Origin of the sequence: Clostridium brassicae (assembly GCF_026738875.1) — a bacterium.
In the GTDB taxonomy this organism is placed as follows: Bacteria; Bacillota; Clostridia; order Clostridiales; family Clostridiaceae; genus Clostridium_H; species Clostridium_H brassicae.
In genome coordinates this window covers 1-47,387 of the sequence record NZ_JAPQFJ010000023.1, presented here as the reverse complement: position 1 = coordinate 47,387, position 47,387 = coordinate 1, and the positions used below count along the sequence as shown (strand labels likewise).

Here is a 47,387-nt window from a genome sequence, read left to right as displayed (position 1 = left end):
GATTTTTATGGCTAGTATTTATAACACACAACCTCATAAGTTGGTTTAAATCTACAGTTTTGTATGGAACAGAACTTGAAAATATAGGGATAAGAGTTTTAGTTAAAAGCATTGGTAATATAAAAGGCATTGTTAAAAGAACTTCCGAAGGAATTATAGTTAACATTCCACCCATAACAAAACTTGCAAAACTAATTGCTGACGCACTCTATACCCCTAAATATATACAATTAAAACTTAACATATGAAGTTAAATACAATAAATTAATGTAATATTATCCAAAACAGTAAATCTAATTTTACTTTTCTTTAGTATTGTCAAATTTAATTGTGTGAAATTATTCCAATAGGCTCCGCCTAAAAATCTGGGCGACTATGGAATATATTGAATAATATTAACAGGTAATTATATGAAAATATAATTTTTATATTTGTACGAAATCTAGGTAATTAAAAATTTGAAATACGTAATGCAAATTTTATTATTCACCAGTTTAAAAATTTTCTAAATTGAAATCAATACAAAAGAACAAGGTATTAAAATTACATACCTTGTTCTTTTTAACTTAATTGTATTTCTATTTCTATTTAGTTTTATAAAAACAGATTAAATTTCTTCTCTTTTAGAAAACTTATTAACTTCAAAGTAGCTTTATCCTTTTCTTTAGCTTCTACCATTAAATCAACATCAATATCTTTAATCAAAGAAGTAAATAATATAATATCCTGTTCTAATATGTAATCACTATGGCTTTTGTCATAAGTGTTCGTTTTTCCACTACTAATATGCATCTTAGGAATACTTCCTGTATCCTCCCAAGTATTTTTTATTGTTTGTATATCACTATCAGTTATTTCTCTTTTATTATTACAACGGTGATGATGAATATCTAAAACAACAGGGATAGATGCCTTTTCGCTAATAAATAAAACATCATCTATATTAAATGAAATATCATCATTTTCTAATCTTAGCATATTTTTAATTTCTCTTGGTAAATAAGTATATATCTCTATAAATCTACTAATTGCACTAGCCTTATCTCCATAAACTCCTCCTGTGTGAATAATAATGTCGCTTCCTCCAAGGAGATTTAATATTTTATAATGATAATTTAAATAGTTTATACTATTTTCTACAACATTTCTTTTTGTACTATTTAAAACTGTAAATTGATCTGGATGCATTGAAAGTCTAATATTATTGTCTTGTACAACATTCTTTATTTCATTGATTATATTTAATAATGCCTGATCATCTTGCCATCTCCATTTAAAATCTCTCAATATGTCTGGATGTTCTACCAAAGGTAATATATTACTAGGAATCCTATACATAAATATATCGTTATGAATATTCCACTTTATTATATCTCTAGTTAAATTTAAATTGTTAACTATCTTATTTCTCAAATAATCTATCCCATATTTATATACAGAATTAAGCCTACATTGCTGAAAACTTCTTGGTTTTAAACTATTGTTTATACAAGCATAACCAACTTTTCTAATCATATTTATCCCCTTCAATGAAACTTTATTTCTACTATCCATGTAAAATTTATAACATGTTCATATTCAATTTTACATCCTAATGAAGTAATATATTTTTCAAATTTTTCTAAATTAATATAATATTTACAATTAATTACCTCCCACAAATCTCCTCTATCTTTTCCATATAAATTATTTTTACAATTTTCTCTTTCTATATCATTTAAAAACATAAAATCTGCAATAATAATTTTTCCGTCATCCTTCAAATATTCTAACATGTACTTAATTGCCTTTTTCTTTTCATTCTCATTTAGGCTATGAAAAGCATAAGTTGTTACAACAATATCAACATCATTTAATCTAAAAGGCTCATCTAAAAAATTTCCTAACTTGAATTTTATATTCTTATACTTCTTTTTTGCTTGTAAAATCATTTCTAAGCTTTGATCTACCCCTACTACATCCATTTCACAACATAATTCACCACATAAATTGCCTGTTCCACATCCTATATCAATAACACTTTTAGCATTATTATGCTCAATTATTTTATTTCTTACTTTAGATAAAACCTCATCATATTTTTCAAATAAGCCCAATTCATCATTTGATTTATCTCTAACCATTTTGTCAAATTTTATTGCTTTATTATCAAATCCCCACATATCCACCCATTGTTCTCTATTAGTTTTATTTTCTTTTAAGCTCATATCAATATTGTTTAGAAAATCTCCGTAATTTAATTCTACATTAGATTCCAATATTTTATTTATACTTGTCATCAAAGTATTTTTTATATTGTCTAACTCAAAAATATTTCTTTCTATTGCTTTTAACTGAAGATAAAGACTTCGTGTAAATTGATTATTTCCATAATTATTTTTATCCATTAAATTTTTTATGTCTTTAAGTGAAAACCCTAACTGCTTTAATAAAATAACAGTTCTTAGTTTAAATAAATCATCTTCATTATAATTTCTATAGTTATTTTTCTCTCTTTTAGGAACAATAATTCCTTGATTTTCGTAAACTATTAAAGCCTTTGAAGTTATATTAAACATCTTGCATACTTCATTAGTATTCACTAAATCACCTCCAAAAAAAGTATAAACTCTACCCTTTGGGCAGAGTCAATATTTAAACTTTTTTATTATTTTCAATTACCCTTCATTAATTTTGTCTATAATAAATAAAAAATTTCCTTTTTTTATATAACCTATATTCTATTTTGAAAGAGGAGTATAGCTAACCCAATCATATTCAGCTGTTAAAGGAGTTTTCCCATCAAATGGTTTTAACCATCCAGGTGCATTACCAGGCCATGCATTCATACTAATACGACCAGGAATAGAAGGCACTTTGCCAGAAGTTTTAATAGCCTCTTTACCATCTACATACCAAGTTATTGAATCTGGTAACCATAAGAATCCATACTCATGAAAATCTAAAGAAGCATCAAATCCTAAATCATAAATAAATCCTCCTGCACTTATACCATCTGTAAAATAGTTAAATTCAACTTTTGTTGTATCTTTTCCTGTAAATTCAATATCAATTTCGTGAGCTCCACCACTACTATTTTCATTATAAGTAAAGAATGAAGAAACTACTCCATCATTTTTTATAGGTTTCATTCTAACAGAATAATATCCATATCCATAAGTAGCATCATTAGAAAAATATTCTCCACCTGAATAAGAATAAGAACTTCCCTCAGGCTCTTTATCAATTTTTAAAGTCATAATACCATTTTTAAAAGAAACATTGTTTTTTCTCCAGATACAATTGAAACCACCACCATTAGACCAACCATCAGAAATGTAAAAATTTTTATAGTCATGTTCATTAAAATCAAATCTTCTCTCTTCACATTGTGTATTTTCACATATAAGATTAGATTTTTTTAATTCTGTTGCATTAGCTTTATAATTTGGAACGCAATTCATAAAACTTAAGCTCATTAGTAATGATAATGCAATGATTGATTTTTTCATAATATTTTTCTCCTTTAATAACATATTATATATCCTAATTATGCTAAATTTTAAAAAATATCAAAATGAAATTGTAATTATGAACTTTCCTCAACTAGTGGTTATGCTATATAAATATAGCGTTGCGTACTCACAAGATAATTATATCACTTTTTCACAAATAATCCCAATAATTTCTAACTTGTGTTTCATGTTTCAAATATGCCTCTTTTACAATAAAGCACTAAATTCACTTAACATTTTTTTGATCTATATTGTTATATCTATTTATATGTATGAACTTAAAAAGTAGTGGCTGTCTCACAATAGAAATATTTCTATTGTGAGACAACCACTTAGCTTAAAAGATATATTGCGTTTATAATAGGGTTCACCTTAACTGTTGTAATAAGACCGTTTTATATTTCCCCTCCTAGTGAAGCCCAGCTGCTCCATCCATTATTTGGTGATGTTTGCCATATATGCCATAATGCATTATCTCTTCCTCTTCCGAATACTTCTAAACGTCCATCTGCATTTTTTCCTACTGCTATTTGGTCAATCCATCCACCTAATGAAGCCCATTTACTCCAGCCATCATTTGGCGATGTTTGCCATATGTGCCATAATGCATTGTCACTTCCTATCACAAACACTTCTAAACGTCCATCTGCATTTCTTCCTACTTGTATTCCATTAATCCAGCCACCCATCGAAGCCCATTTACTCCAGCCATTGTTTGGTGATGTTTGCCATATGTGCCATAACACATTATTTCTTCCTCTTCCGAATACTTCTAAACGTCCATCTGCATTTTTTCCTACTGCTATTTGGTCAATCCACCCACCTAATGAAGCCCATTTACTCCACCCATTATTTGGTGATGTTTGCCATATGTGCCATAATGCATTGTCACTTCCTATTACAAACACTTCTAAACGTCCATCTGCATTGCTTTCTACTACCATTCCATTAATCCAGCCACCCATCGAAGCCCAACTGCTCCATCCATTATTTGGTGATGTCTGCCATATATGCCATAATGCATTATCTCTTCCTCTTGCAAATACTTCTAAACGTCCATCTGCATTATTCATTACAGACAATGTTTTACTATTATCATATGGAGACTCTTTGAGCCTATACTCATGATAATCTCTTGCGTAAGAATCAAAATACTCTAACGGTACTACAAAACTCCTTTCACAATATGGACAATAAAATATTTTGTTTGTTCTATAGGGTCTCAAATGAATTCCTCCTTAGAATATTCCACAAAATATATTATATTCCACAAGAATAAAGTAGTTACTTTTGTTTATTATTCCAACTGAAATATTTTTCTTGTTTTTTAGTGGCTTTACTTTCTATCATAATAATCTCTTTTTTCGTTCTCTCCACTTCGGTAATATTTCATCCATAAATTCATAAAATTTTTTACTGTGATTTGGATGTTTTATATGACAGAGTTCATGAATTATTACATATTCAATTAAATCTTTTTCTTCTTTTATTAGTTCTAAATTCAAAGTTACATGATTTTTATAAGGCCTATAACTTCCCCATCTTCTCTTCATTTTTCTAATAGACCAAGTTGGCTTTGTAAAATTATATTTTGTAAATTTTTTAAAACATTCTTCAAATAATCTTCCAAATTCTATTTCAGCATTTTCCCTATACCATTTATATAATAGCTTCTTATTATAATCTCCATCAGTACTATTCTGTGAATATATGTAAATATTACTTTTTTCTAAAATTACACTGTTTTTTTTCGCAGAAACTATATTAATCTTATATTCATTTCCTAAATACCTATGACTCTCTCCACTTACATAATTCATTAAAATTGTTCTTGAGTAATTTTTTTCAAAGTACTCTCTCTTCTTTAATATCCATTGAGCTCTTTTTAGCACAATTTCTTTAATATATTTATCTCTGATTCCTAAAGGAGCCACCACGTCTACTGTGCAATCAGGTTTAACTGAAATTTTTAAAGTCTTTCTTTTTCTATGGATTACTTTAAATTCTATCTCTATACCTTCATAATTGATTTTCATATATCTTTGTCCCTTTTTTAATGATCGATCTAGTTTTCCTATTAAATTATATAATACTAATCTTTATATTAACATAACTTCTACTTCTGTAGCTTTTCCTAGTGACTTATTTTTATATCTCCTCTATGTGCCTTTACTATCTCCTTCGCTATATATATTCCAAGCCCTGAACCTTTATTGCATTTCACCCATATTTATGGAAAATATACTATCATTTTAATTACAGTATATATTATTTTTCTGTTTTAAAATAGTATAGGAAAAAACCTGATATTGTTCATTCAGGTTTTTTCCGTATAATCCAGTATAAAAAAATTATATATTACTTTGAACTCTTTAAACTTTCATCTATTGCTTTCCTATAATCCTCTTTGCTACAACTACCCACTATAGGTTTACCAACAATATTTCCTTTACTGTCAACAAATATAGTTGTTGGAACCCCAGATACAGTACTTAATATGCCTTTCTTTAATTTTTCATCAGGAATTATATTCTCATACCTTACACCTTTTTGCTTAACAATATTTTTTGCAAGTACTTCATTTTCATCATTAGGTGTATCTGCAACAATACCAATTACATTTATATTTTCTTTTTTTAATTCCTCACAAAGGCTTTGAATATCTGGCATTTCTTTAATACAAGGTCCACAGAATGTTGCCCATATATTTACCATTGTAAGTTTAGAGCGCTTAAATATGCTGTTGTCTATTTCTTTTCCATCGATTGTTCTTGTTTTGAATTCTATATTTTTGTAAGCAGCCATTTTTTCTTCTTCACTAACTGGGATAGATAGCTTTATACTTTTCTTTAATTCATCAATACCCTTAAGAACTTCTTTAAAATTTTTCTTTTCCTCTTCAGATAATCCACTTTCATTATATTCATCATTATATAATACATAACATTCTAAATTATCTTTTTCTGCAACCTTTTCATGATGTTTATACTTTTTAAAAGCTTCTTCTTTTGCTTCAATATCCCCTTTTGGACCGCTTTTTTCCTTACTTTTATCAAGTACCATAATCACAAGAAACTCTTTTGCTTTACTTTGATATTTTTCTGCTAGTTTTTTCTGTTCTTCCTCAGTTTTTGCATCTTTACCCTCTTTCTCTAGCTGCTTCATAAATTCAACTTCTACATACTCGTATGGAATTTGTGCTATTGTATAGGCTATTCCATATTTTCCACCTGCTGCAAAAACTATGGATGCATTTCCTTTTTCCGACCAAGCCTTTGGTTCATAATATTCTAGTCCCGATGGGTCAAAACTCCTTTTTGTACCTTTTAAAGTTTCAGCCTTACTTTGTGTTTGCTGCGTTTCATTTTTATTTTGGCTATTCGTTGCTTTATCAAAACCAACCATTGATATACAAACTGTTGCTGCTAGAAATATTTCTAAAAATTTCTTAATCATATTTATTCCTCCTTAAAATTTAATTTTATTGTTCCCTTGTAAAATTCTTTAATGTAAATTTAATCAACAATAATAATCGGGACCTAGATTTAAATATCTTTTTTCAACTCCCAATACACCATTAGTTTTATACCTCCTTGTCCTTTGTTACAAACTTATCATATAAACTCAAACTTACATCTTAATAAACTAAACCTTAATTAATTCTTACAAAAAGAAAAAAGCTGTTTCAGAATGATTTTATAAAATCATCCTGAAACAGCAATACTTAACTTTCCATTATATAAATATCTCTAAAAAAATATCCTTAATTCTAGATACTTACTTATATTATTTCTTTCTAATTGGTACCCAAACTTCAAACTTTGAATTAGTTGGGTCTTCATTCAAGTATACTTCAATATCTGGTGCATCTGCATATTCGTATCCAGACGTTGGTAACCATTCTGTAATTATTCTTTTTTCAAGTTCTTGAATTGCTTTTGGCATAGCACCCTCTTCAGGGAAAACAGCCCAAGTGCCTGCTGGTATTACATATTCATACATACCCTTTGGTACTTTTTTATCCGTTGCTGTAGCTATATAATATTCCCATTTATCTAGTTTATCCATGCAAGCACTGACTCCTAATATCCCATTAGAATCCTCATTCATAAGAGATACTATCTGGTTAATCACCCCACTTTGTGCTGATTCTTCCCATAATTTCGGTACAGATTTAAAATTATCCTCAACATTCTTTTCTAACGGGGCTTTTATTCCGACTATTCTAATTTGTTCCTTTTTAATTATACTATACTCCATTTCTTCTACTCCTTTTATTGTTATTTTAAAACTAATAGGAGGATATGCTTTTAGGAATGTTCCCTTTTTTTGAGCTATTGAAGGCGATACATAGTGTATTTTTTGAAAAGCCCTATTAAAAGCAGTTGGAGATTCATATCCATAACGTAATGCTACATCAATAACCTTATCTCCATTTTGTAAATCAAGGGCTGCTTTTGTTAATCTTCTATTTCTTATATACTCTGATAAAGGTACTCCTGCTAAATATGAAAACATTCTTTGAAAATGATATACAGTACAACAGGAAATTTTTGCTGCCATTTCATATTCAATAGTTCCATCTAAATTTGATTCAATATACTGAATTGATTCATTTAACCTTTCTAACCATTCCATTAATCCATCTCCCCTACAAATGATAGTATAGTAAACAATTAATAGGAAAACCTCTCACTTACTGCACAAATATGAGAGATTTGTTTTATCCATAAAAATTATAACATATACTAATTATACTTTAGCTACTCTTATATTTTAATTCTTTTATTTCCTTTAATAATATTTGTTCATTTTTCTTACACTGCTCCTGATTATTCATTAACAAATCAAGTTAATAATTTTAAAAAACTTAGTAAAGTAAACGCCATTTGTATAAAAAAAACCTTAGACTAATACAATTAATCTAAGGATTCTTGGTGAGGTTTTATTTGTATTCTTCTAATGTCTTTAATAAAATTTCAGTATCGAAAGGTTTCCTAATATAGCTCTTAGCTCCTAGTGCTATACACTCATCTTTTACGTTTTCGTGTCCTACTGCTGATATAATAATTACAACTGTTTCAGGATTAATTTTCATTATATCAGTTAACACACGAACACCATCCATCCTAAACTCAGACATGTTCAAGTCTAAAATTACAATGTCTGGCTTTTCAACTTTAAAAATCTCTATTGCATCCTCTTCACTTGATGCCTCAAATATATTATGGAAATCACCTTTTTCAATAATCTTTTTTACAAACATTCTCATATACGATGAATTATCAACTATTAATACTTTTTTCATATTAAAAACTCCTTTATATACTTGATTTTTAAAGACACCTTAGTGAAGCAAATCTTTTATTTTAGCAAAAAGTCTAGCACATTCATCTGTTTCCTGTTTCAAAGCTGCTACTTCTAACTTTATTGCTAATTCATAAATAGAAATTATTCTTAGGGATCCAGAGGAACCTTTTAATTCGTGAGTCACCCCCGCTAATTTATTAAAATCATTGTTATCTATAGCTTGCTTAATATCTTCCAATAAATTAGGTAGACATTTTATATATTCTTCAAGTATTTCTTTTGCGTCATCTCTTTCAAATCCTGTGCTTTCAATCAAGTAATCAATATTATTATCTATAATATTATTATAGTCGGTCACAAGTCCTCTCTCTTTAGTATTCTCTTCTATCATTTTAAACATAGTATCAAAATTAATTGGCTTACTAATATAGTCGTCCATTCCAGCTGCAATACACTTTTGGGAATCCCCCTTCATGGCATTAGCAGTCATAGCAATAATTGTAGTATGCTTTTTATCCCCTTCAAGCAACCTTATTTTAGATGTACATTCATACCCATCCATCACCGGCATCTGGCAATCCATAAAAACAACATCATAATCTTTTTCTGATACTGCTTTTAATGCTTCCCTACCATTTTCCGCCACATCACAAGTCATATCATGACATTTAAGTATACTTATAACGATTTTACGATTCATCTCGTTGTCTTCAACCAATAAAATTTTCGGTTTTAATTGATTCTTAACTTTCTTGACCATATGTTTTGTTATAAGTCTATGTTCTTCTTCATCTTCTTTTTTCAATCCCAATACTATAGCAATACAACCAAGTAAATCTTGTCTTCTTACAGGTTTACCCAAATAGGATGAAAATCCATATTCTTTCGCAACCTTACCATCTCCTTTTTGATTCATTGAGGTTAGAAGTATTAATTTAGTATCCTTTGCAAAAGGTATTGTTTTTAATGTAGCTGCAAGTTCATAGCCACTCATGTCCTGCATTTGATAGTCTATTATAGCAACATTTATTTTGTTTTTTGTATTTGCATTTGAAATAATTGTTGTAATGGCACTGGCAGCATCCTTGGCCTCAAATACCTCCAATCCAACTCCTTGAAGATATGAACTAACAATTTTTCTATTATTATCATTATCATCAACAATCAAAATATTGACATCTTGAAACTTCTCAAACGCAAATTTCTGTTGTGAAACTCCTTTAGCAATCTTTAATCTCACATCAAATTTGAATGTAGACCCTTCCCCTAGTATACTTTCAACACAAATTTTACCGCCCATCATTTTCACTAATTCATTAGATATAGCAAGTCCAAGCCCTGTTCCTCCATACTTTCTAGTTGTAGAAGCATCTGCCTGACTAAAATATTGAAAGATTGTATTAATATGTTCGCTGCGAATTCCAATTCCAGTGTCTTTTACTTCAAAACTAAGTACAGCTATCTCATTCTCTTCCTTCAAACAATCCACTGTAACAAAAATCTCGCCACTTTCAGTAAATTTTACTGCGTTACTTATAAGATTGTTTAATATCTGCTTAAGTCTTGATGGATCACCAACAACCTCTTCGGGAACACCTTCTTTAATCATAGTATAAAGTTCAAGACCTTTTTCTGCAGCCTTAGGGGCAAGGAGTGAAACTGCATCCTCAATAGTATTTCTTAAACTAAATGCAATATTTTCCATGGTTAGTTTTCTAGCCTCTATCTTTGAAAAATCTAATATATCATTAATAATATGTAAGAGTACCTCTGAAGCCGATTTTGCTTCACGTATAAACTCTTTTTGCTCTAAAGACAGATTAGTTGATTGCAACAATTCAAGAAATCCAAATATTCCATTCATTGGTGTTCTTATTTCGTGAGACATATTTGCAAGGAACTGACTCTTTGCGATATTTGCTGCTTCTGCCTGTTCTTTTGCCTTGCTAAGCAGCCTTTCTGCGAGCCTCTGCTCTGTAATGTCATCAGCAGTACAGATAAGATACTTAATATTACCTCTTTCATCTCTTTGGGGCTTACTTTTAATTTTAAGCAGCCTATTTTCACCCTTCCAATTTTTAACCTGAAGCTCTCTTTCTGATAGCTCATTCTTTTGAAACAATTCCCAGTTATTCGTAGAAAACTTATTTGCAGTGTCTATATCAAATATGTCATATAAGTCCTGATATTCTAAATCGCTTTTCTTCTTACCAAAAAACTTTGCATGAGCTTCATTAACAGTTGCATAAGAAGTTACATTACTTAAAGCCCAAATCTGTGATTCAGAATTATTAAGTAAAATTGCTTGCCCACTAAGTGTTGATTCATATGCTTCTTCCCTTGCAATCCTTACTCTTGTATATGAAAAAGCCTTTGAAATATCTCTTAATATGCTGATTTGATCTTCTTCCCACGTGATAGGCTTTGATAAACTTTCATAGCCAACGAATCCAATTAACTTGTTTTCGCTTTTCAATGGAACTATAAGAGAAGATTCTATTCCTTCTTTTAAAAAAGCTTCTGCTTCAAATACCGCTTCATCTGGAAATTTCTTTGTATTATTTATTGCAACAAAATCATTATTCTTAATCTCTCGAATCAACCAAGGAAGAGCATAAACTACCTCTTCCTCATAAATTTCTCTTTTGGGACTTATATCTTTCTTATTCCATTGACATTCTATTTTCATAAAAGTAGGATCTTTAGAAAAATAATAGATATAAATTCTATCCACATCAAAAAATAAACCGATTTTCTCCAATGATTTTTTTAACTCAATCTGATAATTAAAACTATCTACATCTAAAAATTTCTGAAAAGTATCATTAATTAGCTTAAGACAATCATTTGAATACCTAATATTTGAGTAATTAACTTCACCACTCATAAAATCCTCCCATAATTTAAAGTTCACAGGTACTTGTAATAAAAAGAGTTAACTCTTTTAATAAATCTATTTCATAAGGTTCTAAAAGTAATTTTCCATCTTTATCATATATAACTTTTACAACAGGTCTCATTGGCATTGAGTTGTTTTGTTTTACTACTAAACCCTTTTCATTTGAACTTAGAATAATTCCACTCCCTGTTGGGAAAGCAGCTATGTTAGTAGTAATTTTTCTCACTATTTCTGCATCAAAATAAATATTGCTCATACCTACAAGATATTCAATAACCTCTTGCACAGTTTTACCTTCCTCGGAATTTCTACCTGATATCAAATTATCAAATACATCACATATAGACACTATTTTTGCAATTTGGTTTATTTCATCACCTTTTAATTTTAAAGGATACCCACTGCCATCGCTTCTTTCATGATGCATTAATGCAACTACCTTGACAGATGCATTCCAAACATACTGCTCCCCTAAAAAATCATAACCAACTCTTGGATGCATTAATCTAATATATTTATCTAATTCTTCCTTACTCTTAAAATCTGCTAAAAGTTTCTTATCATTCATAATTTTTATTTTACCTATATCATGCAATAATGCGCCTGCAGCTATATCTTTAAGCTTTAACATACTGTATCCCATATGAGTTCCTATTATTGTAGCCAATACACAGACATTTACCGAATGGGAATATATATTGTTATCACCAGCACTTATTTCTGCAACATTTATCAAAACATCTTTATTTGATAGTACATCTTCAATCACTGTGTTCACTGAATTCATAACACTATTATTATCAGTTTTCCCTTCACGACAATATCTTCCAATCATTTCCTTAACAGCACGTTTGCTCATTTGCCTTGTTCTTTCAGAAATACTTTCTTCAATAATCACATTTTTTGATATATCATCATCAATATATACTGAATTAATTCCCATTTCTTTAATTCTTTGAATATAATAAGGTTTTAGTTTTACTCCCACATTAAGTAAAACCTTACCTACTTCATCGTAAATCTGCCTTCCAAGAATTTCATCTCCCTTCAGGCTGAAGACACTAACAAGTCTCATATATCCCTCCAACTGAAATAATTAATTTTTTACTGGATAGTAAAAAGTTCTTATGAAATTAACAATTATTATTAAAATATTATTAAAATGTTATCATACTCTTACACTTTTGACTATATATATTTTTTCTCTCTATTTATTTTATTTAGTTTTTCCGCACCTTAAGTAAAAAAGCATAAACTGCTCCAAATATAATAAGGTTAATAACAAAATACATTCTTTGTATTATGGTTCAAACTCCTTGATTACTCAACATTAGTGTAACAGATATATGCAAATCATTCTTCTCTATTTAGACTGTTTCTAACCATTTAGACATTTTTATCTAAAACCCATTATATAAAAAGATAAAGTGGTATAGTAATTTATAAAAATCACTATACCACTTTACCTTTAAGGAAATTGCATAATTCCAAAACTGCATAGCTACATGCAAGTTTCAGCATTTGCATAGGCTTTGCACTTCTTTTATTAATAAAAATAAATTCTAAATTTGAATTTCTTCAATTAACTCACCCTCAGCTTCGTGAAAACTCACTACTCCTCTATGAATGTAGAACATTTCGAAAACAGGATTATCAGCCGTTTTATAGATGTCACGAATTAATGATTCATTATTGAGTACTGCCTCTTTTAACTTCAAATTATTGACAAATTCAATCTCTCCATTTAAACGAACCCATCTCATATCTTTACCAGTAACTATAAATCCAGCTACACTAGATGTTTTTAATTGTTTATAAACCTCTTTAGTGTTTCCTGTCACAAAATAAAACTTACCCTCCTTTTCAAATTGAAATTGAAAAGGTCTCATAACTGGTTTACCATCTTTTATAGTAGCTAAATGCCCCATTCTATTTTCATTTAAATAATCAATCAATTTATTCATTTTTTTATCTCCTCTATAAAATTATTTGACGTATTCCATGGATTACAGTAATATTATATTGTCCTAGTACTTTTATAACAAGTACTATAATTAATCAGATATACTCTAGAAAAACAGAGTAATGTGATTTTGAGGGGAGTTTACATGCTTTATGAATAAAAATCTTTTGAAAATGGAATGTAATGTAGGTCTAGTCCATGAAATAATCCAGGGAAAATGGAAATTGATGATTCTTCAGGTTTTATCAACTGAAACCTTAAGATTTGGACAACTTCATAGAATATTACCAAATATCAGGCAAGGCTACTTAACTCAACAACTTAAGGAATTAGAAAGAGATGGTCTCGTTCATAGAGAAGTTTATAAACAAGTACCTCCTAAAGTAGAGTATTCTCTAACTGATATAGGAAAAACATTCATACCTGTTTTAAAGGCTATGGAGATTTGGGGTGCTACTTACAGAGAACAGCTTAAAGAGATGTATCCAGACTAAAAACATTATAAGAGATTATATCATATTTCTAACTTCATTATATACACGTTATTTTTGTAAAATTAAAAATAAACCAGCTCAGTTCGATATAATAGAGAATTTTTAAAGATAATCTTCTCTATTATATCTATTTTTACTGATTTATATAGTTACTTAACAATTAACACTGTTCTATCTTTTATACATTCATGAAGAATTATACTAATTTCAAATTACCAGACTCTTGTTGCAAATTCCATAAACGTGCATATAGTCCCTTTAATTTAAGCAGTTCTTCATGCTTCCCTTGCTCTACAACCTCACCATTATCTAAAACCACAATCTGATCAGCACCACGAATAGTCTTTAATCGATGCGCTATCACAATTACGGTTCTCCCTTTAATCAATTATCTCAGCTAGTGGCATTTTAATTTCAATTAAATGAATATCTCTCTTTGCAGGATAAATGTTCTTTTTTCTCGTTTCAGAACTTGTACCAATATAACTTTCTCCTGAGAGTAACTGAAATTCTTTTTCTACCTGCGGCAACTCCCAATTCAGATTATCTCCAAGACAAAAAAGCATATCCATATGAGGAGTTCTAGAAACTCCACATACTTCAACAGGTTCCCTAAAATTTAAATTGTAATCAATAATCTGTATACCTCTTGAGCCACATACCCTGTTCATTTCACCACTACCAGCTTCCTGTGGAATAGAATAATAAAAATTATCACTATTTGAATTATAAGCTTCATTAAATGCATGGCAAATAGAACACCCATAGGATGCTTTATTATTTACTTTATACTCATACTGCTTCATCATATATAAATCACCTCATTCTTTGGGGTTCTTTACTAATTACATGTTTTTATCTTGTAATACTCCCTTATTAAAGATCTGTAAAGTTATCCTATGCTAATTATAGCACAATTGATACCAATTATCATTTGCAAATTTAATTTTATCCGATGACTACCCCCTCTAATATTCCCATCTTCTTTAAAGTGGAAGTAAAGAGCGGCTACGTCCCTGGATAACGATTTCTAAGCTTTAGTGGGAGTAAAACTCCCTCTGAAGCCAAGAACTCTGTTTATCTAAAAACTAATTCTATAAATTTTTCTACTTAAACCTAAGGGTTTATTTTAACCCAACTTTATTACACAAATTAATGGTTTTATTACAATATTGCACATTTGATATGATTTGTTGATTTATTATTGCAAATAAATATTTTAATCTAATATTAGAAATATTTTTAATTAAAACATCTAGAAAGGTGGAGAATCATGGGGAATTTTCGAAATATAAACACTTTAAAACCAGAAGGTATTGAAAACAAAAAAGCTTACTTAGTTGGTGCTGGTATTGCTTCTCTTTCAGCTGCTGCATATTTAATTATGGATGGTCATATGGATGGGAAAAACATTACTATTTTAGAAGAAACAAATGTTAGCGGCGGTGCTATGGATGGTTGCGGAAATGCAAAAGACGGTTATATTATTAGAGGCGGAAGAGAAATGGAAGAACACTATGAATGTTGTTGGGATTTATACAGCAAAATTCCGTCTCTAGATAATCCTAACAGAACTGTTTTAGATGAATTTAGAGAACTAAATACGCTTGACCCTAATGAATCTACTTGCAGATTAATTCATAATTGTGGTGAAAAAGCTGATTCTTCATCTCTTGGTTTAAGTGATATACACATTAAGCAATTAACTATGCTTTTTCTTGCAACAGAAGAAAATTTAGGTGCTACAACTGTTGAAGAGTATTTCGATCCTTCTTTTTTTGAAACTAATATGTGGTATTTCTGGCGCTCTATGTTTGCATTTGAAACTTGGCATAGCGTTGCAGAGATGAAACGTTACATGGAACGTTTTATACACTTACTTCCAGGTATGAATAGATTTAAAGGAATTATGTTTGCAAAATACAATCAATATGATTCTATGATTCTTCCTTTAAAAAGTTGGTTACTATCTAAAAATGTAGTCTTTGCCTTAAATACACAAGTTAAAGATTTAGAAATTGATATAGATGGTGATAAAAAAACTGTTACTGCAATTCATTTAACCTATAATGGTAAAGATAAGCTAATTCATACAAGTGAAAATGATCTAGTATTTGTTACTAATGGTTCCATGACAGAAAATTCAACTCTCGGTAATATGCACAAAGCTCCTGTACTTAATCGTGATCTGGGTGGATGCTGGAGATTATGGAATAACATCGCTAAAAAGCATCCTTCTTTTGGAAGACCTAAAGTGTTCTGTAGTGATATTGATAAGAGTAACTGGGAATCCTTTACGATAACGTGTACAGACTCTAAAATAGCAGATATTCTTAAAAATCTAACTGGAAGAGACCCTTACTCTGGGAAAACTGCTACTGGTGGAATTATAACAATTAAAGATTCAAGCTGGCTTTTAAGTATAACTTGCAATAGGCAACCTCACTTTGTTGACCAACCTAGGAATGTATTAGTACTATGGGCTTATGGCCTTTTTACTGACAAGATTGGTGACTTTGTGAAGAAGAGAATGTGTGATTGTACTGGTGAAGAGCTAGTAACAGAACTTCTATATCACCTAGGTATGAAAGACGAAATACCTGAAATTCTTAAAACAGTTAACGTTATACCTTGTATGATGCCTTATATAACAAGCCAATTTATGCCACGCACAAAAGGTGATAGGCCTGATGTTGTTCCTAATGGCAGTACTAATCTTGCATTTTTAGGACAATTCGCCGAAGTTCCTGGAGATTGCGTATTCACAGTTGAATATTCAATTCGTTCAGCTATGATGGCTGTTTATACTCTACTTAATCTTGATAAAAACGTTCCTGAAATATATCCATCTAAATATGATATTCGTGTAATTGCATCAGCAGCAAAAACACTATACAGTGGACGTCCTCTACCTGCTGAATCCATTATACACAAATTATTGAAGGACACAAGTCTTGATGGCTTAATTTAAAACTTCCTTTAGTAGCCCTAATGCTATATTTTAAATTGTTGAGTTCATTATAATGATTTCAAATTATAGGTGGTCAACAGTTCTTAGAATATAACCTAATTTAAACGTAAAAGCTATGAAATCTATGTTTTAAAACTGAATTTCATAGCTTTTATTTAGTCTATAGCTATCGTAACTAATACGCCAATCCTCAATAGGTTATAAGTAACTTTACGCCATTATTGGATAAAAGCTCATCGTAATGAACCAAAGATACAATACTATTAGCATACTTTGCATTTTAATAAAGCTTTATAGGTATCTCCACTTATTAATTTATTAAGATTATCAACAATTTGCTCTGGATTTTCAGTCATACTTGTTCTTATCCATTCAAGCAATAAACCAACAAGAGCAACCTTATAAAAATTCACTACAAATTCCTTTTCTTTTTCAGACACTTCCATGCCTTCAGTAATTTCATCTACAACGTCTAAAACAAGGTTGTACACTGCACTATATAAATGAGTTTCTAATTGATCACGACCAATAGAATTATAAGTATTTAATACCATTTTGCGATTTTCACTCAAATAAAAAAATATCCTTAAAAATCCCTGTTGCCATGTCTCATATGTTTTGTTTTCTGCCATTACAGCGGCAACTTCATTTTTGAAAATCCACTCTAAAAGTGCGTAAATATCTTGAAAGTGATAATAGAATGTACGACGATTTACTCCACAATCATTAACAATATTATTAACTGTAATTTTTGCTAAAGAAGTAGTGTTCATTAGCTTTTTTAATGATTGTGCCAAAGCTTTTTTTGTCGTTTGTGACATACTCTATATCTCCCTTCTTATAAACTATATAAGTAGTATATTTATATAATCATATACAATATTACTTATTATGTAGTAAATTTGTTTTAAATTGAATGCCACTCCACATTAATAAACTAGGAATAAAAACTAATATCATTGCAATAATTGGATTAAAAATTCCTATATGAGAGCGTAATGGAATCAAATACATATTATAAACAAAATAGAAAAACCAAGACATTATACCCTCACTTATTTTAGGTGATATGTTGTAACTAACAATCCATGAAATTATTCCTATAACTGCAACCATAGCAACAGAAAACGCATTTTTTAAATCACTGTTTTCTTTTAAAAAGCGTTTCCCTAAAATAAAATATAAGGCTAAAGAAATAACGAATATTATAATAGACATTACGGACATTATTATCCCACTATTTTTATTTTTTGTAATAGCCACAAAAGTTAAAATACTCCCATAAATAAATCTTGTAACAAAACCAACGAATATATGGATTATAAGGGAAATCATATTATTCTTTAACATTTAACTCACCTTCCCAATACCCATTTATAGTACCTTGCATGAAAATTTTCAGAATATATTTTATTTTTCTAATAATACATATTATACCATAAAGATATATTCTTTACCTCATCTTCACCAAACTTCTCTGCCTAATAAATACTCTTCATTATTTAGTATAATATTTCATTTTATTAACAGCTGCCACCCTGTTATTTACTCCAAGTTTCCCATAAATATTAATAATATGCGATTTTACAGTTGCTAGGGAAATATAAAGATTTTTTGCATATTATTATCAAAAAAAGTTTGAAAATCCCCTTTTGTATCTCCCAAATACTCCTTTACAACTTCAATCACATAATTCCAAAAAACAAAGGTCTGGTTTGCATTTTCATCTAGCATCATCCATTTTACATTTTCCATCTTTGTTTCTTCTACAAAGCTAGATAGTAAAGTAGTCTTGCCACATCCTGCTCCTGCTTTTACAATCCTTCCCTTATAATCACTCTCCCCTGCATCATATCCTAAAATCCCACAAAGAATATTAATGATTGTGCTTTTACCTGTGCACCATTTGGCCCTAAAAAGCATAATATTTCTCCTTAGTTGTTCATAATATTTCTCTGCCTCCCATTTATACTGAAATCCTACTATAAAATCATCAGCATGAACTACAAGAAAACTATCTCCCTTAATTTCTTTAGAGAAAATAATCCTATACCATAACATCAATTGTGATGTTGCTTTCCTCACCAATTAAGACGTCAGCCCTCTGATATACAAAATTTCCAGGCTCAATAGCATTTCAACCCTACTTTCTCGCTATCTACGCTTATCTCCTACCATTACTGGTGACAACTCAAGACTCGCTACCGCTGGTTGGCTAGACCTTACTCGCACAGGATTTACACCTGCTGGGTTAATTACCCTTTGCTGGGCGCACAATTGGAATTTATTTCGCACATGCTTGAACAAATTTAATGGGAACATCCATTTTTTTTGCTGTTTCTTCTACGGTAAGCCCACTATCAAGAAATCGTTTACATACAACTTTTATGTTTTCACCAACTTCAATGATGTGCTTATCTAAATCATAGAAACGAACCACTCTTTGTCCCCATCTATGTTCGTAAACAGGGTGTACATATTCAATATATTTAAGAGCATTTAGCTTTTCAATAAAGCTGTCAAATTTGTCTTCTTCAAAATATAATTCAGCATCGTTGCCACCAAAAATTATTTCATTATCATTTTTCTTTATAAACTCTTTCCAGCTTTCTTTTGTTTGCAAAGCAACACCACCAGTTAAAGTAACATTAGCTCCAAAGTCCATAATAACCCTTAATCCTAAAACATCTTTATAGAATATTTTTGCTTTTTCTATATCGGTTACAACTAACATAGGATTTTTAAATTTCATAAATATCCTCCATTCAAATTATTATTTGTCTAAAGATTATGTGAATAATCTTTACTTCTTCATTATTTACATTGACGACACTTTTTAAATAAAATCTTTATATAATTTAACTTCTTATTATTATCCTAATAGTTATAAACTTAACTTGTTTAATTATATGGATAATAGGAAGTTAATCACTATAGATATTGTCTACACTTCCAATACAGATAATGTTACAAATTCAGGGAAATGCATATTAGTCAAACCACATATAGGTTGATAAGGAACTTTTTAATTATTATATCACAAATTCAAACATTAAAATTAATATAGCCATAGATCTTTACTCCCATGTTTTAACTGATATGAACAAAGATGCTACAGGTATATAAATAATCATTATCATTTTTTTCTAACTTCAAAAATTAAAAATAAAGCACTATCAACATTATTGATTTTCAATAACTTTTGATAGTGCTTTTATTATATCTAGTTCAAATTATGAATATAACTTTACCGCTATACTTTAATAGTAAAGCTTGTTTTTATTTAATACATAATATTTTGCTGTTGTATAGTAACTATTTCCTTTAATATTAGCTTTTTATACCGTCATTTAAGAAAGTTGTGTCTGATATTAATCTAATTCTCTTTTTTTTAAGAAAGTAACATCAATTTTTATATAAGACTACTATACATTTAAAAAGACACTCTATTAGTGCCTTTTAATTGGTAATTTATTTGGTCATTCATAAAAAATGAAGTAATTAAATCAACTTATTTATTCTCAATCTTATTACAATTATGTGAATTAATAGTAATAATCATTTTAATAGCTTTTTATTTAATGATATAATTAAGCTGTAGTTATAATAAATATTTATGTAAATACAAACATTACCACAATTACATTAAACAAGGAGGTAATTTCATGATAGTTTCACATAAATCTATGGTGGAAGAAATTGATAATGTTGGTGTTAAAAATGCATTTATGAAAGTACTTATTTCTCCTAAAGAAGGATGGGAAGGTTATGTAATGAGATTATTCAAACTAAAAGCAGGCGGTTTCACTCCAAAACATGCTCATCCCTGGTCTCACATAAATTATATTATTAGTGGCAATGGAACTCTTCATCTTGATGGAAAAGATAATTCTATAGAATCTGGCTCATTTGCATTGTACCAGAAGAAGGACATAAATAGTAGCACAAACCTCCAGTTTCTGTAATATATTAAACATCTTTCAAAAACTGAACAGGTTTTATTGCTCTTTTATATATCTTAAACTCCTGTAGATCCAAATCCACCATTTCCACGTTCTGTTCCTGTTAATCTCTCTACTTCAACTACATTTACTCTTAAAACAGGTTTAATAACCATTTGTGCTATTCTCATTCCTTTTTCAACTTTAAAATCTTCTTTAGAATGATTTATAAGTATAATTCCTATTTCCCCTCTATAGCCTTCATCTATTGTCCCTGGAGTATTCAAAACTGTTATTGAATGTTTTAATGCTAGTCCACTTCTTGGTCTAATTTGTGCTTCAGTATCTTTAGGAAGTTCTATTTTTATACCTGTGTGTATTAATGTTGTTTTGCCTGGTTGTATAATTTTATCCTCTACTGAATATAAATCCATTCCAGCATCACCAATATGCGCATACTCAGGTAACTTAGCCAATTTATTTGTTTTTTGTACTTTCAAATTCATAACTTATATATCTCCCTTATTTATCTTTAGTGACAGGGTGAATTATAATTACACCCTTCACCGATTTATTTTATTTAAAATTTTCCATTCATTTGTTGCACAATATCTTTAAACTGTGTATTAAATTACATTTTGTTTCTATATCATACCATAAATTCCAGTATTGAATTTTATTTATTTTAAGCTGAGTATTCTTATTCAGTTGGCTTTTTATATCCTACTAATGCTTTTCAAATAATTCTTCATTGCAATTTGTACTATCATATCAATTAACTGAACAATCAAATCTTTGCTTCCTGAAACTTTCTCAAGTCTAACATATAAAATTTCATTATACCGGCACGCTTTAAACATTTCATTCAGAATTGGATTTGAATTCACCTCATTAGCCGTACTACTATAGAATTATCTCTCTTTATTTAACCATATACCGCAGTATTGTCTTTACTTTATTACATTCTACTTTTCTTGCATCTGACAAATATATTTATCTATGAGTTTTCCCTCTCTTTTGTAAATTGTTTTCCTTCATAAAGTTTATTATCTTTTCGAAGCTTTCTGGCTCATCATCATAATCACCTATATGAAGAACTTGTATCGCTCATGCTTCATCCTTTATTCCCTCCAAAATCTTGTGATATGCTTCTTCTTCAATGTCTGCTATTTCATTAATCATATAAGGTAATCTGTTAAGTTCTTTACTTTCCTTCAATAAATACTTCACGATTAAATCTGTCATCTCTTGAATAATAATACCGCTCTTTTTAAAAAGGTCACCTGCTACTTTCCACTCTTGAAAACCGTACTTGTTCCCTAATTCTATTAGCAATGAAGCATACTCTCTTCGAGCTGCTTGATGTTCTATTTCATCTTTTTCTTCTATCATAAGTAATCTATTAGAAAGAATTGGAACAGTACCTGTACACATAACAACGTTTCTAAGAGCTATTTCATATTCTTGAAGGGTTAATTCATCTTTCCAATTAAGAATTTCTTTGCTTAACTTTCGCATACCAGATATTCCACAAAACCCCACCTTAGGATTAAGCATTTGATTTGCTTTTTCATAAAACCCTTTTATGGCAATTTCCCTAATACTCTTAATTTCATCATTAAATTCTATTAGACATATTGAATTTTTATCAGATAAAGATGTCTTTTTAATATTAAGAGCTTTTTCAAGAGTTTCATATTTAATTTTTTGAACTTCTTTAATTCCACAATCATATACATATGCACACTGCTCTTCATCATCATATCCTACCATTAATATATAGTGAATTGGTATATGCTCTTTATAATAAAATTTTGGATAATAACTTAAATAATACATATCCAAACATCCAAGAACAATTGGTCTTTCATTATCAATCTGTTCCTTTGCTTTTTTCATTACATATTCGAATCTTCTGCCTTCTATGTGCTTATACTTAAATCCTACAATATCACAGATTGATGAATACATTTTTTTAGTTCTTCCATCATTAAATCCAGTCATTCTTCGTACATTCCCACTACTAAACTTTAAATATACAAAATTTTCTATTCCGCTTAAACAAAAGAAAAAATAATCTGGTATATCTTCACCAAATTTTGTTTGATATAAATCTTCAATACCATTCCACATACAGGTATAATCACAAACTTTATGTCTTAGTTCAATTACCTTTTTAGTCATATTTTCATCACTCCTTCTATAAAGTTTTGTTTTCTATAGAAAAAGCATATACCCTCGTATTATGCTAGAGTCAATACCCTATCTTTTCTTTTTTATAGGGAAACATACTTCTGTAACAAATTTTTCTTCATTTACCTTATGCTCTGGAGAAATATAATAAATATTAAATGCTGGTCCACAAATTTCAAACCCGTTTTGTTCTATCCATTTAGCTATGTAAATATTTATATCTTTAAGTTTGCTGTACCCACCTTGATATGCCAATGAAGCTACCTCACAAGATGGAATACTATAAAACTTCACCTTGTTTGTACTTTCATAAATATTATTAACTACCCTTTGAACCTCAACATCAATATAGTTTTCATCAAAATTTATTTCATGTTGAATAGCAATAGAATAATTTGTATCTAAAAATTTGACGTTTAATTTTTTACATTCATCACCAAGTGTTTTCCACAAAACCCCTTCGTCTGGAAACTCTTTAATTTTCATTCTAAAGCTAGCAACTTTTCTATCTGGTATACACTTAGTTACTATAGATAATGCACATTCCTTCTCACTTGCCAAATCCTTTAGTGCATTATCCATTTGTTCTAGCTGTCCTTTAATTATTTTTACTTCTTGTTCTTTATCTTTAATTTTATTTTTTAATATATTTTTCAACTTGTCCGTTTCCATATCTTCTAGTTGCAGAGCTACTATTTCTTTTAATCCAAATCCCATCATCTTTAAAGCAACAATTTGATTAGCAATTGGCAATTGATCACTTTCATAATACCGATATCCCGTTGATTCATCTATATATTTAGGTATTAACAATCCAATTTTATCATAGTTCCTAAGCATATGAATGCTTATAGATGTAAGTACCGAAAATTCGCCTATTTTAAACATTTTTTGTCCTTTCTAAACTTATTTTATTACTTAAATTATACTATATATTAAATAGAATTTGGACCTAATGATGTTAAGCAATTTATATACTTATTTCCCCAAGTATTCCTCCAATGCTATTCCATTATCATGGATATACTTAGCAGCTTTTTTCCCAACGTATCTAATATGCCAAGGTTCATGTTCTATGCCTGTTACACTTTTCTTTTCCTTTGGGTATCTTATAATAAAACCAAATCTATAACAATTTTTTGCGAGCCAATCTGCTTCTTTTGTTCCATCTACAAAATATCTAGATTTGTTAGTAACATCTATACATAGTCCTGATTGATGTTCACTAAATCCTGGTTTAGCTACATATGCATCTGCAAGTTTCTTTCCTTGAGATTTTACCCTGCTTTTATATACATCTTGTTGTGATTTATAAGATCTATAGCCTGAGTTACCAAGTAATATTATTCCTTCAGCTTTAGCTGTATTTATTAATTCTTCTAATGGTTTTACAACAATTCCTGCTACATGTCTCTCGTCATTCTCTGACTTACTTAAAAATTGTATATTGGGTATACTTAATCCCTTTGGTATATAATCTTTACTCAAACCATGTTTTCTATTTACTAACAGTAGTTCTTCCTTTATATTAATATTAGCTGCTTGCTCTGATTTTTCCTCATCTTTAACCTTAGTTTCTTGTTGGTACTCGTCCTTCTTCTTATCTTTAACCTCAACTCCTTGTTTAAACTTATCTTTATCTTCAACTTCAATTTCTTGTTCAGACTTATCTTTATCATTAACTTCGGCTTCTTGTACTAAATTATTTTTATTATTTATATTTCCTAAATTTAAGTTTTGACCTCCTAATATATACCACAATCCACAAATTATTAGTACGCCAAATAGTAAAACTTTTTTTAATATTTTCTTCATATATTCTACATCCTTCCTAATTATTGTAATTTCATTATAAAAGATAAAGATTAAAATAATCGTAAATATTTCTTAAGAAATTCTAACTTATCTTTATTATTTATGTTTTCAAAACTTAAACTTTCTAAATTTAAGTTGTTATCTCCCAACACATACTACAATCCACAAATTATTAGTAGTATACCGTAGTCTCTTTATTTGAACCATTTGTTTATCTTACATCAAACTAACAATTTTGTAAGAAATAAACTAGAGCAAAAATATTAAAATAGTGTAATCGAAGTTTACTCTCTTAAATTAAGTTTCAAGACAAATAAAAAAAGCACTCCATCTAGCCAAAAATATGTAGACAGTGCTTTTTCTTAATTTTATATTTATCTAATGATATTTAAAAGGGAAATCTGCTATCAATACATTAAATTTTTCCTCCCATTTAATGAAACAATCTAAATGTAACTTACCTATAAACTGTAATCCTGATGGTTCAAATGAAACTAACAAATAAAATTTGTCTCCTTTCCCTTCATCCCCATACCAACAATACACACTTGTAGGATTTTCAATGTAACCAGGAAGGCTCTTATAAATATTCTCAAGCTTTTTATATGTATCCTCATTAAACTTATACTCATCTACCATATATACTCTATCAATAAATAAGATGCCATTATCAATATCATATGTATTGTTATAGTAATGTTCATCCTCAATTATTATATTCATTGTATCCCTCCAGTTTATTTTGACACCATTTCACCTTGTTTCAATAATTTATATAAATCTTCCGTTCTTCTTATATCTTCATAATTTATAAATATAAGGTTATTGTCTTTAGTGTATATAGCAACAAATGGCTTAGTTCTATCCATTATGTAAAAATATACTTCCTTATAATTTGCAACTTTAAATTTTCCCATTTTCATCTTGTTAATAGTAGTTCCATTAATTCTTCTTAAAACCATAGGAAGATTTTTTTCTAAAGCTATCTTATTTATTTCTTTTTTATTAATAGAAGTACCCCATTTACCTTCAATAGTTATTAAGTTCTCACTTATCTCTACTTTTCTATCCTGAAAAATTTCTGGGAAACTTAAAGTTCTTGCAAAAGCAAAAATAAAAGCTACCACTATAATAACTAAAAATCCTTTAGCTACTGGCTTTGCATAGTTAAGAGTAATTCTTCCATCTTCTCTTTTATTTACCCAAAGAGCTGGATCATTTTTATTGTAGTATAGGTTTCCCATAATATAATTTTCGTCATCCATAATTTCTTTTTCATTTTCAACTTTCCAGTTCTCATTTTTCTTTAGTAACTTGACTTTTTTATGCATTATATAGTAATTTACACTCAAAATTATTACTCCTATAAATATAAATAAATTACCTAACACCACAGACCATATTTCAGAAACTTTTAGGTTTAAAAGAATATATATTAAAATTGATAAAAGATAACTTAAACTAAAATTCTTTCTATATTGTTTTTTTAGCTTTGTAAAATTCTCTTTTTTGTTATGCTTACTAGGTAATCTAACTCCAAAAAAAATTGATTTATTCTCCATTCTATAAACAAATAATCCTATGACATAAAGCACAAACATTATAAAATAATTTGTTACTGTATTTATATTATTCATATTGTCTATTCTCCTCATATTCTCTTATTTGCTTCACACTATTTGTATAATCAAAAGTTAAACTTACAAATAAGCTTGTACTACATTATATCATATACATTAATTTGTAATAAAAACTTTATACTATCTTTATTTTTAGATGAATTATAAATCCCCAATAAAGCCTATATGTAATATATACCATTTTAGACTTATTAAATTTTATCATTTAACAATTAGCTTAAAATAAATTGAAATATGTAGTAAAGAAATAATACAACCAGTATTAATAATTAGATTTGAAAATATGTTATTGAATCCATTATTTATTTTATTTTTAAAGACATAATGAATTATAGTATGAAAGACAATAAAAATATCTAACCCAATACTTAAAGTCATCTGATATTTGCCATCTCCACTTAACAATAACACTATTACAGCAAAATAAAGCGGCAAATGTATTACTGTAAAAATCCAATAAGCTACATCCTCTTTCATATCTTTTAGAAAAATAAACATTTTCCATTCCTTTTGACGAATTGCATCCATTTCATGTAATAGAATTAGAGAAAAATTCAAAGCAAAAAGAAGTTCAAGTAGTAATTTCAAGTCAACTCCTCCTTTTTATATTACTAGACCACACTTTATTTCATTAAAATAACGTATACCTTTAATTAATGTTATTTTACTTTTTATAAATAGTTTTAAAACTAAAATACTTTTTCTAAAAGTATTATTCATAATAGAAATCTATTCTTTTATTCCAAATAAAAATCTTGTAGCAGATATTCTTTTAAATATTTCATATGTAAGAATTGTTAATATAAAACTTCCACTTATAATAACAATAACTTGTATCACTATAGAAGATGTTATTTTTAATATGTAATAAGCAATTAATACAATCCATGATTGGTGAAAAATATAAATTGGGAAAGATGCTTTAGTAAAATATTTTGTAACTTTGTTATGAAAATCTAAATAATGCTTTCCTACACCTATAATTGCAAGAATCCCAATCCATGAAATGAAATGACTAAAGATATCATAAAATATTCCAGAAGAATAGTTCCATACATTTTGAAATAACAGATTTAAAGTAGTAAGTGTTACAAAACCTCCAAATAAATACCATCTGTTTTTTTCCAATTTCATTTGTATTGTATCCTCTGACAATACCATATACCCAATCATGAATAGAGCAAAATATTCCCCAAAACTTTTACCACCTATATTTAAAATTAAACTCATAATCCAAACAATTAAGAACATAGGTAATATTTTTAATATAGTTAATTTGTTAGCTAATATTTTTTTACTGCTATTTTTATATTTTATAGCAATAGGTAAAGCTACTAATGAAATAATAAAAAGATATAAAATAAACCATAGCTGTCCTGGAGTAAAACCTCCCGTATATCCTGTTAAATCAGTTTTTTTAGTAAAAAACAAAATATACTGATAAAAGTATCCACCATTGTATCCATTGTGAAATTTTTCAGCGTAAAAGGTTTGTATCGGAATTATTAATAAAATTCCAGAAATCAGTGGAAGAAATAATTTGCATATTCTATCTTTTATATATTGTTTTGGCGTTCTTCTCTCAAGTGCATAACAAGTGCTTATACCTGCTATGACAAATAATAATGGCATAAACCAAGTATAATTTATTTGAATAAAACCACTTAGTAAAGGTATGTTCTCACCTTTTATATAAAAGTTTTCACCAAAATTATTATATATCATACATGTGTGGTATGGAAACAGTAATAGAATACTTAACCAACGTAGATTGTCAATAAAATATCTTCTCATTTATTAATTCCTTTCATAATTTATTATCTAAATTTTATGGCATCTTAGTGACCCTATGCTATACATTTTGCTCATATTGTTCAATATTTCAATGTTCCATAGTTATTTTGTTTTTCGACATATTTTTTAATTACTTTACTTTCTATGAAAAATATTCTTTAACTATAGTATTTGATGTTAATTATTGTAAATTCAACACATAAATAGTATAATTACTATAATGTATAAAATCATATATTCTAAACTACAAAATGGAGGTTGTTTAATGAAAAGAAAAGTGATAATTGCAACATTGATTAGTTCTTATTTGTTTTTAGCACCAAACATAAAAGCAGCTACATTTCAAGATAATAAGGTTGTAGATTTAAATAAAAATTGGATAGTACAATTTAATAAAGAAATTAAGTTTGATGAGCTAGTAAAAAATTGTATTAGTGTAACTGATAGTAAAGGTAAGAATGTTAAGATAACTATAGAAAGTGGACAAGATAATAAAACTATTATAGTAAAAGCTCCCAAACAAGGATATACTGCTGATGAAAAATATACTTTAAAAATAAATAAAAAGCTTCACTCTACTAACGAAAAAAACTTAAGACAAGATTTAACAATGAATTTTAAAGTTAAAAATTCTATAGCTACATTTAAAGATAAAAACTTAGAAAATGCAGTAAGACGAACAATAAAAAAACCTAAAGGCGATTTATTCAAAAGTGACTTACTTAAAGTAACTAGTTTATATTGTTCTCATGAACATATAAATGATATTAGTGGAATAGAAAATCTAACTAATCTAAATTCCTTGTCTGCAGAAGGTAATAATATAAAGGACATTACTCCTCTAAAGTCTCTAACTAAATTAGAAACAATTTATTTTAAAAAAAATAAAATAAGTGATATTACTCCATTAAAGGGATTAAGTAATTTGAGATTCTTTTCTGCAGGAGGCAATAATATAAAAGATATTACACCTCTAAAATCATTATCTAAATTAGAAGAACTTGATTTAGCACAAAACGAAATAAGTGACATCAGCCCATTAAAAGGATTAAGTAATTTAAAAGGTATTTCTATGAATGGCAATGAAATAACCGATATTAGTTCATTAAATGAGGTTCCTAATTTACAAGATTTTAACCTAGAAAACAATTTAATAAAAAGTGTAAATTTAAAAAACTTGACCAAATTGACAAGATTTAATGTAGACAATAATTTAATAAAAGATATAAATTTAAAAGGTTTAACCAAATTAATAGCACTTAACGCCAATAATAATAAAATTATCAATATAAATCTAGAAGCTTCCGAAAATTTCCGATATGCTTTTTTAAGTTCCAATCAAATAAGTGATATTAGCCAATTTAAAAAATTTAGTAATCTAGAAAGCCTTTTTGTAAACAATAATAACATAAGTGATGTAAGTGCATTAAGTAGTTTAAATGAGTTAATGGTATTATCATTAGACAATAATACAATTACTGATATAAGCCCGTTAAAGAACTTAACTAAGTTACAAACATTAGGATTAGAGGAAAATAGAATTACTGATATTAGCCCATTAAAAAATTCAAAAAATTTACAATTTGTTTTTTTAAGTCACAACAACATACGTGATATAAGCGCATTAACTGATTTAACTAAATTAGAAAGACTATCATTAAGTTTTAATAGAATTAGTGATATAACGCCATTGAAAAATTTAACTAATTTATTGGAACTTCATTTATGTGATAATCTAATGAGTGATACAAGTGTTTTGAAAAATTTAACTAATTTGCAATGGCTATATACAATTTTGAACTAATTAATTAGTTCAAAATTGTATAAAAACAGATTTTAAAAGCACAGTTATTTTCTTTTAATAACTATTTACAAAAATTATTTATTCAAAAATCTATTAAAAAACAAAAAAGAGGCTGTTTATTTTTAACCTCTCTTCACTCATATTTATTCACTGTTATAACACTTTAAATATTATAATTAGTTTAATAACTTAAATCTCTTAATGATGTATATCAACATAAATCATATAGATTACCTTTCCTTCTTTCCACCTACAATCTAAAATATATCCTCCAGTACCATAATCTGATATATTAATAACATTATCTTTTATAATCTTTCCATCACTTTTATTCCCACCACGTAAAGTAATAGTTTCAGGCTGATAATCAAAACTTAATTTTAATTGTCCATTAAGTGGCACTTTCATTCCAGGTAAAAGCTTAGCTAGTACTATTGTATAACTATCAAGTGTATACTCTTTTAGTTTACCTCTAGACTTCCATTTGTAAGGTCCTTGTCCCACTTCTACATTTTTGCCATTATATGTTACAGTTAATTTTGGAATATCTTTTCTCCCTTTTACATAGATAGCACCACATAAACCTACCAACACAATTATTAAGATCAATGTAGATAACATTTTTTTATTTTTAAACATATGTCACCCCTAATCTGGTTTGTTTATATTATAATAAATAACTTATCTTATCATTTTTATATCTCTAATTTTATTTTTAAACAATGATTAAAATTACATTTATACTCCAAATGCTTCAACTTAAGTACAGATAAAATATTATATTACTAAATTTATAAAGGTTGTCCAGTAAATTGAACAGCCTTTATAAATTTCATATACAATTATATCATCCATACAAGTCTTCAACATGACTTATGGTTACAGTTTTTCTAGCATAGCGATCCCCTGAAATGCTAAATCCAAAGTTAACTAGTTGTTCGATACTTATCCCCATATCTGCTGCAGCACTTTTCTTTACTTCTACTACTCCACTTGTATTTAAATGAACCTTATCCTTTATTAATTTGGCCCTTGCTGAAATTGACTTATAAGTGTAATCTCCATTACCTACTGCATATGCCTTACAATCATCTTCATTAACTTCAATAAATTCTCTACCATATGAGTTATAAACATATATAATGACTGGAACACTAGCTTCAACAAGCATTCCACCACCTGCATCTACACGTTTAAATACCCATGCAAAATTATAATATCCACCTGCTTCATCTCGATAATCAGTTCCCCACTTGATTGACCTGGATATATCATCATCATTTTCTGATGATTCCCCAACTTGTTTTATTCGCCTTTGATGATTAGCAATAATTTTATTTGTAATTTTTTCAGCTTCTTTTACAGATATATCTCTTGATTTTGCAATCACTTGAAAATATTCTTCTTTAGTCATTAATCTTATGTTTTCACTCTCTTGTAACATATTAATGACATCTGTATCAATTTCTATTTCAGCAGCAAACACAGTAGTGCTAAACGCCAAAATAAATAAAAACACAGATAGAATTGCTTTTGATACTTTCTTCAATTTAATCACCTCTTAATATTATTTAGCAAAATATCCTTTTCATAATATAAGATAACTTTCTTTCAAAAAAGTTTCACTTTTTTAGTATTTTTATATAATTTGTATACGGATTATATAAAAAGTAAATTATAACTAAAAAATGAGTACTTAATTTCAATTTATAGAATTCTAAAAACCATGGAGATTTACATAAATTAACAAAGAGGAGAGGTTTATCAAAAAAATATTAAAGCTTTTAGCTTTCATTTGTAGCTTCTATTGATACTATTTTTTCAAATTGATCGGCGCTATCATTGGATTTAATTAAATCATTGTTTAAATTACTATTTCAGCTATCGTTTATCATAACTCTTATTTAAATTGCTATGAAATTTATTCATTATAATATTAAAACTAGAAGCTTCTATATTATAACGTATGTTTGTTTCATCATTAAATTCGATGTAAATATTTTTTATAATTCTATCTAAATTATTATCTTTCATATTATTTTATCCCTGTTTTATGTAAATTATTGTTATAATTTATAAAATTTACTTATACCGTATCAATATGTTTATATAACTTTTTCTTTGATCTCATATGATGTGTTTTAACAGTATTTTCATTCATACCTATTATTAATGCTATTTCATTTAAAGCTAAATTATAATAATATCTCAAATATATTATTTTTTGATCGATAGGTTTTAACAGCTTAATAGACTCTCTTAATCGCTTTTTTGTTTCGCTTTTTATTAATAATTCTTCTGGAATATCTCCTAAAGAATCCTCTAACAACTCTAAATAGAAATCTTCACTTGGAATCTCTCTATTATATTTTTTAATCCACGATAAATTTTCATTTTTCGCTATACAAAAAATCCAAGACTTAAACTTTTGTATATCTTTAATTGTGTTAAATTTTTCATATGCCTTCATTAAAGTTTCTTGAAATATATCCTCGGTTAAGTATTGATCATTTGTAATAGAATATATAAATCTATATAGCTGTTTATATATTAAACAAATCTGTTCTTCAAAATATCTCTTACTTTTATTATGTTTAAATATATTACTCCCCCCATTATATTATTATTTTTATAAATCAGCCTACACCTCTTCATTTACTCTTAAGGCATTTACCTATCAACATTTTCTAATAGCAGTTTCAACAATACAAGAAAATCTCTTTTACTATTTGTGTTATAACACTTTAAATATTATAATTAGTTTAATAACTTAAATCTCTTAATGATGTATATCAACATAAATCATATAGATTACCTTTCCTTCAGCATTCTTACCCCCATCTAAAGTAATAGATTCAGGCTGATAATCAAAACTTAATTTTAATTGTTCATTAGGTGGCACTTTCATTCCAGGTAAAAGCTTAGCTAATACTGTTGTATAACTATCAAGTGTATACTCTTTTAGTTTACCTCTAGATTTCCATTTGTAAGGTCCCTGTCCTACTTCTACATTTTTGCCATTATATGTTACAGTTAATTTTGGAATATCTTTTCTCCCTTTTACATAGATAGCAGCACATAAACCTACCAACACAATTATTAAGATCAATGTAGATAATATTTTTTTATTCATAAACTCCCTCCATGTGACTCATTATACCATATATTTCAAAATATTGTAGTATAATCCATAATAGCATTAGTTCTATCTATAATTAAAAACCACTAATTTATAAATGTATACCTTCATAAATTAGTGGTTTTTTAATTAACTTTCACTTAAATCGATTTGATTGTTTTTTATTCTATCTGCTAAATCCTTTACCTTTTTTTCAATAGTTTTTGCTACTTTAATAAACTCCTCATGGTTTTTACCTGTTGGATCTTCTAATCCCCAATCTTCTGTATATTTTGATGGTAAAAATGGACAAACTACATTACATCCCATCTTTATAACAATATCTACTTCTGGTATGTCAGTTAACAATTTAGAAGTATGTGCTTCGTTCATGTTAATTTTATATATTTCTTTTATAACTCTTACTGCATCTTGATTTATTTGTGGCTTAGTTTCTGTTCCAGCAGAATAAGAATCAAATACATCAGATGCAAATAATCTTCCTAATGCTTCTGCCATTTGAGATCTACATGAATTGTGAACACATATAAATGCTACTTTTGGTTTCATAAATAACTCCAACCTCCAAATAATATATGTCTTATTAATACTAAAATTATATACTTTAATATTATAGATCACAAATGTAAAATGAATCCAGCAATTATTTATCCACTACTATACAATATATAAAATGGTATTCTATTTTAAAATAAGTATATTTAGATATTTTTGAATAATTTCTTTTTTTCTGTCAATAATTTTAATATCCGTATAATAATATACCCCCAAAAGACACTAAAACCACCTAAAGATGCCATCTCAAATTTCACTTTGAGATGGCATCTTTTAATTTATGTAATAACAAATTTTCAAGAAAGTAAATAAATTTCATAACTTTTGCATCCATTACATTTAAGTATATTTTAGAGTGCCATAACTTGTTTTCTAGCATAAATTAGTAGTGTAATCGCATTTTTCAGGAGGATAAAATGTATTTTTCTATACCTTATTATAATCCTTATAATTTTTACAGATCAAATCCAATGCATAAACCCTATAGGACCTTAGAAGAAGCTCTAATTCTAGTAAAAGAGTCTATTCAACATGAAAAAGATAATGAGCTTTTTTATAATTTTCTTATTTCTCTTGCACCTACTAAAGAAGAAAAAGGCATTTTCACTGCCATACAATATGATAAAAGAAAACATAACAAATATTTTAAAGAAATATATAAGTTTTACACAGATCAAAATGTATCTTCTCTACAAAATTCAAATTTCGAAAAACCCAAATCCTATATTAACGGAATTAAAAAAGCTAGACTTGCTGAATTAGATGCCTTTGAGATATATAGAGATATCAGATCAGGTTTACCAGATGAGTATTACAGAAATATGGTATTTGAAATACTAACTGACGAATTAACGCATGCTGATAAATATGATTATATTCTTCATCTTAATTTAGGAAAAAAAGATTATTATAGACAAACAAAGGAATTTACTTTAAGTGAACTTGCTCAATATGACGGTACCATGGGAAATCCTGCTTATGTAGCAGTTAATGGAATTGTATATGATGTTAGCAATATTTCAAAATGGAAGGGAGGAACGCATTATGGCTTAACTGCTGGTAAAGATCTAAGTTCCGAGTTTGAAATCTGCCATGGAGTATCAAAGAAATTAGAAAAATTACCAAAAGTTGGTATACTTAAAGGATAAATATAAAAATAAGCTAAAATAAAATGCGATATCTCAGATAATAAGGTATCGCATTTTGCTTTTTAAAATTCCTTACTATTAATCTAATAATAGCTTCTTCCCATCTTACTCTTTGCAAGTAACTGGGATTCACCTGTTGTTTCCCATTGTTCAACCTGTTCAATAGCTTCTTGAGGAGTCTTCCCAAGTCCTACAAGTACTCCTGATAAAATAAATTCTTGATATAAATGTTCTGGATTAATTCCTGCCTTAGCTTCTAATAAAGCACGGTTTACTAGTGGAGTGATGTATCTTACCCAATCGTCTGGTGTAAATTTAGAAGTGTCTTGTACCGGACTTCTGTTCATAGCTACAAGATTCTTGCTACTGTTTAAATTAAATAGATAATTGTACTTTACGGAATGCTTTATTTTATCTGTAATTATATCAAATAGCATATCTTTATACGGTCCCATAGGTAAATCTCTTCTAATACCCATATATTTTTCTACAGCTCTTAGCTCTCCAAATAAGGCTTTTTTAATACCATCTATATAAGATTTTGGTCTTTCAAAAATTTCTTCCCCAGCAGTCGAAACTTCCATACCTCTAAATTCCTTATATATGCTTCTAAACAATCTATTATGCCTGCATTCATCATCTCTTATAGATTCTATAATTTCCTTATCCTCTCTAGTAGGTGCAACACTTATAAGATAATCATAAAACAATTCATCTTCTCTTTCGCCTTGAACTGCTTCTCTAACTCCTTCAAGTGCTTCTTGTACTTGTGGATTGATCATCATTGAATTTCTGTATCTTGGCATCATGTACACCAAAATTCCTCCTAAATAATAATTCACTAGTATATTATGCTTTATATATAGATATGTGTTCTATTTGCATTTAGCTCTTATTAATAAATACTTATTGATTAAAACAATATATTACTTGTACACCATTTCAAATTCCTCAAATACTACTAACATATCTTCATAAAATTCTATTCCTTGCTCTTTTAATTCTTTTGTAAAAAAATCAATATGTGTTTCTCTCCAATATTTTAAAGACTTATCCCCTTCACCCTCTATTTGTGCAAATTCTTCATTTACATCTTTAAAAGGTAGTACAGACACTTTTTTAGTTCTTATAATACATTGAGCTATGCCATTCCAATCAGTAATAATACTGTATTCATCTTCTATTGGTAGTTCTTCGTTTTCCAGCTCATACCAATAATAAAGAGATGTTGTTCCTCTTTTGATTCCTTCTCTTACTAATTTCGCTAAGTCATTCGCACTTTTTTCATTGTCACAAAAATACCATGAAGTATAATTTTTATTAATATTACCATTATCCTCACCTATAGACATTAAATAATTTTTCCACATTTCTTGTACTGATTTATGTTCTTTCTTCATATCTTAAACTCCCCGTATATATGATTTGCTAAAACTCTTTTCTCTTAATTTAATTTTAAATATGATTTATAATATAATTTATAATATAAACCTTTTCTTCGTCTTATTTTATATAGTGCTATGTAGTTTTTTACTAGTAATATTGATACTAAAAAAGGAAACTGTCAACTAATTTAGATAATACCATTTTATCATAGCAAATTGGTATAAATTATCTTCTTGCTTTCCCAGAAATATGTTCAATGCTTACTCTTATTACTTTTACTTTTTCACTTGTATTTTTAATATATTCTTTACCTTTTTCCAAATATTCTTTTGAATACTTCCTTAGTAATTCTAACATAACCATATCTTTTTCATCATCAAAAACTTCATTTGCTTTTCCAAATATGATCACACTCTCATACTTTGTACTAAATTTGTTAGGTAAAATACAAGTCTCTCCAACTACACAAAAAGATACTTTATTATTATTTATTAAGTTATCTAATTTTTGACCTTCTACAGCACAATGAAAATATATTGAATTTTTTAAATAAACGTAACTTACCGGCACTCCATATGCATATCCATTTTCACCTACTGTAGATAAAATGCCGTAATCGCAATTATTTAATACTTCTATTGCTTCTGCAATATCAAGCTCTCTATCTTTTCTCCTAATTTCCTTAAACATAGTTTATCTTTAGTGATGGATTATATTGTAAATACCGAACCCTCACTAAAGTTCACCTCCTTCTTATTTATACACTTTTTAATGTCTAACTAAGTTATTAATTCGCTTTATGGTAACGAAGCAAAGCAACTCAACTTCACATTATTACTAGGTAACAATATGCTCAACAACATCTCCAAAATTAAGCAACGATTATTCTTATAATCGTTATTCAATGAAAATATCCGCTATAGAATACAGCACAGCTTTTCCCGCAATTTTAACTCTATCACCTTCATATTTGCAATATAACGTACCACCTCTGCTAGACAACTGTCTTGCCACCATTTCACGCTTATTTAATCGTTTTGCCCAAAACGGCATTAAACTACAATGCATAGAACCACAAACTGGATCTTCATTTACTTTCAATTTTGGCCAAAATGCTCTGGAAACAAAATCATATTCGTCTCCTTTTGCAGTGACAAAGACAGCCAAGCCTTCTGGAATTTTTTCTAATTTAGCAAAATCAGGTGTAATATTTTTTACTGCTTCTTCTGAGTCTAACAAGAATATTAAATCTCTATTTTTATATGTCTCTTCTGGCGTTACACCTAAAGCCTCTATCATTTGTTCGGAAATAGGATATTCTTCTGAGAGAATAGCTGGAAAATCCATTTCATATACAGTCCCAACTTTTGTTACAGTAAGTTCGCCGCTCAATGTCAAAAATCTTATTGTACTTAACTCTTTATCAATATAATTCATTAATACAAAAGCTGTTGCAAGTGTAGCATGCCCACATAGATTTATCTCACCTCCTGGTGTAAACCATCTCAATCCATATCCATCCTCATTTTTTAGTGCAAAGGCTGTTTCTGAAAGATTATTTTCCATTGCTATCTTCTGCATTAATTCGTCAGACAACGGTTCATCTAATATGCATACACCAGCAGGATTACCCTCAAAAACTTTTTCAGCAAATGCGTCTACTACATAATATCTCATCATTATCACCTTCCCAATTTTTTATTTTTATATTTGCTAATATAGTAACAAGAAAAAATATTGCATACAATGTTTAAATTGTGTGCAATACAATTTTGATTTATTCTAGAACTAGTACAAATTAAGAAGTTGATAATAGTTTTTTGAGAATTTTAAGTGCTGTTTCCAACTCTTCTTTACTGCTTGTAGCTGCAACAGCCAGCCGAACCGCAGATGGTGGTTCGGCTTTTCCAACAGCAAATCGTTCCGCTGCATAAACTTGAACTCCTGCTTGATAAGCCAATCTTTCAAATTGTTCTCCAGTAAATCCACTTGGTAACAAGAGCCATCTAAAAATACATTCATCTGAACCGAACAAAGAGTATTCAAAAAGGTATTGATTTACAAGTTGGTTGCGTTGCTTTGCTAATCGACGGTGCATTTCAATCAACTTTTCAGCATTTTTTGATACTATCATGCGAGACGCAAGTTCTACTAGAAACGGAGATACCGAAAGATTGATATTATATAAGGCATTGGACAAAGCAATTTTATACTTTTCTGGTGTCGCCACATAAGCAAGTCGCAGACCAGGGGCAACTGTTTTTGACAGGCTTGCAATATATATGGTTTGTTCTGGTGCATAGGATGCAACTGCTTTTTGAGGACGCTCATTTAATAAGCTGTGAATACCATCCTCTATTACAATTAAATTTTGTTGCTTTGCCACATTTGCGATCATCTTTCTACCCAGTTGTGATATTATGTGTGTTGTTGGATTTTGATAGTCTGGCATAATATAAATACCTTTGATATTTTCGTTTTTACAGGCATATAACAGCCCAGCTTCACTCATTTCATTATGTTCTTGCTGAATAGGGACTAACTGGATACCTAACATTTTAGCAACAGTTTTAACACCGGGATAAGTAACTGGGTCTGTTCCAATACGATCTCCTGGCTTAAAAAGTCCCGCCATAATTGCCGCAATCGCATTTTGACCCCCACTTGCGATCAACAAGTGCTCCGCACTTGTTTCATATCCTGCATTTCGGATTAGCTTAACTGCTGCCTCTTTTTGCCATAAAACCCCATTAGGTCTACTATATTGAAGCAGTTTGCCAAAGTCTGGTTCCACAATCATTTTCTTTAGCAACATAGTCACTTCTTCGTATGAAGTAGATTCTGTAAACAGAGAACCCATTTCAATCAATCGAGGTACATCATACTCTGGTGCAAGATAAGAGCTGACCGTCGTATCATATGCTACAAGTGTTCCGCTACCAACCGCTCCATTTACTAAGCCTTTCTGTTCGCAAATCTTGAATGCCCTTGAAATGGTGCTTACATTAATATCCAAGTAGTCAGCCAGTTCTCTTTGCGGCGGTAATTTTGTACCAGGCAGAAGTATACCATTTTCAATGTCCTGCTCTAACTGCTCTGCAATCGCTAAATATAGAGGCTTATTCGTTTGAGGTCGCTTCGGTTTCCAACTCATTGGATAATTTTCAAAAGAATTTACAGACATAGGGCTCCTCCATTACTCATGTTTTTGAATATAATTATATAATTGTGCACTTACCATTACAATACCATCTTTTATAACAACAATATCTGTCGGATATGAATTATTAAAAGCATAAGCCCCTATATGACAATCTGTAAATATTATTTTTCTACTTGCATTTCCATAATAAGGTGATATACTATACATAGATTTACTATGTATAGTATATCTATGTATTATTTATTATTAAACTTTTAAATTAAATCTTTAGGAGGTGTTACTTATAAATATCAATAAAGAATTACTAAAAGGTAGTACTGTAATTCTTATCTTAAAACTACTTGATAAAAAAACTATGTACGGCTATGAAATGATAAAAAGTATTGAAGAAAAATCCAACGGTATTTTTTCCTTTAAAGAAGGCACTCTTTACCCTATTCTTCATACACTTGAAAGCAAAAACTTAGTTGAATCCTTTTGGGAGCAAGGTGATGGAAAACGAAAACGAAAATATTATAAGATTACAGATAAAGGAAAGTTAGAATTAAAAGAAAAGAAAGAAGAATGGAATACTTTCCGTACGGCAGTAGATAAAATTTTATGGGAGGGAATAACATGTCAATAGATAAAACTACCAAAATTAAAAATTATATCAATGATGTTTGTTCCTATATTAAACTTAAAGAAGCACACCATGAGATTGCCTCAGAAATAAGTTCCCATATAGAAGACATTTATGAAGAAGGTATTAAAAACGGACTATCTAAAGAAGTTGCCTTAGATGAAGCTATAAAAAGAATGGGAAATCCTTCTGAAGTAGGTAAACAACTTAATTTAGCTCACAAGGGTTCTCCTGATTGGATAACTTTAATACTTACTTTGGCTTTAGTTAATATAGGTGTTATCCTTATGTATATTCTGAAATCTAATAATATAGCTGAAAACATTGACTATATCTTTAATAGAAGTTTATTGTCTGCCTCACTTGGAAGCTTAATGATAGTTTTACTTTACCTATTTGATTACAGAAAACTCGAAAAATACTCAAAGTATATATTTGTATCTACCATTACATTACTTATACTTTTTACTCAATTTGTCCATTTTGAAGATATATCCCAAGTTACAATAGTAACTACTATTGCTTCTTACATATTAATCATATCTTTAGCTGGAATTTTTACTAACTGGAATTGGAATAGAAAAACTAATTTACTTAAGGGAATTTTTTTATTAGCATTACCTTCTGCTATAATGACATTTGGAAATTCAACTGCCTCTGCAGTGATATATACTGCAGGTTTCATAGTATTAGCATTAAAATCAAGAATTAAGTTAAAATATATTTTTTCTATAGGTATTATCTCTATAAGTGCTGTTTCTTTTACAATATTAAATCGACCATATATGCTAAAAAGACTAACTGCATTTCTAAGCCCTCAAATGTATTCAACAGGTATTGGTTATATAAATGTACAGTTAAAAACCATACTAAGTTCATCTAGTTTCCTTGGTAAAGGTATTGTTGACGCTAAATATACTTTACCTAAACTTCATACTGAATTTATTTTTAGCTATATATTATCTTCTTTTGGATGGTTTAGTATTATTATCCTAGTAATCTTAATTACAGGATTTATAATTAGAATGACACGAATAACAAAGAACATTAAAGATGAATATGGAAAACTATTATGTTCAGGCTTAATTTCTATACTTCTAGTTCAATTCTTATTAAACATACTGATGAACCTTAATTTAGTTCCTTTAATGGGCATATCCCTTCCATTTATAAGTTATGGAGGTATCTTATGCTTGTTTAATATGATATCTGTAGGATTAATTTTAAGTGCTTATAGAAGAAGAAACATCTCTAGTAGTAAAAAATACCTAGAGGATAACAATATAAGTTAATTATAATGTAAACTTTTATAACCGCACTCCCAAAACTCCATTATAAGGTTAATTTTTATTTGATTAAAAATCAAATCCGCTCACAATGTATATTTTCCCATGGTGAACGGATTTTAATTATCAATATTTATAATTGATTATGAATTTTTTCACATCTTTCTATCCACAAAATTTTATATTCATCTGGATTTATTACTCTGTTTTTTAAATCATATATTGATTTTATTCCTTCCAAGTTGCACCATTCAACACAAATCTCATATGCATTCCAATCTAATTCATCTTCATCCCAATACACTTTTATAGTTTGTACTCCTTTTAGATATGAAGCATAAGCCCTTGTATGACCATCTGTAAATATTATTTTCCCATTTAAATTTTTAATAGGTATGGCATCATAACTATTATATTCATTTGGTTTGAACCACTTTAAAACATTATGAAGTTTTTGTGAATTTATATATAATTGACTTGGTTGAATATCATTTAGATCCATTATAAACTCTTTTGACATTATTCTACACCCCTAAGATTTTGATACATCTTTAAAGAAAATCCATAATAAAAATTATACTCATTTTGTACAGTAAATTGCAATTGCCTTTGAGATGAACTCTGCTGTTCCCTCACCATTCTGATCAATATTCTTCTTAAAACGTTCATCTTCAACATACATGAGGCCTAGACACTTCAAAATTTCATTTGTACAGTTGTAAAACCTTACTGTAATGAAATTTTGCCACTTCTTAACAAGTTCTTGAATTTCTTTGCTGTCAGGAGTTTTATTCATACTATTAGCAAAGGCTTTTAAAATATCCCTGCCTTCCTCGTTTATATCCTGCCACTGAGTTTTACTATAACTATTACATTTTTTCTCGCTTTCTATATAGGCATCAGAATTCCCCCAACGTTCTTTAACCTCTTTTGCATATTTCTTTTTACTAATTTCAATTTCTGTCATATCAAATTCTTTAAAACTCATGTTATCTTCTCCTTTTATTGTATTATCTACAAGTGTTATCAGCTTTTTAATTCGTTCACGCTTTTTAATAAGTAATTTTTTGTGATTTTTTAATGCCTCTGTTTTATGAAATGCAGGATTTGTTATAATATCCTTAATTTCACTAAGAGAAAATTCCAGCTCCTTAAAGAATAGTATCTGTTGCAGTTTAGCAAGGGCATTTTCATCATATAATCTATAACCTGATTCAGTAATTTGGCTCGGTTTAAGTAATTCTATTTCATCATAATAATGTAGTGTTCTTACAGTAACTCCAGTTAATTTTGCAACCTCGTTAATCTTCATTTTTTCATCTCTTTTCTTTTTAGTATAGTTATACAATATACTATTACGTTACGTTAGAGTCAATAGTAAAAAATAAATTTAATTTCTTATATAGAAATACCGAAACACAAAAACATCGTATAATTCAAAATCGAATAATACGATGTTTTTTATGTATGTCTTCAGATAATTACTTTGCCCAATAGTTTGTAAACTTATGAAGCTGAAAATTATAACGCTATACAACATAAGCCAAAATTTTCGCAATTAACCCTTAGTCTTTTATTATGTTTATCTTCATTTGTATATATCATATTTGTTTACCTCTTAATAGAAAATTTAATTATTTACATATCTAATACTAAATTAATTTTATTCATTTTAGCATCTCTTACTTCTGGTTTAACATTACAATACCATTTATATGAAAGCTTTAATCCTTCAAACAAGTCAATCTTTGGCATATACAGTCCGTCTTTTTCAGCTTTTTTTGTATCTAATAGATAAGTAAGATTTCTAAAAGGAAAATATTCTCTTACACTTATATTTATTTTTTCACTATCCACTTTTTTTATATTTACTTTCCTATTAACTACTTTCATAGCTGTTTCAACTAATTGTTGCCATGTCACTATCTGTGAATGAGTTATATTATATGCTTGTCCTAATGTTTTCTCTGTATATATAGTACTTTCAAATACTTTAACTAAATCACTTATATATATAAATTGTGTCTTTTCATTACCATTTGGTATAGGAATATCCACTCCTTTAGTTATCCTATCAAATAAATAGACTTCTCTATATAAGTTATTCTCTTCTCCATATATGTAAGTTGGCCTAAATATAGTTATAGGAAATTTCTCATTTTCCCATAATTCAAATAAATAGTCTTCCGCTTTCTTTTTATCTAATCCATAACTCCCCCAATTTACGTTTTTACCTCGAGTAAATTCTTCTGTAACTATTTTATCTGAAGGTACATATACTGACCCAGAGCTACAAAATACATATCTTCTTAAATTTTCCTTATTTAAAATTTTAATTAATTTTTGCACATCCTCTTTTACATATGCTGAAATGTCAAAAATATAATCATACTTTTCGTTTGCAATATTAGCTTTTAAATCTTTAATTGATTTTCTATCACCTTTTAAATGTTTTCTAATTCCATCATATTTAATAGGTTTAATTCCTCTTGTAAATATATCCACAGTATAGCCTTTTGATATTAGATATTTTGATAACGAACTGCTTACAAATTCAGTTCCTCCCATAACTAATATTTTCATATACTTCCCCCTTTCAACTAATAGTAATTCCCTTGCTTTAATCATTATCCATATTAATTACTATTTACCATTAAAAACATCCCAGCTCCGTTTGTCATTGATGGTCTCCTTTGAAACCCAAACTTTTCATAGAAAGCTTCTTTCCCAGAGGCACTCATAAGCTCAACACAAAACTTCCATCCTTCTGGTGTTCTTTCTTTAAGAAAAGATAACATATCATTAATAATTAATTTTCCAATACCCTTACCTTGATATTTAGGCATTACTACTACATCTTTTATAAAATAAGACATGCTATTATCACCAAACATTCTTCCCATTGCAATAACCTCATTACCATCTACTACACAACCAGTATATAATGAATTTTCTAGTGCTATTTTCACCTGATCAATAGTAGGATGTCCCCATCTAACAGACTCTGCTAAAACATTAAATTGTTCTGCCGTTATAATACCTCTCTTTATCTGAAACATATGTCTCACCTACTCATTTAAAATATTCAACAACTACAAATTAATCTATATCTTAAATTTACCTATATAATTTATAATATTAGTTTTAATACTCTCGTTCTTGTTAAATTATATCATATTTACCCAATCATACTAAAAAACTAAAAAATATTTTAAGAGAAGTCATCTTTTGTGACTTCTCTTAATTATACTGTATCCTATTAGTTTTATAAATTTTTATAAAGTTTCAATTTCAACCTTTATTGCTGTAGTTCCGTCTAATTGAATCCAATTTACATTTGCTTTCAATTATGAAGCAACCTTTCTAAATTACATATATTTTCTATAACATAGGCTCCTTTATTTTTAACATATTTATCTACTGGTACATAATACTTACCATGTTTGTATTCCACTTAAGTCAATACCTATTAATTTTACATTATTAATAAGCCTAATTAATTTTTATATTATAAATTAAATAATATAAAAATAAGCATCTGGAATTAACCAAATGCTTATTCAAGCTCTATTTTTGTACATTTTCTTCTTTAGAATTTCTGAAAATGATATATCTTTATTATTGTCATTCTGTTTTTTTTGTTTAAATTCAATTCTTTCTCTTTCCTCATAATTTTTATTAATTTCTATTATTCTATTAACTCTCATATCAATCCACCTCATATATATATACGCAAAACTTCTAATATTTAATGGGGTGTATATGCAATTTCCATTATTTATTATATTAAGTTTACAAAAATCCATTCGAGATATATGTATATTTCAAAGGAAGGGAGCAAATATATGAAGTGGTTTAATAATTTAAAAATGGCTCAAAAATTAATATTCTCTTTTATTGTGGTTTCACTATTTATAGGCATAGTAGGATCTATAGGTGTACTAAATATGAGGAAAATAAATTCAGGTTCTGTTTCAATGTACAAAATAGACTTAATGGGTGTAAAATGCATGGGACAGATAAAGGAAAATCTTCTTCAAATTAACTCTGATATGCTAACACTACTATATGACAAAGATAGAGGTAAATTTCAAAACTTAAAAAATGAAATTACTCAGCTTAAGGCTGAAAATGATAAGCTCTTATCAGACTATGAATTAACTATGACCACAGACAAAGATAAACAGATGTATGCACAATTTACTAAACTTTTAGAAGATTATAGAGTATCTCGTGATAATACTATAAATTTAGTAAATAATAATAAGTATGATCAATCATTATTATCATTTAATAAAATGTACGAAACAAGAGTCAAGATGTTTGAAATCTTAAACGAATATGTAGATTTTAATATGCAATTGGCACAAAATGATTATGAAAAAAACAATGCTATATATAAAACATCTTTAATCACAATTATTATTGTAATTGGAATAGGTCTAATTACAGCAGTTACATTAGGATTTGTAATTGCCTCAATAATTTCAAAACAATTAAATAAAATAGTTATATTTGCTGAAACATTAGGTAAGGGTGATCTAACCCAAACAATACAAATCGATTCAAAAGATGAGATAGGACATTTGTCCCAATCATTAAATAAGGCTAATGAAAATGTAAAAGCATTAATTTCTAAAATAATGAATAGCGCTAGTGATATAAGTGCTACAAGTGAGGAACTGTCAGCAACAACTGAGGAAGTTTCATCAAATATGCAGTTCGTAAATGAATCAGCTAGACAAATAGCAGAAGGAACTGAAAATTTAACTTCGTCAACTGAAGAAGTAAGTGCTTCATCTCAAGAAATAAGTGCAACAGCTCATGAGCTTGCAAAAAAATCAACAAATGCTGCTGCTTCTGTTGAAGAAATAAGGAAACGTGCTATTAACATAAAAGTTAAGGCAGAAAACAATATAGAACTTGGCAATTCAATCTATAATGAAAAACATGATAAAATAATAAAAGCAATAGAAGATGGAAAAGTTGTTGAAAAAATAAAAGTTATGGCAGATGCTATAGCCAGTATTGCTGAACAAACTAACTTACTATCTTTAAATGCTGCTATTGAAGCTGCAAGAGCAGGAGAACAAGGAAAAGGATTTGCCGTAGTAGCAGATGAGGTAAGAAAACTTGCTGAACAATCATCTCAAACTGTTACTGAAATTCACAATATGGTTACGCAGGTACAAACTGCATTTAATAACCTCTCTAATAGTGGACATGAAATATTAAGTTATATAGCAGATAATGTAAAGCCAAGTTATGAGCTTTTATTAGAAACTGGGATTCAATATGAAAAAGACTCGGAATTTATTAATAATATGTCTCAAGAAATAGCTTTAGCATCAGAACAAATAAGTGAAACAATAAGTCAAGTAGCTGAAACTATCCAAAATGTATCAGCAACTTCTGAAGAATCTGCTGCTAGTTCTGAAGAAATATTAAACAGTATAGATGAAATATCTGGTGCTATAAACAATGTATCTCAATCTTCTCAGGCTCAATCTGAGCTTGCACAAGAACTTAATACTATGGTACAACAATTTAAAATTTAACTTTTTAAAATAAGCCCAGATCAAGTTACTGGGCTTATTTTTATATAGTTTTCTAATTTTTATTATCTATATTTTACAGTTGCTTGAGTCTGTCAAGAATTTTGTGTAAACTTCCATAAAAATTTTAGAATTAAATTATTTAAGAATAACTAGGTAAAAGTATTATTATGCTAACACCTAGTTATTTTAATTTCTTTAATATTTTTACAATA

At 28.5% G+C, this 47,387-nt stretch carries 51 protein-coding genes and 2 pseudogenes; 9 read left to right on the top strand and 44 right to left on the bottom strand.

From position 1 onward, the window contains the following. A pseudogene (locus OW729_RS16805) lies at positions 1 to 248 on the top strand (transposase); the annotation flags it as partial. A gap of 346 nt (positions 249 to 594) precedes the next feature. Here OW729_RS16805 and uvsE read toward each other — a convergent pair. The 11 genes from uvsE to OW729_RS16750 form a co-directional block, all read right to left on the bottom strand. Beyond that, the gene (uvsE, locus tag OW729_RS16800; protein ID WP_268062711.1) at positions 595 to 1,515 is read right to left on the bottom strand and encodes a UV DNA damage repair endonuclease UvsE; all 921 of its coding nucleotides are present in this window, start codon (positions 1,513 to 1,515) and stop codon (positions 595 to 597) included. Between the two features lie 11 nt (positions 1,516 to 1,526). Next, a complete protein-coding gene (locus OW729_RS16795; protein WP_268062710.1) occupies positions 1,527 to 2,582 on the bottom strand; it encodes a MerR family transcriptional regulator in 1,056 nt (351 codons plus the stop codon). Positions 2,583 to 2,720: 138 nt separating this feature from the next. Next, positions 2,721 to 3,491, bottom strand: a complete 771-nt coding sequence (locus tag OW729_RS16790; RefSeq protein WP_268062709.1) for a family 16 glycosylhydrolase — start codon at positions 3,489 to 3,491, stop codon at positions 2,721 to 2,723. A gap of 398 nt (positions 3,492 to 3,889) precedes the next feature. After that, complete coding sequence (locus OW729_RS16785; protein WP_268062708.1) at positions 3,890 to 4,720, bottom strand: hypothetical protein; 831 nt, start codon at positions 4,718 to 4,720, stop codon at positions 3,890 to 3,892. A gap of 120 nt (positions 4,721 to 4,840) precedes the next feature. After that, on the bottom strand, positions 4,841 to 5,530 hold the full coding sequence (locus OW729_RS16780; protein WP_268062707.1) for a M48 family metallopeptidase: 690 nt from the start codon (positions 5,528 to 5,530) through the stop codon (positions 4,841 to 4,843). 322 nt (positions 5,531 to 5,852) lie between these two features. Further along, positions 5,853 to 6,950, bottom strand: coding sequence for a TlpA family protein disulfide reductase (locus tag OW729_RS16775; protein ID WP_268062706.1), 1,098 nt, complete (start codon positions 6,948 to 6,950; stop codon positions 5,853 to 5,855). A 330-nt stretch (positions 6,951 to 7,280) separates the two neighbouring features. Next, positions 7,281 to 8,132, bottom strand: coding sequence for an AraC family transcriptional regulator (locus tag OW729_RS16770; protein WP_268062705.1), 852 nt, complete (start codon positions 8,130 to 8,132; stop codon positions 7,281 to 7,283). 307 nt (positions 8,133 to 8,439) lie between these two features. Then, a complete protein-coding gene (locus OW729_RS16765) occupies positions 8,440 to 8,802 on the bottom strand; it encodes a response regulator (protein ID WP_268062704.1) in 363 nt (120 codons plus the stop codon). 39 nt (positions 8,803 to 8,841) lie between these two features. Beyond that, the gene (locus OW729_RS16760; protein WP_268062703.1) at positions 8,842 to 11,691 is read right to left on the bottom strand and encodes a response regulator; all 2,850 of its coding nucleotides are present in this window, start codon (positions 11,689 to 11,691) and stop codon (positions 8,842 to 8,844) included. Positions 11,692 to 11,707: 16 nt separating this feature from the next. Continuing rightward, positions 11,708 to 12,778: an HD-GYP domain-containing protein gene (locus tag OW729_RS16755; protein ID WP_268062702.1), complete on the bottom strand. Its 1,071-nt coding sequence runs from the start codon at positions 12,776 to 12,778 to the stop codon at positions 11,708 to 11,710. A gap of 487 nt (positions 12,779 to 13,265) precedes the next feature. After that, entirely contained in the window at positions 13,266 to 13,667 is a 402-nt protein-coding gene (locus OW729_RS16750) for a pyridoxamine 5'-phosphate oxidase family protein (RefSeq protein ID WP_268062701.1), read from the bottom strand. A 151-nt stretch (positions 13,668 to 13,818) separates the two neighbouring features. On the opposite strand from OW729_RS16750, the gene OW729_RS16745 reads away from it, so the two are divergent. After that, positions 13,819 to 14,160, top strand: coding sequence for a winged helix-turn-helix transcriptional regulator (locus tag OW729_RS16745; RefSeq protein WP_268062700.1), 342 nt, complete (start codon positions 13,819 to 13,821; stop codon positions 14,158 to 14,160). Positions 14,161 to 14,356: 196 nt separating this feature from the next. Here OW729_RS16745 and OW729_RS16740 read toward each other — a convergent pair. Together OW729_RS16740 and OW729_RS16735 are read right to left on the bottom strand one after the other, a co-directional pair. Next, positions 14,357 to 14,548: pseudogene (locus tag OW729_RS16740) on the bottom strand (ABC transporter ATP-binding protein); the annotation flags it as partial. Further along, on the bottom strand, positions 14,541 to 14,969 hold the full coding sequence (locus tag OW729_RS16735) for a hypothetical protein (RefSeq protein ID WP_268062699.1): 429 nt from the start codon (positions 14,967 to 14,969) through the stop codon (positions 14,541 to 14,543). The gene OW729_RS16735 and the pseudogene OW729_RS16740, both read right to left, overlap by 8 nt. 464 nt (positions 14,970 to 15,433) lie before the next feature. On the opposite strand from OW729_RS16735, the gene OW729_RS16730 reads away from it, so the two are divergent. Continuing rightward, positions 15,434 to 17,131 carry an oleate hydratase gene (locus tag OW729_RS16730; RefSeq protein WP_268062698.1) on the top strand — a complete coding sequence of 566 codons (1,698 nt, stop codon included), beginning with the start codon at positions 15,434 to 15,436 and terminating at the stop codon, positions 17,129 to 17,131. 263 nt (positions 17,132 to 17,394) lie between these two features. Here the strand turns inward: OW729_RS16730 and OW729_RS16725 are convergent, their stop codons facing one another. The 5 genes from OW729_RS16725 to OW729_RS16705 all read right to left on the bottom strand — a co-directional run bounded on the left by OW729_RS16725 (position 17,395) and on the right by OW729_RS16705 (position 19,883). Further along, on the bottom strand, positions 17,395 to 17,952 hold the full coding sequence (locus tag OW729_RS16725; RefSeq protein WP_268062697.1) for a TetR/AcrR family transcriptional regulator: 558 nt from the start codon (positions 17,950 to 17,952) through the stop codon (positions 17,395 to 17,397). Positions 17,953 to 18,013: 61 nt separating this feature from the next. Then, positions 18,014 to 18,481 carry a hypothetical protein gene (locus tag OW729_RS16720; RefSeq protein WP_268062696.1) on the bottom strand — a complete coding sequence of 156 codons (468 nt, stop codon included), beginning with the start codon at positions 18,479 to 18,481 and terminating at the stop codon, positions 18,014 to 18,016. Positions 18,482 to 18,629: 148 nt separating this feature from the next. Beyond that, a complete protein-coding gene (locus OW729_RS16715) occupies positions 18,630 to 18,704 on the bottom strand; it encodes a hypothetical protein (RefSeq protein ID WP_268062716.1) in 75 nt (24 codons plus the stop codon). Positions 18,705 to 18,724: 20 nt separating this feature from the next. Then, positions 18,725 to 19,219, bottom strand: coding sequence for a hypothetical protein (locus tag OW729_RS16710; RefSeq protein ID WP_268062695.1), 495 nt, complete (start codon positions 19,217 to 19,219; stop codon positions 18,725 to 18,727). Positions 19,220 to 19,415: 196 nt separating this feature from the next. Next, positions 19,416 to 19,883, bottom strand: coding sequence for a VOC family protein (locus OW729_RS16705; protein WP_268062694.1), 468 nt, complete (start codon positions 19,881 to 19,883; stop codon positions 19,416 to 19,418). 913 nt (positions 19,884 to 20,796) lie between these two features. Here OW729_RS16705 and OW729_RS16700 point away from each other — a divergent pair. Further along, on the top strand, positions 20,797 to 21,096 hold the full coding sequence (locus OW729_RS16700) for a cupin domain-containing protein (RefSeq protein WP_268062693.1): 300 nt from the start codon (positions 20,797 to 20,799) through the stop codon (positions 21,094 to 21,096). Positions 21,097 to 21,149: 53 nt separating this feature from the next. Here the strand turns inward: OW729_RS16700 and dut are convergent, their stop codons facing one another. From dut to OW729_RS16650, 9 genes are all read right to left on the bottom strand, one after another. Continuing rightward, positions 21,150 to 21,578: a dUTP diphosphatase gene (gene dut / locus OW729_RS16695; RefSeq protein ID WP_268062692.1), complete on the bottom strand. Its 429-nt coding sequence runs from the start codon at positions 21,576 to 21,578 to the stop codon at positions 21,150 to 21,152. A 210-nt stretch (positions 21,579 to 21,788) separates the two neighbouring features. After that, positions 21,789 to 21,959, bottom strand: a complete 171-nt coding sequence (locus OW729_RS16690) for a hypothetical protein (protein WP_268062691.1) — start codon at positions 21,957 to 21,959, stop codon at positions 21,789 to 21,791. A 220-nt stretch (positions 21,960 to 22,179) separates the two neighbouring features. Further along, positions 22,180 to 23,256, bottom strand: coding sequence for a BtrH N-terminal domain-containing protein (locus OW729_RS16680; RefSeq protein WP_268062690.1), 1,077 nt, complete (start codon positions 23,254 to 23,256; stop codon positions 22,180 to 22,182). Between the two features lie 78 nt (positions 23,257 to 23,334). Continuing rightward, positions 23,335 to 24,153, bottom strand: a complete 819-nt coding sequence (locus OW729_RS16675; protein WP_268062689.1) for a MerR family transcriptional regulator — start codon at positions 24,151 to 24,153, stop codon at positions 23,335 to 23,337. 90 nt (positions 24,154 to 24,243) lie between these two features. Further along, entirely contained in the window at positions 24,244 to 25,080 is an 837-nt protein-coding gene (locus tag OW729_RS16670) for a M15 family metallopeptidase (protein ID WP_268062688.1), read from the bottom strand. 378 nt (positions 25,081 to 25,458) lie between these two features. Then, positions 25,459 to 25,803, bottom strand: a complete 345-nt coding sequence (locus OW729_RS16665) for a hypothetical protein (RefSeq protein ID WP_268062687.1) — start codon at positions 25,801 to 25,803, stop codon at positions 25,459 to 25,461. A gap of 14 nt (positions 25,804 to 25,817) precedes the next feature. Next, positions 25,818 to 26,717, bottom strand: coding sequence for a PH domain-containing protein (locus OW729_RS16660; protein ID WP_268062686.1), 900 nt, complete (start codon positions 26,715 to 26,717; stop codon positions 25,818 to 25,820). Positions 26,718 to 26,921: 204 nt separating this feature from the next. Beyond that, positions 26,922 to 27,308 (bottom strand): DUF6713 family protein, encoded by a 387-nt coding sequence (locus OW729_RS16655; protein WP_268062685.1) that lies wholly within the window; start codon positions 27,306 to 27,308, stop codon positions 26,922 to 26,924. Between the two features lie 141 nt (positions 27,309 to 27,449). Next, complete coding sequence (locus OW729_RS16650) at positions 27,450 to 28,514, bottom strand: acyltransferase family protein (protein WP_268062684.1); 1,065 nt, start codon at positions 28,512 to 28,514, stop codon at positions 27,450 to 27,452. Between the two features lie 265 nt (positions 28,515 to 28,779). On the opposite strand from OW729_RS16650, the gene OW729_RS16645 reads away from it, so the two are divergent. Next, positions 28,780 to 30,318, top strand: a complete 1,539-nt coding sequence (locus OW729_RS16645) for a leucine-rich repeat domain-containing protein (RefSeq protein WP_268062683.1) — start codon at positions 28,780 to 28,782, stop codon at positions 30,316 to 30,318. A gap of 198 nt (positions 30,319 to 30,516) precedes the next feature. Here OW729_RS16645 and OW729_RS16640 read toward each other — a convergent pair whose 3' ends face one another. From OW729_RS16640 to OW729_RS16615, 6 genes are all read right to left on the bottom strand, one after another. Continuing rightward, the gene (locus OW729_RS16640) at positions 30,517 to 30,957 is read right to left on the bottom strand and encodes a hypothetical protein (RefSeq protein WP_268062682.1); all 441 of its coding nucleotides are present in this window, start codon (positions 30,955 to 30,957) and stop codon (positions 30,517 to 30,519) included. A 208-nt stretch (positions 30,958 to 31,165) separates the two neighbouring features. After that, positions 31,166 to 31,876 (bottom strand): hypothetical protein, encoded by a 711-nt coding sequence (locus OW729_RS16635; protein WP_268062681.1) that lies wholly within the window; start codon positions 31,874 to 31,876, stop codon positions 31,166 to 31,168. Between the two features lie 323 nt (positions 31,877 to 32,199). Continuing rightward, positions 32,200 to 32,352, bottom strand: a complete 153-nt coding sequence (locus tag OW729_RS16630; protein WP_268062680.1) for a hypothetical protein — start codon at positions 32,350 to 32,352, stop codon at positions 32,200 to 32,202. Between the two features lie 52 nt (positions 32,353 to 32,404). Then, on the bottom strand, positions 32,405 to 32,878 hold the full coding sequence (locus OW729_RS16625; RefSeq protein ID WP_268062714.1) for an RNA polymerase sigma factor: 474 nt from the start codon (positions 32,876 to 32,878) through the stop codon (positions 32,405 to 32,407). A 219-nt stretch (positions 32,879 to 33,097) separates the two neighbouring features. Next, a complete protein-coding gene (locus tag OW729_RS16620) occupies positions 33,098 to 33,451 on the bottom strand; it encodes a hypothetical protein (protein WP_268062679.1) in 354 nt (117 codons plus the stop codon). 135 nt (positions 33,452 to 33,586) lie between these two features. After that, the gene (locus OW729_RS16615) at positions 33,587 to 34,006 is read right to left on the bottom strand and encodes an arsenate reductase ArsC (protein ID WP_268062678.1); all 420 of its coding nucleotides are present in this window, start codon (positions 34,004 to 34,006) and stop codon (positions 33,587 to 33,589) included. Between the two features lie 422 nt (positions 34,007 to 34,428). Here OW729_RS16615 and OW729_RS16610 point away from each other — a divergent pair, with 422 nt between their 5' ends. Further along, the gene (locus OW729_RS16610; RefSeq protein ID WP_268062677.1) at positions 34,429 to 35,160 is read left to right on the top strand and encodes a cytochrome b5 domain-containing protein; all 732 of its coding nucleotides are present in this window, start codon (positions 34,429 to 34,431) and stop codon (positions 35,158 to 35,160) included. 83 nt (positions 35,161 to 35,243) lie between these two features. Here OW729_RS16610 and OW729_RS16605 read toward each other — a convergent pair whose 3' ends face one another. The 6 genes from OW729_RS16605 to OW729_RS16580 all read right to left on the bottom strand — a co-directional run bounded on the left by OW729_RS16605 (position 35,244) and on the right by OW729_RS16580 (position 39,916). Continuing rightward, positions 35,244 to 35,966 (bottom strand): ferritin-like domain-containing protein, encoded by a 723-nt coding sequence (locus OW729_RS16605; protein ID WP_268062713.1) that lies wholly within the window; start codon positions 35,964 to 35,966, stop codon positions 35,244 to 35,246. A gap of 120 nt (positions 35,967 to 36,086) precedes the next feature. Further along, positions 36,087 to 36,560: an ASCH domain-containing protein gene (locus tag OW729_RS16600; RefSeq protein ID WP_268062676.1), complete on the bottom strand. Its 474-nt coding sequence runs from the start codon at positions 36,558 to 36,560 to the stop codon at positions 36,087 to 36,089. 211 nt (positions 36,561 to 36,771) lie between these two features. Next, positions 36,772 to 37,236: a pyridoxamine 5'-phosphate oxidase family protein gene (locus tag OW729_RS16595; RefSeq protein WP_268062675.1), complete on the bottom strand. Its 465-nt coding sequence runs from the start codon at positions 37,234 to 37,236 to the stop codon at positions 36,772 to 36,774. A gap of 207 nt (positions 37,237 to 37,443) precedes the next feature. Beyond that, on the bottom strand, positions 37,444 to 38,223 hold the full coding sequence (locus OW729_RS16590; RefSeq protein WP_268062674.1) for a PhzF family phenazine biosynthesis protein: 780 nt from the start codon (positions 38,221 to 38,223) through the stop codon (positions 37,444 to 37,446). A gap of 121 nt (positions 38,224 to 38,344) precedes the next feature. Further along, entirely contained in the window at positions 38,345 to 39,730 is a 1,386-nt protein-coding gene (locus tag OW729_RS16585; protein WP_268062673.1) for an aminotransferase-like domain-containing protein, read from the bottom strand. A gap of 12 nt (positions 39,731 to 39,742) precedes the next feature. After that, positions 39,743 to 39,916 carry a hypothetical protein gene (locus tag OW729_RS16580; RefSeq protein ID WP_268062672.1) on the bottom strand — a complete coding sequence of 58 codons (174 nt, stop codon included), beginning with the start codon at positions 39,914 to 39,916 and terminating at the stop codon, positions 39,743 to 39,745. A gap of 76 nt (positions 39,917 to 39,992) precedes the next feature. On the opposite strand from OW729_RS16580, the gene OW729_RS16575 reads away from it, so the two are divergent. Then, a complete protein-coding gene (locus OW729_RS16575) occupies positions 39,993 to 40,334 on the top strand; it encodes a PadR family transcriptional regulator (protein WP_268062712.1) in 342 nt (113 codons plus the stop codon). After that, positions 40,325 to 41,623 carry an FtsW/RodA/SpoVE family cell cycle protein gene (locus OW729_RS16570; RefSeq protein ID WP_268062671.1) on the top strand — a complete coding sequence of 433 codons (1,299 nt, stop codon included), beginning with the start codon at positions 40,325 to 40,327 and terminating at the stop codon, positions 41,621 to 41,623. Before OW729_RS16575 ends, OW729_RS16570 begins: the two co-directional genes overlap by 10 nt. A 127-nt stretch (positions 41,624 to 41,750) precedes the next feature. Here OW729_RS16570 and OW729_RS16565 read toward each other — a convergent pair whose 3' ends face one another. The 5 genes from OW729_RS16565 to OW729_RS16545 form a co-directional block, all read right to left on the bottom strand. Then, the gene (locus tag OW729_RS16565) at positions 41,751 to 42,137 is read right to left on the bottom strand and encodes a hypothetical protein (RefSeq protein WP_268062670.1); all 387 of its coding nucleotides are present in this window, start codon (positions 42,135 to 42,137) and stop codon (positions 41,751 to 41,753) included. Between the two features lie 60 nt (positions 42,138 to 42,197). Next, positions 42,198 to 42,929 (bottom strand): MerR family transcriptional regulator, encoded by a 732-nt coding sequence (locus OW729_RS16560; RefSeq protein ID WP_268062669.1) that lies wholly within the window; start codon positions 42,927 to 42,929, stop codon positions 42,198 to 42,200. A 326-nt stretch (positions 42,930 to 43,255) separates the two neighbouring features. Continuing rightward, positions 43,256 to 44,200 carry an NAD-dependent epimerase/dehydratase family protein gene (locus OW729_RS16555; RefSeq protein WP_268062668.1) on the bottom strand — a complete coding sequence of 315 codons (945 nt, stop codon included), beginning with the start codon at positions 44,198 to 44,200 and terminating at the stop codon, positions 43,256 to 43,258. Between the two features lie 53 nt (positions 44,201 to 44,253). Further along, a complete protein-coding gene (locus OW729_RS16550) occupies positions 44,254 to 44,676 on the bottom strand; it encodes a GNAT family N-acetyltransferase (RefSeq protein ID WP_268062667.1) in 423 nt (140 codons plus the stop codon). Between the two features lie 501 nt (positions 44,677 to 45,177). Then, entirely contained in the window at positions 45,178 to 45,324 is a 147-nt protein-coding gene (locus OW729_RS16545) for a hypothetical protein (protein WP_268062666.1), read from the bottom strand. 138 nt (positions 45,325 to 45,462) lie between these two features. Between OW729_RS16545 and OW729_RS16540 the strand changes: the two genes are divergently transcribed. Beyond that, positions 45,463 to 47,175: a methyl-accepting chemotaxis protein gene (locus OW729_RS16540; protein WP_268062665.1), complete on the top strand. Its 1,713-nt coding sequence runs from the start codon at positions 45,463 to 45,465 to the stop codon at positions 47,173 to 47,175. Positions 47,176 to 47,387 lie beyond the last annotated feature (212 nt).

Excerpts from the sequence above, each read along its gene's own strand:
- OW729_RS16640 (WP_268062682.1), bottom strand. The coding sequence starts at position 30,957 with ATGTTTAAAAATAAAAAAATGTTATCTACATTGATCTTAATAATTGTG.
- OW729_RS16665 (WP_268062687.1), bottom strand. The coding sequence starts at position 25,803 with ATGAATATAATAATTGAGGATGAACATTACTATAACAATACATATGAT.
- OW729_RS16745 (WP_268062700.1), top strand. The coding sequence starts at position 13,819 with ATGAATAAAAATCTTTTGAAAATGGAATGTAATGTAGGTCTAGTCCAT.
- OW729_RS16645 (WP_268062683.1), top strand. The coding sequence starts at position 28,780 with ATGAAAAGAAAAGTGATAATTGCAACATTGATTAGTTCTTATTTGTTT.
- OW729_RS16730 (WP_268062698.1), top strand. The coding sequence starts at position 15,434 with ATGGGGAATTTTCGAAATATAAACACTTTAAAACCAGAAGGTATTGAA.
- OW729_RS16675 (WP_268062689.1), bottom strand. The coding sequence starts at position 24,153 with ATGTTTAAAATAGGCGAATTTTCGGTACTTACATCTATAAGCATTCAT.
- OW729_RS16550 (WP_268062667.1), bottom strand. The coding sequence starts at position 44,676 with ATGTTTCAGATAAAGAGAGGTATTATAACGGCAGAACAATTTAATGTT.
- OW729_RS16595 (WP_268062675.1), bottom strand. The coding sequence starts at position 37,236 with ATGTTTAAGGAAATTAGGAGAAAAGATAGAGAGCTTGATATTGCAGAA.
- OW729_RS16750 (WP_268062701.1), bottom strand. The coding sequence starts at position 13,667 with ATGAATAAATTGATTGATTATTTAAATGAAAATAGAATGGGGCATTTA.
- OW729_RS16615 (WP_268062678.1), bottom strand. The coding sequence starts at position 34,006 with ATGAAACCAAAAGTAGCATTTATATGTGTTCACAATTCATGTAGATCT.
- OW729_RS16580 (WP_268062672.1), bottom strand. The coding sequence starts at position 39,916 with ATGTATAGTATATCACCTTATTATGGAAATGCAAGTAGAAAAATAATA.
- uvsE (WP_268062711.1), bottom strand. The coding sequence starts at position 1,515 with ATGATTAGAAAAGTTGGTTATGCTTGTATAAACAATAGTTTAAAACCA.
- OW729_RS16780 (WP_268062707.1), bottom strand. The coding sequence starts at position 5,530 with ATGAAAATCAATTATGAAGGTATAGAGATAGAATTTAAAGTAATCCAT.
- OW729_RS16620 (WP_268062679.1), bottom strand. The coding sequence starts at position 33,451 with ATGAATAAAAAAATATTATCTACATTGATCTTAATAATTGTGTTGGTA.
- OW729_RS16770 (WP_268062705.1), bottom strand. The coding sequence starts at position 8,132 with ATGGAATGGTTAGAAAGGTTAAATGAATCAATTCAGTATATTGAATCA.
- OW729_RS16775 (WP_268062706.1), bottom strand. The coding sequence starts at position 6,950 with ATGATTAAGAAATTTTTAGAAATATTTCTAGCAGCAACAGTTTGTATA.
- OW729_RS16565 (WP_268062670.1), bottom strand. The coding sequence starts at position 42,137 with ATGTCAAAAGAGTTTATAATGGATCTAAATGATATTCAACCAAGTCAA.
- OW729_RS16585 (WP_268062673.1), bottom strand. The coding sequence starts at position 39,730 with ATGTCTGTAAATTCTTTTGAAAATTATCCAATGAGTTGGAAACCGAAG.
- OW729_RS16540 (WP_268062665.1), top strand. The coding sequence starts at position 45,463 with ATGAAGTGGTTTAATAATTTAAAAATGGCTCAAAAATTAATATTCTCT.
- OW729_RS16600 (WP_268062676.1), bottom strand. The coding sequence starts at position 36,560 with ATGAAGAAAGAACATAAATCAGTACAAGAAATGTGGAAAAATTATTTA.
- OW729_RS16725 (WP_268062697.1), bottom strand. The coding sequence starts at position 17,952 with ATGTCACAAACGACAAAAAAAGCTTTGGCACAATCATTAAAAAAGCTA.
- OW729_RS16545 (WP_268062666.1), bottom strand. The coding sequence starts at position 45,324 with ATGAGAGTTAATAGAATAATAGAAATTAATAAAAATTATGAGGAAAGA.
- OW729_RS16605 (WP_268062713.1), bottom strand. The coding sequence starts at position 35,966 with ATGCCAAGATACAGAAATTCAATGATGATCAATCCACAAGTACAAGAA.
- OW729_RS16630 (WP_268062680.1), bottom strand. The coding sequence starts at position 32,352 with ATGAAAGATAATAATTTAGATAGAATTATAAAAAATATTTACATCGAA.
- OW729_RS16660 (WP_268062686.1), bottom strand. The coding sequence starts at position 26,717 with ATGAATAATATAAATACAGTAACAAATTATTTTATAATGTTTGTGCTT.
- OW729_RS16650 (WP_268062684.1), bottom strand. The coding sequence starts at position 28,514 with ATGAGAAGATATTTTATTGACAATCTACGTTGGTTAAGTATTCTATTA.
- OW729_RS16680 (WP_268062690.1), bottom strand. The coding sequence starts at position 23,256 with ATGACTAAAAAGGTAATTGAACTAAGACATAAAGTTTGTGATTATACC.
- OW729_RS16735 (WP_268062699.1), bottom strand. The coding sequence starts at position 14,969 with ATGATGAAGCAGTATGAGTATAAAGTAAATAATAAAGCATCCTATGGG.
- OW729_RS16755 (WP_268062702.1), bottom strand. The coding sequence starts at position 12,778 with ATGAGACTTGTTAGTGTCTTCAGCCTGAAGGGAGATGAAATTCTTGGA.
- OW729_RS16790 (WP_268062709.1), bottom strand. The coding sequence starts at position 3,491 with ATGAAAAAATCAATCATTGCATTATCATTACTAATGAGCTTAAGTTTT.
- OW729_RS16560 (WP_268062669.1), bottom strand. The coding sequence starts at position 42,929 with ATGAAGATTAACGAGGTTGCAAAATTAACTGGAGTTACTGTAAGAACA.
- OW729_RS16765 (WP_268062704.1), bottom strand. The coding sequence starts at position 8,802 with ATGAAAAAAGTATTAATAGTTGATAATTCATCGTATATGAGAATGTTT.
- OW729_RS16590 (WP_268062674.1), bottom strand. The coding sequence starts at position 38,223 with ATGAGATATTATGTAGTAGACGCATTTGCTGAAAAAGTTTTTGAGGGT.
- OW729_RS16700 (WP_268062693.1), top strand. The coding sequence starts at position 20,797 with ATGATAGTTTCACATAAATCTATGGTGGAAGAAATTGATAATGTTGGT.
- OW729_RS16720 (WP_268062696.1), bottom strand. The coding sequence starts at position 18,481 with ATGTTAAAGAATAATATGATTTCCCTTATAATCCATATATTCGTTGGT.
- OW729_RS16760 (WP_268062703.1), bottom strand. The coding sequence starts at position 11,691 with ATGAGTGGTGAAGTTAATTACTCAAATATTAGGTATTCAAATGATTGT.
- OW729_RS16705 (WP_268062694.1), bottom strand. The coding sequence starts at position 19,883 with ATGAAATTTAAAAATCCTATGTTAGTTGTAACCGATATAGAAAAAGCA.
- dut (WP_268062692.1), bottom strand. The coding sequence starts at position 21,578 with ATGAATTTGAAAGTACAAAAAACAAATAAATTGGCTAAGTTACCTGAG.
- OW729_RS16610 (WP_268062677.1), top strand. The coding sequence starts at position 34,429 with ATGTATTTTTCTATACCTTATTATAATCCTTATAATTTTTACAGATCA.
- OW729_RS16670 (WP_268062688.1), bottom strand. The coding sequence starts at position 25,080 with ATGAAGAAAATATTAAAAAAAGTTTTACTATTTGGCGTACTAATAATT.
- OW729_RS16555 (WP_268062668.1), bottom strand. The coding sequence starts at position 44,200 with ATGAAAATATTAGTTATGGGAGGAACTGAATTTGTAAGCAGTTCGTTA.
- OW729_RS16570 (WP_268062671.1), top strand. The coding sequence starts at position 40,325 with ATGTCAATAGATAAAACTACCAAAATTAAAAATTATATCAATGATGTT.